The following is a 57,671-nucleotide window of genomic DNA, read 5'->3' as shown; positions in this document are numbered from 1 at the left end:
AGGCGTAACAGTCTTGATGGCAACCCATAATATGGGGCTTATTCGTCGCAAGCATCATCGAATACTGCATTTAAATCAAGGGTTTTTAGAGGTTAAAAATTAATGAGTTACGCTAATATTAAACCCACTAAATTAAAGAAAAAAGACAGCAATAGTTTTTTTTCACGTTGGAAAAGACAAATTGGCTATGCTTGGCGTAATACTTTTAATGATTTTTCTCAGCATATTTTTGCCTCATTATTGACCGTTTTTGTTATTGCTATCTCAATTACTCTACCTACTATTAGTTATCTACTTTGGAAAAATGCTAATCAAACAGCTCAACAATGGTATCCAACTCCCAACTTAACGGTTTATATTAATAAAGAATTAACACCTGAACAAACAACTGAATTGATCGCTAAACTTAAGTCTTATTCGGAAGTTGAACAAGTGAATTATCTTTCTCGAGAAAAGACAATTGAAGAATTTAAAACATGGTCAGGATTTAGTAGTGCATTGGATTTATTAGATGAAAATCCATTACCCGCTGTCGCAATAATTGTACCGAAAGAAGAAGCAAAAAAAACAGCCATATTGCATCGGTTACAAGCTGAATTACTTAATCTTGATGGCATAGATGATATAAAATTAGATGATAGTTGGTTTACCCGATTAACTGCGTTAACGAATATGGTCAAATCTGTTGTATGGATTATTTCGATATTTATGATTATTGCTGTATCACTTGTAATAGGTAATAGTATTCGCTTAACTATTTTTGCTAGAAAACAAACTATAGTTGTTATGCAATTAATTGGTGCAACAGAAGGTTTTATTTTACGTCCTTTCTTATATAGCGGTATTTTTATTGGTTTTGTTAGCGCTGTTGTTTCGTTGGTATTATCGGAAATATTTATCTTTCAAATAGAATCAATTATATTGAATGTTTCTGATGCTTTTGGAACAATTATTAATATTGAAGGCTTACTATGGGATGAAAGCTTATTAATTATACTTATTACTATCATTATTGGATGGCTTTCATCGTTTGTTGCGACTAAAAAATATTTAAAAATGACACAAATTACCTAGCTATTTTGACGTAACTAATTAAAATGTATATTAGTTTTAGTAAGTATTGAGCCTAGCAAGATGTTTTAGTAATTTTAAATAAAAAATATGAACTAATTTACAACTTGGAGGTCTAATTAATAAGTGAACGTTAGTTTAACGTTTTTAATTGTTGCATTTTATCTATGTAGCAACAACTAGTTAATTTAAAGGGGGAGTTAAATGAGTACTGATATAAAAATGCAAGTAGGTGCTTTAATTCCACAAGGTAATATTGAATCGTACATTCGCGCAGTTAATACCTATCCGATGCTAACAGCAGAGGAAGAAAAATCATTAGGTGAAAAACTTTATTATCATGACGATGTTGATGCAGCAAGACAATTGATATTATCTCATTTGCGTTTTGTTGCGCACATTGCTCGTGGATATTCAGGTTATGGTTTACCACAAGCTGATTTAATTCAAGAAGGTAATATCGGTTTAATGAAAGCTGTGCGTCGTTTTAATCCAGAAATGGGTGTGCGTCTAGTCTCATTTGCTGTGCACTGGATAAAAGCTGAAATTCATGAATACGTATTAAAAAATTGGCGTATTGTTAAAGTGGCCACGACTAAGGCACAAAGAAAGTTATTTTTTAACCTAAGAAAAACCAAACAACGTTTAGGTTGGTTTAATAATGCTGAAGTTGATATGGTGGCTGATGAGTTAGGTGTAAGCCGTAAAGATGTGCTTGAAATGGAATCACGCATGTCAGCACAAGATATGTCATTTGATATAGATAGTGATGACGATGATAATTCAATTGTTGCGCCAGCACTTTACTTAGAAGATAGCAATTCTGATTTTTCAAAATCAATTGAAAATGACAATTGGGAAAATGATGCAACAGATAAGTTACATGATGCATTATTAAAATTGGATGAACGTAGCCAAGATATCATCAAAGCGCGTTGGTTAGACTCGGATGATAGTAAGTCTACATTACAAGTTTTAGCTGATAAATATAGTGTTTCAGCTGAACGTATTCGCCAACTCGAAAAAAATGCAATGAAAAAATTACGAGTGGCTATTGAAGCATAGTTGATTTGTTATTGTTAACTTCTTAGGCCTTACTGATAAAAAAGTAAGGTTTTTTTTGTACTTCAACCTAATAAAACAATAAAAAATTATCGTTTTGTTTTAATTTTTTATTGTTTTATGCTTTGTTTATGTTATATTGTGTACAGTTTTATAAAAGAAAGGATATAAAGATGAACACAGATATGACTAAAACACATTCTCGATTGAATCAATATTGTCGCTTTATGGCATTATTAACATTAATTCCTATTCTAATTATGTTAATTAGCTCAATATTCCCCTTCTTGTATTATTTTTTTGATATGCAAAATATTGGGCTTGAATTTGGAGGGTTTTCTTTTATCCAAAGTGGGATTGATAATGTTGATCCTAAATCGTTATCTGGATGGCAAGCGGCTATCGCAACGTTAATCGATACTTCATTAATACTTATTTTAGCTTATGCATTTTATCAACTTAGATTATTGTTTATTAATTACAGCCAATCAGAGTATTTTTCGGTAAAATCAGCTAACCATTGTTACGTATTTGGCAAATTGCTTGTTTTATGGGGGATTATAAATTTTTTATCTGAACCTTTATTGACAATGCTCTTAACTTATAATCAAGACGCATCAGCACGATACTTTTCTATTTCTTTTTCTAGTGATGATATTATAACGCTATTTTCTGCCATGAGTATTATGCTTATAGGTCAAATATTGAAAAAAGCTTGCCAACTAGCTGAAGAAAATAAACAATTTATTTAAAAGGAGCCATATGTGCCAATTATAATAAATTTAGACGTAATGCTAGCAAAACGTAAAGTTAAATCAAAAGATCTAGCGGTAGCAGTTGGTATTACAGAACAAAATTTATCATTACTTAAGCAAGGTAAAGTAAAAGGATTTAGACTAGCAACACTCGAAGCAATCTGCAAACATCTAGATTGCCAACCGGGTGATATACTAGAATATACGAACGAAGAATAACTTATTAACTTATTGCAAGTAATGCTGCCTCTTGTGCGTGAATTAAGGCTGTATCAAAAAAAGGTATATTACGATCGGATTGAGAGATTAATAACCCTATTTCCGTACAGCCTAAAATAACACCTTCTGCGCCATTTTTAACGAGTTTATCAACAATATTAAGATAGGCTTGCTTAGAATCAGGCTGAATAATACCTTTGCAAAGTTCATCATAAATGATCTGATTAATGATATTTCTGTCTTGAGATTCTGGAATAAGCACATTTAAATTTTTATCGATCAGTTTAGATTTATAAAAGTCCTGCTCCATTGTATATTTAGTACCTAACAAAGCGACCGATTTAATATTTTGTGCTAGTAAATGTTTAGCTGTCACATCGGCAATATGAATAATCGGAATATTAATTGCTTTTTGGATTTGATCTGCAACTTTATGCATGGTATTAGTACAAATTACAATAAAATCTGCACCAGCTAATTCTACTCTTTTAGCCGCATCAATTAAAATTTCTGCGCTTTTATTCCACTCATTATTGGCTTGGCAATTTTCAATCGCTTGAAAATCAACGCTATATAAAATTGTTTTTGCTGAATGCAGGCCACCTAATGATTTGGCAATAGTTTGATTAATAACTTGATAATAAGTTGTGGTGCTTTCCCAACTCATCCCTCCGATTAAACCAATTGTTTTCATTTTTCATATACTTATATAAAATTTATTTATTTTTTGTTAACTCGTCTTACTAAATAGTAGAATAGCTATGCTATAAAGTCTATATAAAAAATAATGTAGTTATAAATACGGCCTTTAAGGTAACAATCTTAAATGAAGAAAAGAAAAACACAGTTATGGTTTGCATCGATTATTTATTTCATACTCTCCTTGCCCTGTTTTGCCGATCCCAAAGTGATCCATGTTTTGGTGGCGCTTTGTGATAACAAATATCAAAAGATTGCACCTGTTCCAAAGGCGATAGGAAACGGTCAAGATCCAAAAAACAACCTTTATTGGGGGGCTGCTTACGGGTTTAAAACCTATTTTTCTAAGCAAAAAGAGTGGCAAATTGTACAAATTAATCGACCCAAATCAGGAATAATATTAGAAGAAATTATTTACAAACACCAAGACAAAGATGTCTATCTAATTGCACAGGCGTATAATGGCAAATATATTAACGATACTGTTGATGATTTTATTGACTACTCAGCAGGCAAAAAGGTAAAAGCGTTTAAATTAAGTGATAAAACGATCATAGCAGGTGGTAGTGCTGATCTGGTTGTCTACATTGGTCATGATTCACTAATGGAATGGTCATGGAAAAAATATTTACCTGATAGCTGGCGTTGGGATACATTATCAAAAGAACAACAAGAAAAACAAAAATCACGTTATGCGGCGGTATTTGCTTGCAAAAGCCAACAATATTTTACGCCACCACTATCGCGCCTAGGTATTACTCCGCTTATTTTAACTTTGCACCGTATGGCGCCCGAAGCGTATAGTGTACATGCAATGATTAACAGTTGGTTAAATGGCGAATCCAAGGCTGATATTCGATTAAAAGTGGCAAGTGCTTACAGTCAATATCAAAAACTCAGCAAGTCCGCTTTGCATATTTTTACTACCGAATACAGCCAATAATTGGCAAATATTTTATTTTCAATAACCTTAGTTAAATTGTAAAGGTGTAATGAATTATGACGATACCTAAAATAGTTATTCTAACCGGCGCGGGTATTTCGGCCGAATCGGGCTTATCAACCTTTCGAGCCCAAAATGGATTATGGGAAGGCTATGATGTTAATGATGTAGCAACTTACGAAGGTTATATGCGCAACCCAACAGCGGTACATGATTTTTATAATATGCTGCGCCGTAAATTACAAAATCCAAACGTAAAGCCTAATGCTGCCCACTTTGCGCTAGCTGAGTTAGAACAGAAATTAGGCACTGATAACGTCTTAATTGTGACACAAAATGTGGATAACTTACATGAACAAGCTGGATCTAAAAATATAATACACATGCATGGTGAGTTATTAAAAGTGCGTAATGAAAAAACAGGACAGATAATTGATTGCTTTAACGATGTGAATTATCAACAAAACCAATTAATTCGTCCTCATATAGTCTGGTTTGGTGAAATTCCCCTACAAATGGAACAAATTTATGATGCACTTTCGCAAGCAGATTACTTTATATCCATTGGCACATCAGGCAATGTCTATCCTGCTGCTGGTTTTGTACAAATAGCTAATCAAGCTGGCGCTAAATCGATTGAACTTAATTTAGAGCCAAGTCTAGGTGAAAGCCTGTTTCAAACCAAAATTTACGGGCCAGCAAGTAAAGTGGTGCCTGAATTTATAGCGACACTTATCTAGCTATTATTTGAGCTTATCTAAATAATACTTACCACCCAAATTATTCATTTGAGTACGAATCCATTCTGCTTTTCTTTGAATATTACTATTGGGGTTAATAGGGCTCCATTTTCTTGGATTAGGCAAAATAGCCGCCAGTAAACTTGCTTGAGTAGGAGTTAATTGGCTAGCACTAACGTTAAAATAGTGGCGCGAAGCTGCCTCAACACCAAAAACGCCCTCATCCCATTCAACGCTATTTAAGTAAACTTCAAGTATGCGCTGTTTAGACCAAGTAAGCTCGATCCAAAGTGTAAACCACGACTCAAACCCTTTACGAACCCAACTGCGCGATGGCCATAAAAAAATATTTTTAGCGACTTGTTGCGTAATGGTACTGGCGCCACGAATTTTTTTACTATTTTGATTATATTGTAAAGCCCGATTAATCGCCTTAAAATCAAATCCCCAATGATTAGAAAAGTTTTGATCTTCGGCGGCAATGACAGCTATTTTAATATTATTAGAGATCTGATCCCAATCTTTCCATGTGCGTTGTTGAGTAACATTCCAATGAGTGATTTTTCTTTCTACCATCAACATAGAACCAAAAGGATCGACCCAACGCATTAATAAAACAAGCAAAACGGACAATAGCACAAATCCAATTATCACTTTTTTAGTTATGTTTAAAAATTTTTTGAATAAAGGCTTCATGCTGATTCAGGTAAAGTAACGTAAAAAATTAGCAAATAAGATACGATATATTAACGTTTTAATAAATAACTTTTTATAAACTCAACAATTTGAATTGGCTGATTAATATCAAATCTTGGCACATTCGTATCTAAAGGCTCATCACTAGCAATAGCCAAAGTAAAATCATCGATAAAAAACTGTTTTTGAACACAGCTTCGATGACAAATAATTTTAGGAATTTGCTCATCTTTAAATCCCTCAACTAAAATAATATCAACATCAAAAAATTGATTAACTAAAGTCTGCAAATCAGCAGGTTTATTAGGGGTTTCGCAAATAAAAGCATAACGATTATCACATGCGGCAATTGTTTGTAACGATCCTGCTTTACGTAATTTATAGCTATCTTTTCCTGGAGTATCAAATTCAATATCGTGATGAGCATGTTTTAAAGTTGCTACCTTAAAACCTTGCTCAACAAGTAACGGAATAACCTTTTCCAACAAGGTTGTTTTACCGCTACCGCTGTAACCACAAATTGCGAGCGTTTTTTTTATATTCATTGTTTCGTGATTCAAAAATGGTTATATTCAACTTAAACCTAATATACACTATTTTCTATGTTGAAAAAGGTGAGATCATCTTTAGCAAAAATCAGTCAGAAAGGGTATTGATTTTATTGAAGTTTTTGTTTTACTGTTTTTAAGCTAAATCAACTGCTTACACAGCCTAAGCAAGGGCCGGCAACTAACAAATCAACAAAACTACGAATAGAGCACTTTAATAACAGCCATTTAACCACTCAAAAAGTGGTTAGGAAAGGTACTGATTTTATTAAAGTTTTTTTCTGGCTATTTTTTAACAAAAACCGCCTTATAAAAACACAATAACCCTTCCCAAAAAACGATGATTATGTTATTTGTCTTATTCCGGCGTCAGAATGCGCCGACAACAGAGTGAGGTTAGCACGCCAAACAGGGACGTTTGGCGAGTTTGTGGTGCGCCGGGAGCGCGTCCACAAACGGTGCGTTAAGACCGAGCGGCGGCGGAGGACAAATTTGTCTGGAACAAATTTGAACATCTGAGCATAGCGAAGATGGCCTCGTAGAGGCGAGTATCAGGATGATACGAGTAGTGCCGCAGGCCACATTCTGCAGCCAAGCGCGGGATTGCTAAGGGAATTCGCTTTAATTCCCTTAGCTCGGACGTGGTCACTGTAGCTATTTTATTCACCCAAGGTCAATAACGTCCGAAACCTGCGCACCCAATTTATCCTATTCACCAAAACAAAAAAGGCCTGATTTTCCGTCCAAAAATCGGTCAGGAAAGGTATTGATTTTATTGAAGTTTTTATTTGGTGTTTTTTAGCAAAAACCGCCTTATAAAAACACAACAATCCTTCCCAAAAAACGATGGTTATGTTATTTGTCTTATTCCGGCGTCAGAATGTGCCGACAACAGAGCGAGGTTAGCACGCCAAACAGGGATGTTTGGCGAGTTTGTGGTGCGCCGGGAGCGCGTCCACAAACGGTGCGTTAAGACCGAGCGGCGGCGGAGGGCAGCCGTAGGCCACATTCTGCAGCCAAGCGCGGGATTGCTAAGGGAATTCGCTCTAATTCCCTTAGCTCGGACGTGGTCACTGTGGCTATTTTGTTCACTATAGGTCAAAACGTCCGAAACCTCTGCACCCAATTTATTCTATTCACCAAAACAAAAAAAAGCCTGATTTTCCGTCCAAAAATCGGTCAGAAAAGGTATTGATTTTATTAAAGTTTTTATTTGATGTTTTTTATTCAAAAAACATCACCAAAACCATTTCCCAAAGCCCGCCAACATAAGCTAACTCATCCTTTAACAAAACTTTACAAATTTTTAACAAAAAAGGTAGCGCATTATTGGTCAAGCGGTTATAATTTAATCGCTTACAAAGCAAGGGAGTGCTCATTATTAGAGCAGTCAGTTATAAAAAATCGAAATAAAACAAAAATTTACTTGACAGGATGATCGAAATGCATTACCATTTATGGCATCTGGCATCTGGCATCTGGCCTGCCAAACCTACGCCCTAAAACTTTTTAATTTTCACCGTAGTCTAAATCAGACACAGTTCTTATTTTCATCACCGAGGTCATTTCGCGTAGCGAAATGGACGCCGTCATCGAGGTTTATTCAGGCGATGTTTTCGGCGGGTCCTTCGACGACATTCTCGGAAACCTCTTTGGTCAGGTCATCGGCCACATGTTCGGCAAAATTATCGTCGATATCCAAGTGGTTATTAGGGCCGTCATTACTATTCAAACCGAGGTTATTGTTTAAACCTTCATTGTTATCTAAATCGGCGTTGTTCTTCGTGGTATTGTTGTTGTCATATACGCAGGGTACAGAGGCGTTAACGGCAAATACAACCAATACTATTCACGGAAGTGCACCGTATTTTACGTTTGATGGAGGTCGAACTAGGGTAACTTCAAGGGATGACTTCGTTGCTATAACGTTGCCGGATGGTACAAGGATTACACCATCAACAAATACATCAAGTGCGACAAATCCGATAATATTACCGGCAGGGAGTACATTAGATGATATAGGAATGTTGGTGCCGCCGGGATATATTTCACGAAATTTAAGTGACTTAGTAGCATTGGGCAATTGGGGGGATGATGATGGGGATGGTCAGAGTACAAATGGTGTAACAGCAACAGGGAGAATATCGGTTGGTTTCTCTGACAAAAATGGTCGTAGCGTAAGTCGTAGTGATATATTAAGTGCTTGCGACTCTCCTTATAGAGTGAGATTAGATGTTACACATAGTAGTTTAACTACACCGTATGGTGTGCCTAATAGTAGTCTTTTTAGTAGTCAGCAAGTGACGTATTACATCAAGCCGGATTCTTCTGGTGGTTGTTACTTTGTGAGTCACGCAAGGCCGAATCTCACCTATGGCACAGGCAATTACGCCGGCCCATCTAACATATGGAGTCCTACAAAGGGTTTTTTAACTCAGTCAACTGATTCATCCTTTTACGGCCGAAATTTCCCAACTACAGGTTTAGATGGATTGTATTTTGATTTGCTCATAGGTGGTGTCGATGCAAGTCAGTTGACATGGTCTCCTGTTACTCGTGGTGGAATAACGGCTACGGTGACAAGTGTTACACCTAGTGATAGTTGGATTCCTAGTGTTGATAGAGGAAAAGTTGTCGCACGTGTTAAGTTAAGCGGTCCTAGGGCGAGTAGTGCTCAGATAAATTCAGATAATCCTAGTCCTCTAGATGTACCAGATTTGCCACAGACATTTGAGTTGGTGGGTAGGGATAGTCGAGGTAATGAGGTGAGGTATGGGTTTGTCTTAAAACAGTGGTTCGTCAATCGGGGTAATAAAACTGGTTCTCAATCTAACCAAGCCACTTGGTGTAGAAGTTTGGGTTATCATTTGCCACAGGTTGAGGATTTAACCAATTCAAGCTATTTCGGCGCCACGCCTCGTTCATCTAGTAATGATTACATGCGTCACATAGGTGCAGGATTTTTCACGGAGTGGGGCGTCATGTCCTCCTACGTTGATGTGGGTTTCGTCCGCGCCTACTACTGGACAAGCGACCTTAGAGGTGGTAGCAATGCGTTCGATGTCAGCCCGACCTACGGCGCCGTCACCAGCGACGGCGTTTCCGGCAGTCGTTACGCTGTTTGCACCACACCTTAGTTTTTAGCGTTTATTCCTTAATCCTTGGGCCGCGGGGGCGGTTATGGTGCCTGAGAGGACAATCTAACAAAGAATAACGCCCCCGCGCAAGTTGGGGTGCCGAGCAGGCAAGGACTGCGAGCTTTGCGCTTTAAGGATTGAAAGTCAAAAAAGCGCTTTTTTCTTAAAAATCCAAACTCAAAGCAATAAAAAAGAATGAGTCTATAAATGGTTTATTTTATTTAAAAAGCGATCAACTAAATTGCTGTTTAATCTCGGTCATCCAACGTGGAAGTTCGTCATGTAAGGCGATATTGAGCATAAATAAACTATCTACCTTTTTATTGGTTCGGTTTAAGTCAACACTTTCAATGATCTCAGCAAAATAAGGAACAATGTCTGATTGTGACAGTTCAAACTCAAGCAATGCTTTGGTTAACAGCTTGCTATCAATGCCCCATTCGTTGGCAAATTCGTTTGCGGCATGTTTGATTTTATCGTTTTTCCAATTAGTAAAAGCTTGATCAAAATGAACTTGGCTAGATAGGTGACCAGTTAATAATTCAGTATCGACAAATTCCTTTAATATTTTGGCTTGCTGGTCTTCGCCCATTTGGCTTAATTCTTGAATTTGTTCATAGATAATGCGCCTAGTTTCGTCGTTAACGGTTTGTACACCATCGACATGTGTCACTTTAGATCCAATTAAGCTAAGGATATGGGCGGCATCAATAACCTGTGTGCCCGCCAATTTAGTTTTACCGATTAGGGTTGGCACGACTGTTGGCATGCTTGCAGTGCTTTCTTTGGCAGTTAAATTTTTAAATGCCCCGACATATTGCAACCAACGGTGCTCGGTCATGCCAAAAGTAGCATTATCCCATTGATACTCGTAATACTGTTGCACTGTATTAAGTTGGTCTGCAGCTATTTTAAAGGCTTTGCTAAATTCAGTTCGTTTTTTGTCATCATGTTCAATCAATTGCCATTCGGTTGGATCGGCTAAGGTTAAAACTAATTGTTCAAAATCGTTGGCTAAAATTCGCACGGCAGTGGCATAGGTTTCTACAATCGCTTTGCTGCTGCTACCACCACTACCATACAGTTCAAGGGCTTGATTCACCATTTGTTCGGTCAGGCGTGGCGTTTGAAAATTAACAATCGTGCCAAATTCTTTGCTAGAACCAAACACACGATTGGTGCGCGAATAAGCCTGAATTAAGCTCTGTAGTTTTAAGGGACGATCAACATAGAGGGTATTTAGTCGTTTAGAATCATAGCCAGTTAATAGCTGATCAGCAACAATCACTAAATCGATATTTTTACTATTACGACCACTACCGCCACGAGTAGCTCGTTCCACTACATCCTCAAAATAGGCTTGTTCGCCATGTTTTTTATCACCTGCTATAAACTTAATGCCAGTAAACTCAGCATAATCGTTAAACATGGCACTGATAATTTCAGGATCGACATTATCTGGATCATTTTCGTTACCAAAGCTAAAGGTCATGGCGATATTGATTTGTTGCTGACTGTTTGCCAGCTGTTTTTTAAATTCGTGATAATAGGCAATCACTCGTTCTTTATAAGCGACGGTTAAAATGGCATTAAATTGTTGCTGTTGGGATTGTGCTTGCCAGTTGTTTAAAATCTCTGTCACCACACGGGGGATATGGGTTTGATCATGATAAACTAATAGCGCTTTATCAATGGCTTGCTTTTCAACTTCGGTTTCGCTCCAGCTATGCACTAATCGGGCGATTTCGCGATCGGCTTGTTCTGGTTTTTCGATTTTGATACGCTCAATAAGCTTATCGCGTAAATCTTCATAACTGCTAAATTCGCCAGTATTGATGTAATCAACATGAAATCCAAGCACGTTACCATCGGCAATGGCTTCATCAATGGTGTATTGATGTAATTTTGGACCAAATAGTTTTTCGGTGGTGTTAATTACTTCGCTATTTTCGTTTATTTTGCCTTTAACTTTGTTTTCGTCAAAAAGTGGCGTGCCAGTAAATCCAAAAAATAGCCCATTCATTCTAAAATGGCTTTTTATATCGCCCATCATATTTTTCATGGTGGAACGGTGGGCTTCGTCAACAATAAATACGATTTTTTTATCGGCTAAGTGGCTATCTTTGCCCTCTTCAAGGGCTTTAACTAGGTTATGCAGTTTAAAGATAGTGGTCACCACAATGCCATTGTGGGGTGCGATAAGGTGTTTTCTAAGTTGCGAAGTGCTGTGCGTGTCATCAACCGTAACAGGTTCAAAGGCAGCATAGGCTTTAAAGTTGTCACTGGTACGGCTATCAAGCTCACGCCGATCGACCAAAAAGACCACTTTATCAAAATAAGCTCGGGTTGATAAAAATAGGGCTGTTTTAAAGCTGGTAATGGTTTTACCTGAACCAGTCGTATGCCAAACAAATCCGCCATGTGGCTTTTTGTCGGGATTATCCCAACCAAATGCCGCACCTTCAACTGCTTGTAAAGCAAAGACCTGATAAGGACGCATTAGCATATGCCGGCGGTTTTCTTCCTCTTTGGCTTCATCAATAACTAGGTAGTCACCCACCATTTGATGCGCCATTGGGATCATTAAAAAGTGTTCAATGACTTGTTGCCAATGATTGATCGGTTTATTGAATTTATTTGCCCAATGAAACACAAAGCTAGGATTAAAGTCATTAAGTGATTTAGGGGTAGCAAAGTAACGGGTTTCGATTTCGCTGTTTATCACCATCATTTGCGAAAAAGCCATAAAGTTATGGCTATATTCGCCATCTCGATAGTAACGTTTAAATTGTTCAAATGCTTCGTCTAGGGTTTTATCGGTACGTTTTTGTTCAATATTAATTAATGGTAAGCCATTAATTAATAACACCAAATCAAAACGGTTGCTGTTAGGGGTTTGTACCTCGCGGGCAATACGATAACTTGAGTCACCGCCACGCACCTCGGCTTTTTTAAAGATAGTTAAGGTGATTTGCTTGCGTGTCACAAGCGGATTATCATCGCGATAAATACCATCAATTTTGCCTTTTGATTCTTCCATGGCGAGCAGTTTTGCCGCTTGATAGCTGTTATTCAGTTGATTAACCTTTGCCATCACTTGGCTGAATTCGTTATCGGTTAATTCAACGCCCTCAAGCTGATCGGTATTTAGGCGATTGAGTTCGCTCCGCCAATGAGTGACTAAATCATTAACGGTCACTTTATGTCGATTACCATCTAAAAAGTCAGGCGCTTGCCATTTTTGTTTTTCTAACTCTCTTACAAAATTTTCTTGAAAGTTTTTTTCGGCGACATCTTTCGCTACCCGACTCATTCCTTAACTCCTTTTTATACAAACATTTCGTTTAAATAAGCTTGTTTGATGTTTTTTAATTTATCTAATTTTTTTTGTTCTAGTGCGATTTTGTCATCGAGTAATTTAAAGAAATTACCGATTTTGGTTTGTTCTGCGGTATTTGGGAATGTTATGTCTATTTTTTCAATGTCAGAACTATTATAGGAAGGTAGTGCTCCTACTTGTGAATAATGAGCTAAGTTAATAGTTTCAAATAATACTTTTCCAAAATTGATATTCCATGTATTGTCAAAAATATATGCCATCATATTGTTATCGATTAAAAATTCAGTTCTGACAAGTCTTTTCCTATTAAGCATTATTGCTGCTCCAACTTTTGCAAAAATGATAGCAGGAATAGTTGTTATGGGATTCCACTTTCGATTAGATATTTGCTCGGATGTTACATAATTATTAGCGAGTTTCATTTCTATTTCATTTCCAATCTTGTTCATATCCGAGACCTTATAAAAGGGTATTCCATGCTCCCCACCTTGTTCACTATCAGGAAAACCAATACCTGAAGTTGTACTTCCAGCCTCACCTAATTTAATTAGTTTCCAATCTTTAATAAAGCCAATAAACCGTAATCTAGGCTTTAATTCTCCTTCATTTGGAAACATTTCCGTCAGATAGGCAGATTTCAATGTTTTGGTTTTTTCTAATTTTTTTTGTTGAGTATTAATAAGGTTATCAAGTTTTTGGAAGAAATTACCAATATTATATTGTTCTTCTATGTTTAATGGAGTAAATACTCTTATTTTCGCTAAAGCAGTTGAATTTATTGCTGGAAAACTTGTTCCAATACAATTATCCAATACTTCTAGAAGAAATTTCCTTTCTTGCAATTTTGTAAATAAAAAATAACCATCACCAAACGGTCTTATCTGAGCATAACCAGTAGAAAAAACATAGTTTTCTTCTAGGAGATTAAAAAAATAATTATTTTGTTGATAAGGTCGTACTGTTTGATAAAAAATATCTCCTTTCTTAGCCAAACGCTGAGCTCTTGATGGTGCTTGCTTTCTATCTACAGTACGATGTGACACCATTTGGTTACCAATCACTGATTCTAAATCAACATACTCAAATTGATTAGGTAATATTGAGCTAGGGTTGAAATTACCCAAATTTTCCAATCTCGTTAAACTCCAATCATCACTATAAATAAAGGAATGAAACCGTCGCCTAGGAATTAATTTTTTACTTTCACTCATTGCGTTACCACCAGATCTTGCATCATTGCTTGTAACTCGGCTTCGAGTTGTTCGATCTCTTTATCGATCGAAGTTAAGGTATCTTGATAACGTTCGTTTAACATTTGCAGGGTTTTTAATTCGGCTTTAATCGGTTTTTCGATCAATTCGCAGAGTAATGCGATGGTATTACCAAACCATTTTTTATACATTAGTGTGTCAATTTCTTGATCCGTTAAGCTTAAAATCCGTTCTTGTACCGCTTCTTTTAATGCCAATTCGTCAGCTTTAACTTGCTTACTTAATGTCGATTTTTGGCTGATTAATTTATCAACTTTTTTCAGTAATGGATAAGTTTCTGCATCTTTTGCGGTATTTTTTAGCTCTTGTTTGAGTTTTTTATTATCAAATGTATCGAGCGGTTCGTCATCATCGTTCTTTTTCAATGACTCATACAGCGCATCGTACTCAGGGCTATCTTCGACTTTGGCTGCTTCGACCAGATCCGTAAGTTCGCTTTCTAGCGTTTGGATTTGCTGTTTATTGTTGTCGATATTGGTTAACTCATCGGCATATAATTCACTGGCAATTAATTCGCTTGGAATCAGACTGCTAATAAAGCCGTCTTGCTCAAGCCGTTTTTTAGCACCGCTGCCTTTGCTAACCATATTTGGTATCCGGTTACGCGCTGCGGTATAAAAATCAGTTGCGGCAATAATTTCACTATCATGCAGTAATGAATTTTGCCAAATCTCGGCAATAATCTGATAGCCATCATAGATATCAAGATGATTAAAGCTAGCCAGCAGGTTTTTTATATCGTTTAACATCGCCTCCATCAGTGGGTGGATCTGTTCCTGATCATTGATCGCAATGATTTGTGACCAATAGCGCTCAATATAAGCTTGTGTTTGCTCGGTTAATTGCGCCGATTGCTGTAACACTCTTTTATCATTTAAGATTTTAGTGGTTAATTCGCTAATTTCTTCTTTTAAGGTGAAATATTGCGGACGCACAGGCGTTAATGCTGCCTGTAATAAGTCGAGCGTGGTGGCACGGATAACGGCAAGTTGTTCAATATTGTGCTGCGGTATGCCACCTAATAGATGACCTTCAACATCGTGGGCAATATCATCGTCAATAGCATCAATATAACGGGGTATATTTAGGTTGTATTCGTTAGCGATAATCTCTTGGCGAGTGGCTAAATGGCTATAACCCGCTTGCTCTTGGCGTGATACATAAGTATCAACAATTCTGGCGATGTCCTTTTCTTGTAAGACGTTTTGCTTACCGACTTTTATAAAGGTATTTGACGCATCGATGATTAATACAGGATCGGCCAATTGTCGATTCTTTTTCAGTACCAAAATAACTACAGGGATACCAGTATTGGTAAACAGGTTGCTTGGCAAGCCGATGACGGTATCAATGTAATTCTTTTCTAATAACCGTTTACGGATTTCCCCTTCAGCTGCGCCACGGAATAAGATCCCGTGTGGTAATACGATCGCCATAGTGCCGCTTTGTCCTAAATGGAATAGTCCATGTAATAAAAAGGCAAAGTCACCTTTTGAATCGGGCGGCAGTACGCCAGCTATTTCAAAACGGGGATCGCTGACTTTTAATCCCGCACGATTCCAATTTTTTACTGAATAAGGAGGATTCATTACCACTGCATCAAATTGCACGCCCTCGCTAGGACGCTCAGGATCTTCAGGCCAATCATGGGCTAAAGTATCACCATTTCTAATGGTCATTTTATTGGGTTTGACTTCATGTAGTAATAAATTCATTCTTGCCAAGTTATAAGTGGCGGTATTTTTTTCTTGACCGTAATAAGTTAAGCTTTGTTGCACTGCTTTGGTTAGATGTTTTTTAACCGTAAGCAGTAACGAACCAGAACCAACAGTGGGATCATAAATAGAACGAATATTCGAAGTTTTAGCAGCAATTTGCGCCATTACTTCACTCACTTGGCGTGGTGTATAGAACTCGCCGGCTTTTTTACCCGATTCCATGGCAAATTGCCCAATCAAGTATTCATAAGCATCGCCTAATACATCGCCTTTTTGCAAAGCAACCATATCAAGATCGGCAAATAATAAGATTAAAGCTTTAATATTTTTACTGCGTTCATGTAAATTACTACCAAGGGCGGTATCGGTTAAATCTAAGGTTGAATTAGAAAATAAATTTTTAAAGTCATCGGCATCTTTGCTATTGGCAATTGAACGTTCAAAGTGATTTAAGCTATCGATCACTTTTTGTACTTCAAAATTACCTTTATTAATATCTGTGATCCAAGTTTGATAAAGATGCTCGGGTAAAACATAATAACCCAATGTTTTTTGCAGCATACTTTCTAATTGAGGACCAAGTTCTAACATGCTTTTATGATAATTGGCGATAAGCTCAGACTCCGTGATCTCATCTCGGGTTGTCATTGTTTTAAATGCAGATAATGTTTTATCGCTTAAAAATTTATAAAACATTAAACCTAACATATAATCTTTATAACGGCTGGCATCCATTGAACCACGCAGCTCATTGGCGCCATCCCATAACCGATTTTTAATCTCTTCAGATGTAATCACAACGTATTAACCTCATTTACTAATTTACCTTGGCATGAAAGTATCATTGGTTTATTTTTTATTTAACCGATTGCCAGCAGAATTTGCGTGGTATTTTAGCGGTAATTAGTTGCAAATCCTAGCTAAATAAAAAGATTAAGCATTGATGACGAAATGAGATTTAATATGACTAAATGGCGCGGCAAAAATCTACTTGGTGAAGTTTTGATGCAAGTGAGAGAGGCTCTAAAAACGTAATCTAAATTTATTCATTAAAAAAGATGATAAATATTTGCTTTTTTTAGGTCTATTTTTTGCCTAAAAAATAGTTTTTATACTTAAACGTATAGTTACCTGAAACTTTTTGACAAGATTTTTGACTTTGGCTATTCACCACTCTTGGTTAATACGTTGCCGTTAAATACATTTTTTCACTAAAATTCAAAAATATCCCAAGTCAGATCCAACTCGTTCCTAAAATAATAAGCCTTGAAGCGTGTTGAAAAATGTGTCGGGATATTGTGTTCGTTATTATGGAAAATCGGTGCTTATTCTGTCCAAACAAGTTTGGTTACAAAACTTTAGCAACCTTATTCAGTTGCAACAGTAAAACGTTGCTTAATATGCTTGGCTTTTTCTGCCTCATCAATCATGGCAATGGCATAATCAGCATAACTGATTTGGCTTTTTCCTTTGCTGTTAAATAACACCTCTTCACCGCCCAAGATATAATGTCCTGTTCTTTCACCATCAGCGTTAAACTCAATGGCTGGGCTTAAATACGTCCATTGCACATCATCGCACGTTCTAAGCGCATCAAGTGCTTTGGCCATATTGGTGGCTAATGGTTTAAATGCATCAGGAAAATCAGGTGCATCAACCAAACGCAGTGAATGCTGTGGATTAACATATAAACTGCCTGCACCACCCACCACTAATAGGCGATTTGTTTTACCGCTTAATATATCCGTTAAATGCTTTAAACTGGTTTGATGCAATGGCAGTGATTCCAGTGCCCAAGTACCAAATGCATCAATAATCACATCAAAGGGTTTTAAATCAGTATAGGTTAATTCGAATAAATCTTTAATCATCACGGTTGCTTTGGGATCGAGCTGTTGACTTGCTTTACGCACTATTGCGGTAACATCATGCCCGCGTGAAATCGCCTCTTTTACTAAAAGTTGCCCTGTTTTACCACTCGCACCAATGACTGCAATTTTCATACTTTGCTCCTTTCAAGCGTTTAATGATTAACATGATATAAGAATGGTTTTAGATTAGTCTTTAACGTTTCTACTGTAAAGTAGGTACTAAATAGTGCTATAGTAACTTATTTGAAACTATTGTTGAATTTTAAGCATTAATGATTAAATTAAATAATGATTTGCCTATTTGCCCCGTTGAAATAACATTAATGTTAATGGGTGATAAGTGGAAAGTCTTAATTGTGAGAGACCTGCTTACGGGAACCAAACGCTTTGGTGAACTAAAAAAATCGCTGACCGGCATATCACAAAAAGTCTTAACTCAGCACCTGCGAGCTATGGAAAAAAATGGGTTATTAACCCGCAAAGTGTATGCCGAGGTTCCACCAAGAGTTGAATATACGTTAACCGAGGTTGGACAAAGTCTAAAACAGGTGCATGATGCCATGTTAGCGTGGGGAAAGGCTTACAAATTAAAAGCGGATGAGTCACCTTTTCCTCATCCGTCAATCAATCATAATTAACTATCAAATTCTTCGCAGCCAAAATAAAACTCATCTGAGTTGGCATTTTTGTCACGACCGATAAGAATGATACTAGGAAAATGATTTTCTTCTGTGATTGGGGCTGTATATTGATAATATTGTCCTATATCACCCCAAGACATTTCTTCTTTTAAATGGGCAGGGATTGGGATTGCCCCCATTGCTTTGGCAAATGTATCTATATCACCTTTGGCAACAGCATAAAAATATGAACCGCTATCGCCTTGGTATTTAATTTGCGATACAGTCGTATTCATTATTTCCAGCGGTTTGGCAAAGTGATACTCTAAATTAATCAGTCCATCATCTTCTAAGTTTTTTATGGTAATGTTTTGTTGGTTAAGTTGTTTAACCACTTTTGCATCACGACCATCAATAGGGGCAACCTTGCATAATAAAGCAGCTTTAAATTGTGCTTCAATTGTATTATTTGTTTCGGTCGCTAATGCATATGTTGAGAAACCAAAAATAAGCAGTAAACCACATAAAAATCTGTATAACACCTTTATTTTTTTCCTTTTAAAATCATCATTTCAATTATTTTATATCATTTCGAAAAATGATTGTATCGAATAGCGCTTATCAAAATTTAGTTAAATAAAGTTATTTTAATATCAGTGGTTAAATGATTGATATTACATCTTATACCAGTTTAGTGATCGACTATGGATTAGGATGCATAATTTTATAGCCTAATTTAATCAACTTCTTTTGCCTAGTAACAAGATCATTTTATGTAAAAAAATTTAATCCGATATGTGTACATAACACTTCAATTGGATGGGATAAAAACATATTGGTTTTTAGGGGTTAACTATATAAGTCTTGTTTTGATTTACATGGGATTAATATAACTTGCTGTATTTCCATTGCTATGATTTAAATTTCTAAATTAAAACAAGGCATTGATAGTTTACAATAAAGTATCGGTTGTATATAATGTCGCACTCTTTTCTAAAGAGAAAAGTTGTAGGAAAACAGTAAAGTAGAGGTTAAGCACGTTAAAATCCAATATTTTTTTCATGTGTATTAACTGTTACAGCAATCATTGAAAATTAAATTGTTATGTAGTTATTTTTTTACGTTATCTGTTTAATAATCAATAAGTTTTTAATTATTATAAATATTATGTTTATTTGAATTATCTTTTATTATTTAAAGTAAGGAGTTTTTATGGAAACCAATTCTGATTTTGTAGGAAGTAACCGTTCGGTTGTTGTAACTCTTTTATTGTGGTTTTTTTTCGGTACATTTGGTATTTATAGAATGTATTTAGGTAAAGTTGGTACAGGTATTTTAATGCTTATATTAACACTATTAGCGTTTTTGACTTTTGTTTTTTTTATCGGTATTTTTATATTTTTAGGGCTTTTCATCTGGTGGATAATTGATTTAGTTAGAATACTAAAATCACCTAAAATGGCTAATATGCCTTAATTTTGAAGTTTTAAGGACGATATAATTACTAAAACGACAAGACTAAAAGATTATTTTATTATTATCTTTAATAGTAAGAAAATTGAAGTAGTTATAGCAATTATTGAGAGAAGAGTTCCTTTTAAAGAAGTAAACCTAATTGAATTATAGCTCTTTTCTTAAAAGTTGAAATTTTAATTTAATTGAAATTTCAACTTTTACCTACAATCATTATTCTTGTATTTTCCCTGTTCATTAATTTTATTAAATCAACCTTAAATGCTAGTAATTAGCATCAATTAAAAAAATCCTTAATAAATTGCGAATGACTAATTAAATAATGATTTCAAATTATATCGAATTTTATTCTACAGAAGTTGTAAATATCCCAAACTTAGTACAATGTGGCGGTTGGTAAAGGGAATTCAGATTGGTTATGGTCTTGCTCGCATGGTGCGGGTAGAGCTGAAAGGCGGCAATCAATGCGTAGCAAAAAAGTGGTGTCTGATAAGGTTAATTTGCCATGGCAATGTATTACCTTAAAAGAGGAACGTCTACGTGAAGAAGCCCCTGCGGCTTATAAACCGATCACACCTGTAATCGAATCGCAAGAAAATGCTGATTTAATTCAGTCTGTGGTAAAACTTAAACCTTGGATCACGTTTAAAGCGTGATCAAGCAAACAGCCCAAGCTTTGTTAGTTTGGGCTGTTTTTATAATCAATTGCTATTCTAAATTTTTAGCATTGTATTTTGTTTATGTTGCATTATCACTAGGTATTGAGTTTGTTTTACTCATCCAGATCTCAGCGTTATTAACCCAATAAGTTTTAGACAATATTTTTTCCTTTTAACCGATTTAGTATTCACATAGAACAATCAACAATTCCTATTGTAAACAAGAGAAATACAATAAGTAGGTTTATTATAGAATTTAGTGACAGAATTAACTGTCACCTTTATTATTCATTATGATTTTTTCCCTCTATACAGAAACAGGCAATTTTATGTTCGTTATAGTTAATAAGTTGTGGTTGTTCAATTGTGCAACGTGGAAATGCTAAACGGCACCGGGCATTAAAAGCACAACCCAAAGGAGGATTAAGAGGGCTTGGTAACTCGCCGTCTAATTTAATTCTATCTCGCCTAAGATCTGGATTTAATCGTGGTGTTGCTGATAATAGTGCCTGTGTGTATGGGTGCTTAGGGTTATGATAGATTTCATCTTTTCGTCCTTGTTCAACGCAACGACCTAAATACATCACCATTACTTCATCAGCAATATGCTCAACAACGGAAAGATCATGAGAAATAAAAACATAAGATAAACCAAGTTCTTGCTGTAGATCCATCATCAAATTTAGCACTTGTGCACGCACAGATACATCTAATGCCGAAACAGGTTCATCGGCAACCACTATTTCAGGATCAAGCATTAAACCTCTTGCGATAGCAATACGTTGCCGTTGCCCTCCTGAAAACATGTGGGGATAACGATTATAAAACTCTTCTTTCAAGCCAACTTTTTGCATCATTGATAGCACTTTTGCTTTACGATCATTTGCGGTTAAATCCGTATTGATAATTAGAGGTTCTTCTAATATGGAACCGATTTTTTTGCGTGGATTGAGTGATGAGTATGGATTTTGGAAAACGATTTGGATCTTTTGGCGACGCAATTTTTGAGCTTGCAGATCATCATCTAACAAATTCTGATCTTTAAAATAAAGTTCTCCCGATGTGGGTTTTTCGATCATGGTCAATAATCTTGCCAATGAAGATTTACCACAGCCTGATTCACCAACAATTGCAAGTGTTTTACCTTTACCTAATGTAAAAGATACACCATCAACAGCTTTAACTTGTTTAGCTTCAGAAAAAAAACCAGTTTTAACATGGTAATACTTTGTTAAATTTCGGGCATCAAGCAGTAATTGTTTATTTTCCATATTATTGTTCATATTGTGGTTTCCCTTCGCTTGATAATGGATAATGACATTTTACTTTTCTAGTTTCACTATAGCTAAATAATGCTGGCTCTTTGGTATAACAACGTTCAGTAGCATAAGGACAACGCGGATTGAGTAAACAGCCCATTGGTCGATCATATTTCCCAGGCACAACACCCGCTAACGATGCTAACCGCTCTTTATCTTGCGTAAATTCAGGCAGCGAGCGTAATAATGCTTGCGTGTAAGGGTGTAATGGTTTTTTAAAGATAATTTCAGCATCACCTATTTCAACGACTTGTCCGGCATACATGACAATAATTTTTTGCGCTGCTTCAGAAACTAACGCTAAGTCATGCGTAATCAAAACTAATGCCATATTATTTTTGCGTTGTAACTCAAGCAATAATTCGATAATTTGTCCTTGAATTGTGACATCTAGCGCGGTTGTTGGTTCATCAGCAATTAATAGTTTAGGATTACATGCAATTGCTATTGCGATCATGACGCGTTGGCTCATGCCACCAGATAATTGATGCGGATAAACATTTAATCGATTTTCCGCATCAGCAATACCCACTAATTTAAGCAATTCAATTGCTCTTGCTTTGAGTGCTTTTTTACTGCCACCTTGGTGAATTTTCAAGGTTTCAATGATTTGATAACCTACGGTAAAACATGGGTTTAAGCTTGTCATCGGATCTTGAAAGATCATTGCCACGTCTGCACCGACAATTTTACGACGCATTTTAGTTGACAGCTGTTGCAGGTCTTTACCATCAAAATGTAATGCATTGGCATTGACTTTACCTGGAAAGTCAATTAACCCCATAATGGCGAGAGAACTTACTGACTTTCCTGAACCTGATTCACCAACAATGCCAACAACTTGTCCTTGTTCAACGTCATAACTAATGTGATCTACCGCTTTAAATCCACCAAATTGAACAGATAATTCTTTTACTTCTAATAGTGCCATGACTGTATCTCCATTACTGCTTCAATTTAGGATCAAGCGCATCTCGCAAACCGTCTCCCATTAAGTTGAAAGCTAACACGGTCATTAAAATGACTAAACCAGGAAAAGTAACTACCCACCATGCAGATTGTGCAAATTGCAATACGTCGGCAAGCATGGTTCCCCATTCTGGTGTCGGCGGCTGTGCACCCATGCCTAAAAAACCTAATGCAGCCATGTCTAAAATCGCATTAGAAAATCCTAATGAAGCTTGCACAATTAATGGTGCTAAACAGTTTGGCAGAATATTTATAAACATCTGCCGTAAGGGTCCCGCTCCAGCAACTCGTGAGGCAATGACATAATCTTTATTAATTTCAGCAATCGTTGCGCTGCGGGTTAAACGGACATAATGTGGTAATGCAACAAAAGCTAATGCCATTGAAGCATTAATAATAGATGGACCAAATATCGCAACTAAAACAAGTGCAAGTAATAAACTGGGTAAAGCAAGCATGATATCGACAGCACGCATAATTATATTATCTAAAAAACCGCCTACATAACCGGCAATTAATCCCACTGAAATTCCTAAAATCAATGAGATAATAACGACTAAGCAACCCACTAATAAAGATAAACGCGCACCATAAATGAGTCTAGATAAAATATCCCGCCCCACATCATCAGTCCCTAAAATAAATTGCCAACTGCCATCTTTCATCCAAACCGGTGGCGCTAATAAGGCATCTCTAAACTGTTCAGAAGGAGAATGTGGTGCAAAAAAATTAGCAAAAATAGCGAGTAATACAACAATAATAATAAAGACTAATCCAACGACAGCACCTTTATTTTTTGAAAAATAAAACCAGAACTCACGCATAGGCGTTAATGGTTTAGGTTCAACCAAACTGGTGTCCCTCATATTGGTTGATTCAGTAATAACCTGTTTATTCATCTGTAAACACACTCTTATTTATGTCTAATACGCGGATTGATAACGCCGTACAACACATCAACTAATAAATTTACCAAAATAATCATGACCGCAACAATTAAAACGCCACTTTGCACTACGGGATAGTCTCGACGTTGCAGCGATTCAATTAACCAACGACCAATTCCCGGCCATGAAAAGACGGTTTCGGTCAATATTGCACCAGCAAGCATTGTACCAACTTGTAAACCGATGACTGTCACCACAGGGAGCATCGCATTGCGTAAAGCATGAATAAGGATGATTCGCATTCGACTAACGCCTTTAGCTCGTGCAGTTCGGATATAATCTTCACTCAACACTTCTAACATAGAAGAACGGGTCATACGGACAATGACCGCTAATGGAATGGTACCTAATACAATGGACGGTAAAATTAAGTGAGTAACGGCATCAATAAAATCTTCTGTTTCGCCCCATAGTAAAGTATCTATTAACATAAATCCGGTTAAAGGATTACTTTCATCTAAGAAAAGCATATCACTTACACGGCCTGATACTGGGGTTAAATTTAAGTGCACAGAAACTAACATTATTAACATCATTCCCCACCAAAAAATTGGCATGGAGTAACCTGTTAAAGATAGTCCTATTGCTGTGTGATCAAATATTGAACCGCGTTTTACAGCGGCAAGCACGCCGATTGGAATCCCAAAACTAACTGCAAACAATATCGCGCAAAATCCAAGCTCAAAGGTGGCTTTAAAGCGGGGTACAAATTCATCCCATACCGGAATTTGGCTTTTAAAAGAGATGCCCAAATCGCCATGAAGCATGTTTATAATATATTGAAAATATTGTTGATACAGTGGTTTGTCTAAACCCAGCTGAGTCATTAATTCCGCATGGCGCTCTGGGGTTAAGCCTCGCTCTCCTGCAAGGACCGTAATGGGATCACCCGGAATAAGGTGAACGAAAATAAAAGTCAGCAGTGTAATACTAATAAAAGTCGGAATAAGTACACCTAACCGTTTTAAAATAAATTGAAACATGTAGTGGCTCTTAAATATTGCTTCTAAACTATCGTTTATAAAATAGATTTATAGCTCTAAATTTAGCAAAACCCAACGTAGCGATTAACCACACCTGGGTGGTTAATCGCAAGGAATACTATTTTTCAAGCGTAACTTGGTTAAAATTATGTAATGCTAAAGGAGCCATAATATAGCCTTTAACCTCTTTGCGCATCGGCAAATAAATCATTGAATGTGCAATCATTAATGCAGGTGCTTGCTCATGCATCTCAACTTGCGCTTGTTTATATAGCTCCACTCTTTTTTCGTGATTTGACTCAACACGAGCTTGCTGTAATAAATCATCAAATGGTTTATAGCACCAGTGTGAATAGTTTGAACCTGCTTTAACCGCATCACAACTCATCAAAACAGAATAAAAGTTATCAGGATCACCATTATCCCCCGACCATCCCATTAACACTGCATCATGTTCACCATTACGAATACGAGATAGATATTCTCCCCATTCATAACTCACAATTTTAGCTGTTACACCAATTTTAGCCCAATCAGCTTGGATCATTTCAGCCATACGGCGTGCATTTGGGTTATATGGACGTTGTACTGGCATTGCCCATAAGTTGAGAGTAAATCCGTTTTCTAATCCTACTGATTTTAATAACTCTTTTGCTTGCGCTGGATCATAAGGATAATCTTTTACTTCATCGTTATAACCCCACATAGATGGTGGAATAAAGTTTTTAGCCGGTTCAGCCGCACCTTGAAAAACAGCTTTTATAATCGCATCTTTGTTCACGGCCATATTTAATGCTTGACGAACTTGCAACTTATCAAGTGGTGGCTTATCCATATTGTAGGCTAAATAGCCAATATTAACCCCAGCCATTTCTTTAACAACAATATTATTGTCTGATTTCATTCGCTCAATATCTGCTACATTTGGATATGGCATCGCATGACATTCTCCTTTTTGTAACTTGGCATAACGAATTGCAGGATCTGGTGTAATTGCAAACACTAAACGATCAAGCTGGGCTTTAGGGCCAAAATAATCGGGATTTGCTTTATAAAGAATTCTTGAATCTTTTTGGTATTGAACAAAAGTAAACGGACCTGTACCAACGGGGACTAAATCAACTTTTTCGGGTGTGCCATTTTTAAGCATAGCATCGGCATATTCGGCTGATAAAATAGAAGCAAATGACATTGCTAAATCGGCTAAAAAAGGGGCTTCTGGATGGTTTAATTCAAATACGACAGTATAGTCATCAATCTTTTTAATTTCTTTGATTAAATCTGGAAATCCCATACTTTCAAAGTATTCATATTGCCCACCTGAAACGTTGTGATAAGGATGATTCTTATCCTTTTGTCGCATAAATGTAAAAATAACATCATCAGCATTTAAGTTTCGGGTTGGTTTGAACTCTTTATTGTTATGCCACTTAACATCATCGCGCAAATGGAAAGTATAAGTTAAACCATCTTGGCTGATATCCCAAGATTTCGCTAAAGCAGGTTCAATTTCGGTAGTACCTAATTTAAATTCCACCAAACGGTTAAAAACAGGAACTGCACTCGCATCCATTGAAATACCGCTGGTCACTAACTGTGGACTAAATGTTTCAGGTGAAGCCTCTGCACAATAAACTAACGTTCCTGCAGCATGAAGTTGTGCACTAGCAAGCATTGTTATTAGCCCTGCGCCCAACAAAAATTTACGTTTATATTTCCTTAGATTCCTCATAAAATCACCCCAATTATTGAACTGTAAACCTATTTTGTAATACTTAACCAAAGTTAAGATCATAATATTTATAATATTTTTTAAATACAGATTGAGTAAAATGTGCCAATTTTGATTTTTACATCAATTAACTTTTACTTTATTTAAATTTATATTTATATTTTCGTTATCTATCGCACCAATTTGGTGCAAAAGTGCACCATAATTAAAATATACGATATTGCCTAGCAATTTACAATAACATTCCATTTTTGATTAAAATAATTTCTAACACGAGCATAACGGAAGTTAAGTGCTGTGTAGCAGATATAACATGCAAAAATGGTGCCATTTTTAATTCACATTAAAGGTAATACTAAAAAAGAGCATATAAATATGTTCTTTGAATTTTGTTCAATTTATATAGTTCTAAGTTTATTATAGAGTTTGTTGCTTAATAATTGATTTTTATAGAATGTATTATAATTATTGTAAATAAAATAATCATTAAATTAATGATGTAAAATTAACTTATTACTGGATTTAGCTTAATTTCAGTTAAACACAATTAAGGGGTAAAACAAGAAGAAAAGCTTATCTGAAAAGGCTTTAGGCATAAAAAACTGTTAGATGCAGGTCTTAGAATTTGGTGATTGGGGCTCGGACGCGGAATCGAAGATGTGGGTTGAAGTATTGTGGTTACTGGATTTGAAAAATTTAGATGAAAAATGTATCCGTGTTTGTATTCCTAAATTAAGCTGCTTTAAAAATGTACCATTAAGCTCAATTTTATTACCATAAAGAGATTAGCATTGTTCTTTCCTGAATCCCAGAAGCAACAAATCCAAATTTAATATAAAATGCATTGGCTTCATCTGTTAAGCTATGTACCAATAGTGCTCTAGAACCAACTTGTTTAGAGACTTTTTTCGAGCGTAATATAGCATCTTTTAATAATGCCGCACCTAATCCTTTTGCTTTGTAATTTTTATCAATAGCTAAACGGCCTAAGATAATAACCGGAATAGGATCGGGCATATTTCGCTTAAATCTACTCAATGTTAGTTGTCGATGTTGGATACTGCCAGTTGATAAACAATAAAAGCCGATTACTTTGTTATTGTCACAAATCACAAATGTACGGGAAGCACCACTGTTTTTATTTTTTAAGGATTTTTTCTTCAACCACTCATTCAAAGACAACTCTTCACAATCAAATGACGTAAAATCATGATGTTCATTCAATAAGTGCGGCGCTTCTATTTTTCCCATGGTGACTTCCGCGACAATAAAGCTTGTATTTTTTCATTACTATCAAAAGAGGCTTCTATTGCATGATTGAAGGCATTTATCTGTTCATCGTCGATTAAAAAAAGACGCTGATCAAGCAAAACATCCTCAGCCTTTGAGCAGGCCGCTTCTAAAATAAAATCAGTGCGTGATTTAGATAGTAAATGAGCCGCAATATCAATCAATTCTTTTTGGGATGCCTTAGCTCTAATATTAATAGGCGATTCTTTGGTTTCAGTTCTCATTTTAATTGCCGTTTTTTAATTTAGTATGAATATGCATTGTATAGCAAATTGATATACAGGTGAAGTGGTGTTTAAATATCGAAGAAATAAATAAATAATATAAACTATTAAAATGGGATGGGGTATTTTCTACTTTAGTTGTGTACTGAGTTTGGGGTATTTACACCATTGATTATATCCAGCCCGGTAGTCCTTATCAAAATGGCTATATTGAACGATTTAATCGTACCTATCGTACTGAAGTACTCGATTTATATCTTTTTAACAACTTAGCACAAGCAAGGAGAATAACCGAAGAATGGTTAACGATCTATAACACCGAAAGACAGCATGAGGCTTTAAATAACATGACACCGCTCGAATATAAAACATTAAAACAGGCAGCTTAATTTTCTACGTGAATTGTGTACTAGGTTTGGGGGTATTTACACAGTTAAAGGTATTAAAAATAATAATTTTTTCATAGTTTATTCCTTAAATAAATTTATCAGTTAAAACTATATTATTTGTGTTTTTAATAGTTAAATTCAATTGGTTATACAGAGCAATTGACGTCTATTAATCGGCGTGGACGATCAAAAATAAAATAAGTATAGTGAGTTATTGGTTTTGTGTTTTATTTAGTGAATTATCTATAGTAATTAAGTGAGAATTTATTTTAATATATTTTGATGATAAAAAGAGGAAGGAGGAAAATCAGCAAACACTTCCTCTTTTTCTGAAAATAGTCATAAAAACCATTAACAGAATGCGCTGATGTGTGAGCACCATATTAGAATTTATAGTTAAAAACATAACAAATATTTCTAAGTGCTATTCTGGACTGATTTTTAGCGCAACTTAGTATACCTCTCTAGAGTGTTTCACGTAAAGTTCTTTTAAAAAGTCAAAATTACTCCAGACAGTAAACCATTGTTGGATTTTTTTATGTTTTTTAAAATTACACATGTTGGCCAATAATGATACATCAGTAATTCCATAATTATTTTTCAATAGTTCTTCTTTTATATTTATATCTACATAGGGGCAAGATAATATATCCATCAAAAGCAATATTGATTCAGAGTCTCTCCTATTTTTGTTTTTAATTATTTTATTTTTAATTGAATTAACAACAATACTGTGTAGTTGTTTATATTTTTTCTTATCTTTTATATAAAACAAAATAGTAATTAAAGCAAAGTAGCTTAGATGCAAATTTTCATTTTGACTAAGATCGATATTAAAGTAGGAAGCGAGTCTTAATTCTGAAAATGAATATTCTTTCCCTAATTCTGAAACACTTAGTAATAAATAAATTGTTTCTATATGCGTATGTTTTTTTATCCGGTTTGCATCTAAAACTATACAAATATTTTCATATAAAAAATGCTCAATTATATTTTGGTTTTCTTTATTCAAATTTGATTTTTTTACGAAAAATAGTACCTTACCTATAATTCTAGATAATCTTATTGTCGGGCTAACTTGAGGGTTGATTGTATACACAAAGAAAGTAAAATTTAAAATATTTCTTATAGATAAGATCAAATTTTCTTGCTTTTTATGTTGTAAACTTACTTTATTATATTTTTTAAAAATTAATTCTATTTTTCGTTCAATTATGGAAAGTGTATAGTTTAATATATTTTTATACTCGACATTACTTTCTTTGAGGATTATTTTAAAATCACGAATAAGGGTATCATTGTTAATATATATATTTCCTTTTGTAGTTTTTTCTTCAAGCAAATTTAAATTATCATTTTCAACTGTTTCTAACTTAAACTCTAATCTTTCATTTAAAATTGAAGATATTTTTGTTTTTGCTATGGACATTTCAGTAATGATAGGTTTTTGATAATCAATCAATTTGGATGTGTTGAGATTTAATTTATATTTGCGAATATTATCTTGAATCGTTTGTATTAAAATTTCCTTATGACTATTATTGTTATAAAATACAAAGTAATCATCAATATAACGGAAAATATTATAATTAACACCTTCGATTAGTCCATTATCCATCAAATTTTGTTTTATACTTAAATCGATGGATTGTAGTATTATTTCAGCAAATATTCTTGAGATTTCTGGACCAATAATTATTCCATTAGTTTCATTATAGTTACTTTCTTGCATTAATTTATCAAACGCACCAGCAAAAGTTTTAGCACTCAACGATATTGCTTCTTTAGTTTGTTTAAACCCATTAATAGCCCAAGAAATTGAGTGTGTATAAATGCTGTCAAAACATTTAGATATGTCTAATTTCATTAAATTATTATATTTTTTCTCTTGTTCATGAAATAATGAAGAATCATAGAATGCGTGAATGTTACTTACATCTCCATAAACAAAAAAAGATCTTAAGTTCTCAGACTCTTCTTCATCTAATTCTAAATTGGAATATGTATTATCAACTAGTTGGTTATAATGAGTTCTATCTTTATAAAAAATATATTGTGCAACTTTAACTGGTTTGCGGATAGAAAAAGAACTTAGTGAACAATAATAAATGATTAATTCTTTATATCTTTCATAAAAATCAATAATAATTAATTGTGTTAGGGGGTGAGGAATTGATAATTCACGGAATATATTGCTATGATGAGTTATTTTGAAATTATAAGGTATTGTATCACTATTAAATTTTTTACTCTCCTTACTATAAATACGATTATTTCCAATTTTTTCTAAAGTTGAGTCAATTTTTAAGTTAAATAGAATTTTTATTAAATAATCTAAGGCATCAGAACCGTGAATATTTATCCAACTTATTTTCTTAATGCCATTAGTATTTTCAAATTTTATTCTGTTTTTTAAGATGAAATCATAGAAGTTTTTATTATTAAATATTATTGGAACTTCGAATGGAAGAGTATCTGATAATATACATCTTTCTTTTTTATATTTTAATTTTATAAATTTATTCATACATTATACTTCCATAACTGTTGGATTTCTTTTATAAATTTTTTAGGAAAATTAACATAGATTTTTTCTTTAAATCCTTTTTTAAAAGAAAATGTTCTTAGCTGAGTTTGAAGAGATGGATCAGTAATTAAATCTACTTTATTTTTTAAGTAGTTATCTAAACCTTCTAGTTGAGAATAATCTGTAATAAATTTATTAGAAAAATAAATACCAGTCATTACATTTTTTTTGTTATGAACTAAACGAGTATTTGATGTTAAATAACGTAATCTACTTTTTAACATGACATTTGCTTTATTAGGGCATTTTATAAATTGTCTAAAATAAGATTTAAAACATAGTTCGATTTTTTTTATATAATTATCGTATCTTTTTTGTGTTAAGTTTATTTTTTCTAAACTTCCACTTTTTATGTGAAATGTATAACCAAGATAGTCAAATGTCTTATTCTCATTATTTTTAATAACAACTTTTTTATTATTATTTAGTTTCAGTTGTTTTTTTCTAAGCTGGTCATTTATTATTTTAAGATATTTTTTTTCAATGATTTCCTCGGAAAAATCACTTGATGGATTGAAAACAATAATAATATCATCTACATAACGGGAGTAATATGAGCATTCAGGGTGAGTTTTAAAGAAATCATCAAAACTTTTCATGTAATGTTCAGCTAAATAAGCACTTAATCCAATCCCTCTTGGAATACCTATTTTATTAGAATATTTTTTTTCTAAACATTCAAATATATAACATATAGTTTTTCTTGTTTGCAAGGATAATTTAGGGTCATCTTGGATAGTTTGGATAACATCAACTCTGGGAATACTTTCATAAAAAGATGAAATATCTATTTTGAATGTCATTTTGGGAAAACCATTCGATAAAATAATTTTTAGCTGTGATAACAAAAAATTTCGATTGGCTTGTTTAATAACATATAAGTTTTTTAAATTAAATTGCAATTGTTTAAGTAGAAAAAATATTTCAGGAGTATCGGTGTTAGCTGTATAAATATCCTTTCCTTTCAATTTATTATGACTTAGAGATACTTCATAATTATTTGATAGTATATTTAGGCTAATATATTCTAATCTTTTTATTAATAGTTCCTCCTTTTCTTTTTCAAATTCCTTTTTGATTTTTCTATAATACTTTAATGCGATCAATCTACCAAAATCATGTTTGTCCATTCTCAGATAATTTTTAATTTTCTTTTTTATATAACTTATTTTTTCTGTAAGAATTACGACATCAGGGAAATAAATTTTTTCGAGGTTATTACCTTTTCTATTTTCTAGATCGTATATTTTTCTAATGTTTTTTTCGGAAAATGATTGTTTTATCATATGCGGATCCTTAACTAATCTTAAAAGAGAAGTTCAAGTTTTTATTGAAAAGTTTTGTTATTCTAACTTAAGTATAAGATTTTCCATGCAATAAAAGGCAAGCTTATCAAACAGGTTAAATTTAAGCAACTTTCATTCGTGATGTAATTCTGGATATTTTAATATCCTAAACTCAATTTCCATAAACTTTATACGAATATAATTGATCCTCGTCAAAAAAGTGGACAAAAGTCTGTAAATACCGCAATCTTAGTACAAGATTCAAGTAGAAAATCATGCTGCTTGTTTTAGTGTTTTATACTCAATAGGTGTCATGTTATTTAACGCCTCATGCGGTCTTTCGGTATTATAAATCGAGTACTTCAGTACGATTAAATCGTTCAATATAGCCATTTTGATAAGGACTACCGGGCTGGATATAATCAATGGCTATATCATGGGATTTAGCCCAGTTTATAAAGGTTTTTCCTGTAAATTCTGACCCATTATCGACTCGTATTTTTAATGGATACCCATGATATTCGGCCAGTTTATCTAAATAACGGATAATTCTCCCTGCAGGTAAGCTTACTGCAATATCAATGCCTAGCGCCTCATGATTAAAGTCATCGATGACATTGAAGGTCCTAAACCAGCGTTGATTACGACTGCTGTCACTCATAAAATCCATTGACCAGCATTCACCTTGTTTATTGGGTACTAATAACCTTTCCGGGCATCGTGGAGGAATGCGTTTTTTACGCTTTACCCTGAGATTAAGATTTAATTCACAATACACCCGATACACCCGTTTATGATTCCATTTATAGCCGAGCTTTCTGATACGATTAAAGCATTTAGGAAAGCCCCAGCGTAAATGCCGGTCTGTGATAGCATTCAACACCGAAATAATCACCGAATCATCCAGTAACTTAGGTTGATAATAGTAAGCACAACGGCTTAAGCCAACAATGGCACAACTCATAGCAATAGTAACTGAATGATTTTGTTGTAGTTGCTGTGCCCACGTTTTACGTGCCTTTGTGGGTACTAAAGCTTTTTTATAATTTCTTCCTGAAGCTGGGATTTTAAGCTCAGTTCGGCAAACATCTGCTTAAGCTTGCGGTTTTCGGCCTCCAGCTCCTTTAAGCGTTTGATGTCCGAAGTTTCCATTCCGCCGTATTTTTCCCGCCATTTATAAAAAGTTGAATTACCCATGCCATATTTACGGCAGAGCTCCTTGACAGGAATACCCGCTTCAGCTTCTTTTAAAATAGCGACGATTTGATGTTCAGTCATTTTTTTCATAATTACATCCCCTTTACTTTTATCATAGAGAATTTTCTACTTTTTTGCTGTACTATTTTAGGGGATAGTTACAATTCGGTTGAATAAATAACTTTAAAACCTTTGAAAATATCTATATTTTTTCTATTAAATCAGCAAAGCTCTTTGATAGGCTATGATTCACTATAGCTTGAAATGCTATCTGTAATTGAATTATTAAAAATATTTTTCATTGGTAGATGGTTATGACACATATTTAACAAATAGGTGTTCGCTTGTGTCTTGATATTCATGTTGGTTATCGGAATAAATACATACAATGGTATAAGAATATTGTGCCGAGCTAAATTGGGATTTATCAGGGTAAATGCCTGCATAGAGCTAGCATGAAAAATCATCAATGCCGACAAATAAATATCTTCTAGCTTTTCAAATTACAGTAAACAACGCAAGTAATTTCTACAGCATAAATTAAATGCAAGCATTCTTCCATAACCATTGCAAACAAAGGCTTTAAAGCCATTTTATGGATACACGCCATTATCGAACCAAATGTATCCGGGTTTGTATCCTATTTTCCTCTTGATTTGGGGTAATTTTAGTTGAATTCGGTTGAGTAGTGAAACAAGGTGAAAGGCTTATTTGAAAAGGCTTTAGACATAAAAAAACCTGCTAGAAGCAGGTCTTAGAATTTGGTGATTGGTGCCCGGACGCGGAATCGAACCACGGACACGGGGATTTTCAATCCCCTGCTCTACCGACTGAGCTATCCGGGCAACAATGGATGCACATTAAACACGATTCGTGATTATCAGTCAATCCTTTTTGTAATATATTTTAAAAAAAATATATTGTTTGATTGAAAAATAGCTAATCACCTTCATATTAATAGCTAGTTTCTAATAATATGTCTTTATGCTTATAGGAATTGTTATATGCGATTTATTGGTTTTATTATTTTTTTTATTTACGTTTATTGTGAGGTTAGTTTTTTCATTGCAGTTGCAAATACAATTGGGGTTTTTCTTGCTTTAATTTGTATTATTGCAACGTCAATTCTTGGTTTTTCATTAGTCAAGACTCAAGGTTTGAAAAATCTTAGTATTATGCAGCAAAAAATAGCAAATAAACAAAGTCCTAAAGATGAAATCATTAGAAGTGTTGCCTTGCTTTTCGCTGGTTTTTTATTGTTTATTCCGGGGTTTTTGACCGATATTTTAGGAGCTGTTCTTTTAATACCTAACGTTCAAGAGCATATTGTGAAGTTTATTGTGCGAAAAATGCCGATTAAATCGAGATTTGTATCGTCACAAACACTTTACCAAAATAATGATATTATTGAGGGTGAGTTTAAATATAAGGATGATGAATAAATAGTCAATTAAAAAATTTTTTATTTTATCCTCTTGAAGAGTTTGAAATAATCCCCATGTAAAGTGAACAATATTATAAAATCGTAATTTTATGATTTATTTTTAATAATTATCTATTTGAAAATTAGTGCTAGGAGATAACTAATGAAAATTCGTCCATTGCATGATCGTGTGATCATTAAACGCAAAGAAGTAGAATCAAAATCAGCTGGTGGTATTGTGTTAACTGGTTCAGCAGCAGGTAAATCAACACGTGGTGAGGTTTTAGCTGTGGGTAATGGTCGCATTTTAGAAAATGGCCAAGTTCAGCCGTTAGATGTTAAAGTTGGCGATATCGTAATTTTTAATGAAGGGTATGGCGTTAAAACAGAAAAAATCGATAATGAAGAAGTGCTTATCTTATCAGAAAGCGATATTCTAGCCATTGTTCAAGCATAATTAGTAACTAGTTTAACTTATATACAGAATTTAGGAGAAAGACGAAAATGGCAGCTAAAGATGTAAAATTTGGTAATGACGCTCGCGTTAAAATGCTTAAAGGCGTTAATGTATTAGCTGATGCAGTTAAAGTAACTTTAGGTCCAAAAGGACGTAATGTAGTATTAGATAAATCATTTGGTGCGCCAACTATTACTAAAGACGGTGTTTCTGTTGCGCGTGAAATCGAATTAGAAGATAAATTCGAAAATATGGGTGCACAAATGGTTAAAGAAGTTGCATCTAAAGCAAATGATGCAGCGGGTGACGGTACAACTACTGCGACTGTGCTTGCTCAAGCAATTGTTAACGAAGGTTTGAAAGCGGTTGCTGCTGGTATGAACCCAATGGATTTAAAACGTGGTATTGATAAAGCGGTTGTTGCTGCTGTTGAAGAGCTTAAAAAATTATCCTCTCCTTGTGCTGATTCTAAAGCGATTGCCCAAGTAGGTACTATTTCAGCTAACTCTGATGAAACTGTTGGTACTTTGATTGCTCAAGCAATGGAGAAAGTTGGTAAAGAAGGTGTTATCACTGTTGAAGATGGTACAGGTTTACAAGATGAGCTTGATGTTGTTGAAGGTATGCAGTTTGATCGAGGTTACTTATCTCCATATTTCATTAACAAACCAGAAACAGCAACAGTAGAATTAGACAATCCATATATTTTATTAGCCGATAAAAAAGTATCTAATATCCGCGAATTATTACCAGTGCTAGAAGCCGTTGCTAAAGCAGGTAAATCGCTATTAATTATTGCTGAAGATGTTGAAGGTGAAGCACTTGCAACGTTAGTGGTTAACACTATGCGTGGTATTGTTAAAGTTGCTGCGGTGAAAGCGCCTGGTTTTGGTGATCGTCGTAAAGCAATGTTACAAGATATTGCAATTTTAACTGCTGGTACTGTTATTTCAGAAGAAATCGGTTTAGAACTTGAAAAAGCAACACTTGAAGATTTAGGTCAAGCAAAACGTGTTGTTATCAATAAAGACAACACCACTATTATTGATGGTGTGGGTGAAGAGTCATTAATCAATGCTCGTGTTGAACAAATTCGTAAACAAATCGAAGAGTCAACTTCTGACTATGATAAAGAAAAACTTCAAGAACGCGTTGCAAAACTTGCTGGCGGTGTTGCTGTAATTAAAGTCGGTGCTGCCACTGAAGTTGAAATGAAAGAGAAAAAAGCACGCGTAGAAGATGCTTTACATGCAACTCGTGCTGCTGTTGAAGAAGGTGTGGTTGCTGGTGGTGGTGTTGCTTTGGTTCGTGCAGCATCAGCAATTTTAGACCTTAAAGGTGCTAACGAAGATCAAAACGTAGGTATTAAAGTTGCATTACGTGCAATGGAAGCACCATTACGTCAAATCGTAACTAACTGTGGTGAAGAAGCATCAGTTGTTGTTAACGCTGTTAAAGGCGGTAAAGGTAACTATGGTTATAATGCTGCTACAGAAGAATATGGCGATATGATTGCAATGGGTATTTTAGATCCGACTAAAGTTACTCGTAGTGCATTACAATATGCTGCATCAGTTGCAGGCCTTATGATTACAACTGAATGTATGGTAACTGATTTACCTAAAGATGATAAAGCTGATTTAGGTGCCGCTGGTGGTATGGGTGGCATGGGCGGTATGGGTGGAATGATGTAATTTCCGCGTCAGTACAACAGATACATTTCAATATAAACCACTCGGTTATGCGAGTGGTTTTTTTATAAATTCTTTTCTTTTCTAGCATTAATAACTGTTTTCACTTGTCAAAATAAAATGTTGAATAGATAATAACATCATGAAAAGATGAAACTTATCTTTTTAAGAATAAATTTGTATTTCACGATTTATCCTTTTTATTTGAAATGGGATTTAAAGTCGATAAATAATCAGTAAATATAGAAACAAATAATATAATAAGGAAAGAAATAATGAGTGTATCTTCAAGAAAAAAAGTGGCCACCACTGAACAGAGTGATTATTCGGTTAGACAGCGACAAAAAGCAGCTAAAGTAGAAAATCCGCTTGATAAAATTAAAGAAAATACTTTTTTTAAAGTTATTTTTTCAGATAGTCTTTCTCTTGAACAAAAAGTAGAAGAAGTCACTCACATTTTAGAATTTACTGATAATAAAGAGGCTGATCGAGCCAAAATTCAAGAATTTGATACATTTAAAGAATATTTGCAATCTATTTCAGAAGAAATGTCTAAGCAGCGTATCGAGATGACCGATACCGAAGTATTTGCTGAGTTACAAAGAGTTTATGCGGATTTTAATAATGATCTTAATGACTTTATTGAAAAAATAAAACCCCTTACCGAGCTTACTGATGCACTGTATAACTTACGCCAAAATGGTGAAACTCGGAATGCTTTAGCTCAAATCAAAGCCGATCAAGAGTGGGATGAAGAAAAAGCTGCGCAAAAAACCAATGTGCAAGGCGAAATTACAAATATAGAAAAACAAATATCAGGACTACAAAAAGAAATAGTTTTATTGCAGCAAGATAAAACATTCTTTGGTTTTGGGAAAATTAAGGCTTTATCAAAAGAAAAAATTGATCTTAATGAAGAAAAAATCACTCAGTTAAGAGAACAAATCCAAAATAAGAATAAAGTGTTAAATGATATCCAAACAGAAATTACACAACGCCATGAGCAACGTACGGAATCACTGGATATTGAAAAATTAAAAGAGTTGCTGAATTTAACTTCAGAACAGCATACATTGCGCCAAGCAGATATGGTTGAATCAGCGTTAAAATTTGTTAATCAAGGCAAAGAACGTTTTGGTGCAATTCGTAATCATCTGGAAAAAATGGTTAAACAAATTGAAGGGCTTAGTGACAATAATGGCAATATGATACAAATTTATGCCATTATGAACGAAGCCACTAAAAAAGTTGAAAAAGTACATAGGGAACGTAGACAAGAGCTTGAAAATAAAGATGTTGGTGATAATCTGTTAGAGTCAATGAAGCTTGATGAGGCTAGACGCAATTTAGATGAACATATTGACACAGTGTCAACTGCCACGGTTGATACCATGCAGACCTATGGCGAATTAACAACAGAAGCCATCAAAATTCGCAATATGCAAGCAGCAACGAAAAAACAAGTTGAAAGTGCAAGAGCAATGCATTCACGAGGTATTGCATCGGTGGCCTCACAACTTAGTGTTGTGGTAACTGCCGTTAACTCAGCAGCGATTAATGAGGCACAATCAATGGCAGGTAATACTTTAGCCGAAATGACTCGAGTTACAAATGATATTGCAAAAAATGAAGCAATTCGAATTGCAACTGGGCGTGATGAAATTAATAACGATTTAGAAGCTATGTTACAAAACTTAGCAGAGTTTGGCGATACCCAAAAAGAAGCGACTGAAATCACTCGTTCAGCACTAGAAACAATGCGTGCGAATTTAGAAGAAATTGAAAAAATGTCTAAAGACGTTCAAAGTGATACGCGAGAGTTTATTGCGGTGACAGGCGATGTTTTATCAGAAAAATCTGAAACGAAAAAAGAAAGCACTAGTGGCACAACCTCACCTTTTAAACTGTAATAAAGGAACGCATAATGTTGTTAGTTAGAGGGCGTGAATATTTAGCGCAATATCCTAATTTTACCTTAGTAGGTAGGGAACATGATTTAGAACGAATATCGTCTATTCTAATTCGAAAATCATCAAATTCACTTTTATTAACAGGGCCAGCGGGGGTAGGTGTTTCAATGCTTACCCTTGGTTTACAGGCTATTAAAAATAGTCCAGATACACCATTTGATTTGATTGTAAAAAAATTATTTTGGTTGAATTGCGATGCGCTCTTTTCGAGCGGTGATAGTGCTAAGATTAATAATGAATTTCAAAGTATCTTAAAAAAGTTAATGCAAACGCCCGAATCTGTGTTAATTATTACCGATACAGCTAATTTTTTGGAGGGGGCACATAATACTGGTAATGCTCATTTTATTAATGCGTTAAATAACGCCGATAAATCAAATAATTTTCAAGTTATTTTGGAGGTACGAGACGATAAACTGAGTAGTGTATTAAAAGCTAGTACGAAAATGCCAGAACTTTACACGCTTTACGATGTTAAAGAGCCGGTTGGTGATGATTTGAAAAATATTGTTTCGGTGGTTGCCAAAGATCTTTCTGATCATCATAAAATTCAAATTAATGAAGGTGCTATTGATGAAGCGATACACTTAACTAGTAAATATCGCGATAGTTTAGGCTTAGGTGGAGCACAACCTCAAAGAGCGATTTCGTTACTTGATCGCGCACTGGCTAGTTACCGACAACTTACGCATAAACAGCATCCTAAAATTGTTGAATTAATGGATAAAATTGCAAAAAGTAACAATGAAACCGAACGGCAAGATTTGCAACAACAACTTGAACAATGGCAGAAAGATTGGCATGAATTGAAGTCAGAAATTAATAAAACTTATCAATATCAACGTGATGCTGAAACATTACGCTTTCAATTGCAAGATGAAATCACTCAGCTGCAAGAAGAAGAGGATAACAACAATAATTCACAGCCGACTACTGTAAAAACATTTGCTCAGTTTACGGCTGGCGGATTTGATTCTCCTTCAGTAGCTAAATTAAAAGAAAAGATTCGACAAATTGATGCAGAAATTGCACAAAATAACGAGCGACACAAAAAATTAGTCATGTTAGCTAATAAAGATTTGCGACTAGATCGCCAAGAAGTGATCACTGAATTTAGCAAAGTTTCAGGAATTCCGGCAAATAGATTGGATGAAAATGAAGTTGAAAACTTGATTAATTTAGAGACAAATTTATTATCTCGAATCTTTGGTCAAGATAGTATTGTCAAACACGTAGCCAATTCGGTAAAAGTTGCTAAAGTTGATGCGCTACACGAATCTGGTCCAGCAATGTCTTATCTATTTTTAGGTCCATCGGGCGTGGGTAAAACCGAAATGGCTAAAGCCTTAGCACAATACGTCTATGGTGACGAAAAATCGTTGGTTCGTTTTGATATGTCTGAATACATGGAAAAACATGCTGTCGCTAAATTGATTGGTGCACCACCAGGATATGAAGGATTTGAGGCTGGTGGAATTTTAACAAACTCAGTTAGAGCAAAACCCGTTGGAATCTATCTGTTTGATGAGATTGAAAAAGCACATCCTGATGTATTTAATATCTTTTTACAGATCTTATCGGATGGACGGTTAACAGATAATGTAGGTCGAACAGTCGACTTTTCTGATATTATGATTATTATGACCTCAAATATTGGACAACCTTACTATTTAGATCCGAACCTTTCTAATGAAGCTGCATGCGAATTAGCGACAAATGAACTTAATAATACTTATCGTTCTGAACTGCTTAATCGGTTTAATGGACGTGAAAATATTCTCCATTTTAAACGTCTTCCTATGGAGGTTATTGAGCAGATTATTCGACGCGAAATAGATAAGCTAAATCAAGCATATCAGCCTCGTGGTTTTACTGTAGAGATATCAGATTCTTGTATAAGTGCATTTTGTCATGATCATTACGATTTAATTCGTGGTGCTCGGGGATTGCCTGGTTATATTAAAACTAATATTAGGCCATTTATCGTAAATCATATTTTACAAAATCCTAATGATAAAGGTGTATTCCAAGCAGTTTATAATCAGCAGACTCGTAGTTTTGATATGACATTTTGTAAAATTTAAAAAAATGTAAAATAGAGATGTTTTCCACAAACTGTTATCAGCAAAGGTAACAGTTTTATTTTACATTACCATGGGCTTACTTTAAGGGCATATGATAACACTATAAGAATCCTCTTTAAAATAAGAAGTTCGGCAAGATAAAAACCAAAGAAGGACTAATTAGATAGATGTTGATAAAGTGTTATTGTTCCAATCATGATAAGCACTAGCCCTCCTAAGAATTCAGCTCGCTTACCAATTAAACATCCCATTTTATTGCCCAATAATAATCCGAAGGTGACCATTAAACAGGTTGCAATCCCAATCATTGTTGAAGCAAAACAGATATTGACACTAGCGAGTGCCAATCCAACACCAACAGCAAATGCATCTATGCTGGTTGATATAGCAGTAAAAACTAACATCAAAAAAGATTTTTTTGATGATGCAACTTCATTTTCTTGACAATTATCATCAGTCTGTTTGAAACTATTATAGATCATGTTAAGGCCTAAAAATAACATGACGCCAAAAACAACCCAATGATCCCATTGTTCGATATATTGCAGTGCAATATAACCAATTAACCAACCGAGTAAAGGTGTAATAGCCTCAACAACACCAAATAAAATACCGACTTTTAATGCGTCAATGAATGGTATTGATTTAAGGGAAATCCCTCGACAAATAGCGACTGCAAAGGCATCGGTTGACATTGCCAATGCTAATAACAAAATAGTCCAAAAGCTCATGACATATACTTTTACTAAAAATTATAGTGATGTTAACGGTTTAAATAATAATTGTTTGTGCCTTATTCTTTTGTTACTGAAAACAAATAATTTGCAATTTTAATATCCCCTTTTTTTTGATAAATTTCAGCTGCTTTTTTGACATTATCTCGTCTATTTCCGTCATACTGGAAAAGTTGTTTAAACATTAAATCAGCTGTTTTTTTATCATTATTTTGGATAGCACAATAGCCATATTGCTCATAAGCATCAGCTTTCCAACGATGGCGATCTAACTCAATACTTTGTTCAAACTGTGCTTTTGCTTCTTGATAACGATTCAGACCACATAAAAAAGAACCATAATGTACATGATATAATCCATTACCTGGCTGCATTAACGTAATACGTTTGTAAATCATTTCGGCTTCGTTATATTCACCCACATGTTGATCAAACATTGCCATCGCCAACATGACTTGAGGGTTGTCTGGTGAGTATTGCGCTGCTAATTTTAGATTATAATGTGCAGCTTTAATATTTTCTTCTGACTCATTTGCTTTAGCAAGATAACCCAGCCCAAGTCGCATTCTTGCTAAAGCTGCTTTTTCTGGGACAAATTCATCGTTGCTTTTCATTTGACAACCAGACAGTATTATTATCAAAAAATAGCTAAATAACATTAACAATTTTTTCATCTATCTTTCCTTTCCTTTCCTTTCTGTATAAAGGTTTATTCTTATGCTATTTGCTGGACAATATTTTGTTTTTTATAAAGTGTTCTTTTAGTACGGTCAACCACTTCACCAGCTAACTGGCCGCATGCGGCATCAATATCATCACCACGTGTTTTACGGACAATGACAGTAAATCCATATCCCATTAATGTTTTCATAAAACGGTCAATACGAGTATTTGAACAACGCGAATAAGGTGCACCAGGAAACGGATTCCAAGGAATCAAATTAATTTTACTTGGCACATTTTTTAAAAATGTAGCAAGTTCATGGGCATGTTCAACACTGTCGTTAATTTGATTAAGTAGCACATATTCAATTGTTACCTTGCCATGATTAGCATTTGAAGTAGAAAGATAACGCAAAATAGAATCACGTAACATTGCCATATTATATTTTTGATTTATTGGCATAATTTCACTTCTAATCTTATCATTTGGAGCATGAAGTGAAATGGCTAATGCAACATCAATCATACCGGCAAGCTTATCTAAGGCAGGAACCACGCCCGAAGTGGAGAGTGTTACCCTCCTTTTGGATAAACCATAGCCAAAATCATCTAACATAATTTCCATTGCGGGAGCGACATTAGATAAATTAAGTAGTGGTTCGCCCATTCCCATCATCACTACGTTGGTGATAGGTCTATCAGCTAATTTACCCGTTACCCCAATAGCATTTGATGCACGCCAAACTTGGCCAATAATTTCAGAAACAGTTAAATTACGATTAAATCCTTGTTGAGCAGTTGAACAAAATTTACACTCTAGGGCACAACCAACCTGAGAAGAAACACATAATGTAGCACGATCTCGTTCAGGTATATAAACAGACTCAATCAATTGGTTGTTACCCACATCAAGAGCCCATTTTATTGTACCGTCAGACGAACGTTGTTCTATGGCAATTTTCGGAGCTTTAATTTCAGCTAAAGTTTTTAATTGTTCCCGTAGTTTCTTATTGATATCGGTCATTTGATCGAAATCATCTATCCCAAAATGATAGATCCATTTCATCACCTGATCAGCTCTAAATGGTTTTTCGCCGAGTGAAATGAAGAATTCTCTTAATTGTTGGCGTGTGAAATTGAGTAAATTTATTTTTTCGTTACTTGGATTCATTGTAGTTAGATTCATTGCGTTTGGAGAGTCTGAACAACTTGCAGACATAGTGAATGTACATGGTGTTGACATAAGGCCTCGTTTTTACACATTATGGCTATTTCAATTTTTAGAAAAAAGATTATACTGTTTTTCACCTTATCTTGCTATTAAAGAATAGATGTAATATTTAAAATGAAAGGTAAATCAACAAAATTAAAAACCATTCTTTGTTTAATTCAATCATTAACGTTACTTTTATGTTCGACTGCTACTATGGCGCAAACAATATCATTAAATAAACTAACAGGACAATTTGATGAAAAAAAGGATAAGGATTTTATTACATTAGACTCAACTGAGTTGCCTGTTAATAAAAAAGGAATGTATCTACAAAAAGAAGCAGCAGAGCAGCTAGTAAAAGCGTTTAAAGACTTTAAAAAAGAGTATCCAAATATCCCTTTTATTGTGGTAAGTGCAACACGTAACTACACTTACCAAAGTGGAATTTGGCAACGGAAATGGGATGCGTTGTCTGCTAAATTTAATGATCCTCAAAAAATTGCGGAAGAAATTTTAAAATATTCATCAATGCCAGGCACTTCCCGTCATCACTGGGGAACGGATGTCGATATTACTAGTGTTTCTTCGGAATATTTTAGAAATGACCCAAAAGGTATTATTCTTTATAAATGGCTTCAAGCAAATCTACCCAAATATGGATTTTGCCAAGCATTTAATAACGGAAGAAGCGGCGGATATCAACTTGAAGAATGGCACTGGTCATACCAGCCTATTTCTAGCCAATATATTGCACAATATAAAGCTATATTAGAGCGTGATCCAGATGCAATCATGAGGATCTTAAACTTCACTGGTCATGATAAAATTAAACTAGAAAGCCTTGTTAAAGAGTATGTATTGACCGTTAATGCTGACTGTTATTAACAGTTAGTGTTAAAGATTTCTCCAATAAGGCAGGCAAATTGTTACAATAAGTCCACCTCCATCTCGATTTGTTGCTTGGATAGTACCGTTATGCATAATGACGGTTTTTCTGGCTATTGCTAACCCTAAACCATAGCCTTTACCTAATTGAGGTGACTGAATTCGGACAAACGGTTCAAAAATACTGGATAATTTATTTGCTTCAACACCAGGTCCACGATCTTTAACTTCAATTTGTAAATACTTGCCTGTTTCTTTTAAAGAAACTTCTACCGCTTGTCCTGATTTTGAAAAGCGGATTGCATTTCGTATAATATTTTCAACTGCGCGGCGTATCTGTTCTGAATTGCCTTTAACAATTGAATGAGTAATTGATGATGAAGTGAAATGTACATCAATTAATTGGTGATTAGCCTCGTAGTTAGCATCATTGATAACGACACTTATTAAGGCTTTTAAATCAAAATATTCATCAGTACGATTATTCATTTCAGCACGAGAATAATTTAGAATCTCACCAATTAACTGATCTAATCGTTGTGATTCTAATTCTATTCTAGCCAAAGCTGTATCAATATTCTGCTTATTTTGTTGAGCAAGCCCAATTGCTAACTGTAAACGGGCAAGTGGTGTTCTGAGTTCATGAGAAACATCATGAAGGAGCGATTGACGGTCAGAGATCAAGATATTAAGTTGTTCAACCATCATATCAAAATCTTTACCTAGCTCACTTAACTCATCGCGACGGGGTTTTAATTTATTGAATAATCTAACTGAAAGATCGCCTTGAGATACTCTGAAAAAACCTTGTCTTAATAGCCTCATTGGCCTGGTTAAATTCCACGCCAAAAAAAGGCTAAAAACAAGCCCAACACATATCCCCATTAACACAATTGGCATTGGCATATTAAACAACGCTTTTTTGTTATGGTCATCTTTATCCTCTTTAAATGAAATAGAATAAAGTGTGCCGTCTGGTGCTACGGCCATGCGTTGATAGGCATAGGTTGGTGTTTCTAATTCATCGGTTAAAATATTGACTTGCTCATTAATAGGGGAAACTAATTTTATTGACAATAAACTTCTTTCTTGTTCAGGTAAATGTGCTATAAAATTAAGCGTCTCATCTTCACCTGCTACATGTAATAACTGAGCAATCATATCGACTTTTGTCGGCATATGATTGAGGAATCTTTGCGTTTTATTTTCTACATAAATTGAAAACGCAATCCAAGTTAATTGGAAGGTAAGGTAAAAGATGACCCCAAATATAATGAGTATTTTCCAAAATAATCGATGATTCATTTCAAGCCTATTGGATCATTAACGAATACGGTAACCGACAGCCCTAATCGTTTCAATTGTTACATCATTTTGTGCAACTTGATGTAATTTTTGGCGAATGTTACTGATATGTACATCTACACTACGATCGTAAAGTTCTCGTGCTCGTCCAAGACCAATTTCGGATAATTCTTCTTTTGTTACTACACGTTCGTTATGTTTTACCAATAGAACTAACAAATTAAACTCAGTGGATGTTAAGTCAATAACTTGTCCATTCCAAGTACATAATCGCTGTGGTAGATCTAGCGTCAAACCGTTAAAATGGTATTTTTTATCATCAACCATTTCAACTGAACGTTCGTCAAATCGTCGTAAAACAGCACGTAATCTTGCCAATAGTTCACGCGGATAACATGGCTTAGGGATATAATCATCAGCGCCTAATTCTAATCCCAAGACGCGATCAATATTATCGCCTTTGGCTGTTAGCATGATAACAGGCATATTACATTGTTGACGGATACTTTTTAATACATCAATACCATTAATATCTGGTAGCATCACATCTAAGATTGCTGCACGATATTTACCCGATAATGCTTCATCGATTCCATTTTTACCCAAATAAACGCTTTTGATATTAAAGCCTTCATTAGTCAAATATTCACTAAGCATCTGTGATAATTCAATATCATCATCAATTAATAAAATATTTATCATATATCGCCATTATTATCTAATTTTAGGTAGTTACATTATTGCAATAATAAAAAAAAAGTCAGGTAGTTTTACTAAAATATTACATATTTTAAGCTATTCCTGATTATTTAATTTACTATCAAATTACGTAAAAAAGTTCATATTAACTATACATTTCAGTATAAATTTTAAACTAAAAATAACATATAAGTGAAATTGAATGATTATTAGGAGATCATATCATTCAATTCTTAACTAAGTTATACAAAATAACATTCGTAATAACATATGTAATATTTTATCAACGAATATTATTTTATAAATATAATATGGAGATAAAAAGTGAAACAACAAGTATTATGAAACTAATATTTATGAATATCCAATCATGTTAGAATCATTTAAGGTTATCAAATTTTATACTTCTAACGCTTTTTATATAATCAATTGATGTGTTTTTTAAAAATTATACTGGACAATATTATTTTTTATGCGTAATATTTCGTCCTGCTTCTATGGTGGCTATAGCTCAGTTGGTAGAGCCCTGGATTGTGATTCCAGTTGTCGTGGGTTCGAATCCCATTAGCCACCCCATTCAATAGGGCTCCACATCTAACGGCGAGTAGCGCAGCTTGGTAGCGCAACTGGTTTGGGACCAGTGGGTCGGAGGTTCGAATCCTCTCTCGCCGACCAAGTTTAAATTAAAAGCCTATTTATTTTAGTAGGGTTTTATTGTCTTCAAACTGATCCATTTATTACTGATATTCTAACAAATAATTCAAAAGATTGTTTATTTTCTTCCCTTATAAATTCCATCTCAAGTTACTATGTATTTCTACCATTTTTTATTTGATTTTGTGTATTGATACTGAAAATTGTGATCAAGACAACAATATTGGCACTAAAAATTAGCAACATGTATTTTTTTATTTCTTTTTCACAGATTGTTGTGTAGATTTAAATACACATTTTGGATAAATGAATCCAAAAAATGGGGGAAGTGCCTTTGGAATATCGTGATGTTGCCTCTAAAACTTATGTTGAAGAACAAATTAAAGCAAATCCGTCTGTTATTAAGAAAATACCAACAGAAAGAGGGCTTGCTGAACACTTTAATGTTAGTCGAACAACAGTAAAAAAAGCATTACATAGCTTAATGCTAGAAGGCTATTTATTCAATAATGGGAAAAATTTAGAATGTAGTAAAGCTTTTGAAATAAATATGTTAAAAATGTCTTCATTAAGTGAAGAAGTTAAACAAGCTGATAATGCTCAAATCAAAATAAAAGTCATTTCTAATAAAATCATTACAATGCCCGCTGAACTAAGAATATTTTTTGGTTCAAATGAACATTTAACTAGAATTATAAGACAGCGTGTATTAGGTGCAATGCCACTATCATATGAAATTACCTACTTATCATCCCAAAAGTTCAAAAAACTAGATCAAATGGATTTAAATAATGTTTCTCTTTATCAGTTTTTGAAAGATCACTACCACCTTGTTCCAAGCCACGGGCGTGAAGAGATTACTTATGAAGTAGTAACCAAGGATAAAGCAACGTATTTACAATTGATTGAAGGTACACCAATTTATAAGGTGTCAAGTTACAGTTTTGATATTAATTTTCAGCCTTTTGAACATACCGTTCAATATTTAGTAGGAAATAAATTTAGATATCATTTGTCTGCTAAAAATATTTTTGATTACGGGGAAAAATATAAATGAGTTTATTTGTAAAAATAGCAGCTCATTTAATGGAGCAAATTAAAGCAGGACAATATGGCGTAGGTTCAGAATTACCCCCAGAAGGAAAATTACAAAAAGATTATGATGTAAGTAGAACAACTATTCGAAAAGCAATTGATATATTAGTTGATAAAAATTTAGTTGTCAGGAAAAAAGGTGTTGGTTTATTCGTTGCACCAACTCTTTCCACTCAAACGATTCTAAAAATGACAGGCATTATTAAACCTCATATTTATGGAAATCATAAGAAAGTTATTAAAGAATCTTACCTAAGGCAAGCAGGAAACTATTATAGTCAATTATTAAAAATAAAGCCTACTGAACTCATGTATTACATTAGCTTTTTAGAGGTCTCTGAAAAAAATGTAGTGAAAGAAATTTTTTTATTGCCTCTTAGCTATTTTCCTGACTTTCAAGTTTCCATAATAAAAGTTTTATCATCGCTCGAAATTACTAACTCAGGAAAGAGAAAAGTAGATAAATTAGAACAAGATTTGCAGTTAACTGCAGCCAATGCTGAATTAGCCAAACAGTTACAGTGCAAAATAAATGATCCATTATTTAAAATTTCTAATCACTATTTTGATATTAATAGCGAACCAATTGCCATTGAATATAAGTTTGCTTGCAATACTAAATATGTGGTCGATTTCACCTAGGAGGTACACCAATGATTAAATTATTACGTGTTGATCATCGCTTATTACATGGTCAAGTTGTTGTTTCATGGTTCAAAAATGTTGGAGCAAATACTATTTTAGTTGCCAACGATATTGTTGCAAGTGATGAATTACGTAAGTCTGCCATTCGTTTAGCTAAGCCTGAAGATGCAAAATTAGTGATGAAATCAATAGATGACAGCATTGAAGCTATTAATTCAGGTATAACCGACAAATATCAAATGCTAATTGTTGTTGAATCTGTTGCTGACGCTGAAAAACTAATACGAAACACTCAAGATAAAATAGTAAGCCTCAATTTAGGTGGAACTAAGCCTCGAGAAGGAACCAAAAATTATTCTAAAACTATTAATCTAACCGATCTAGAAGCAGATTTATTGACAGGATTACAACAAGATGGAGTTGATGTCTACATTCAACAAGTTCCAAATGAATTAAAGCAAAAATTTGAAAAATAGTTTAGAGGATACATAAAATGAGTATCGAATTAACAGCCATTTTTTTAGCTTTGATTGCGATGTTAGCAAACGGTGAATATTTTTTAGGTTCATCAATGTTATCAAGACCATTAGTGACTTGTACCTTAGCTGGTTTAGTCATGGGGGACATCACACAAGGCATTATTATTGGGGCAACATTAGAATTAGCTTTTGTTGGATCGTTTTCTATTGGGGCATCTATTCCCCCTGAAATTATCTCAGGGAGTATTTTAGGTACCGCCTTTGCAATAGGTGCAGGTAAAAGTACGGAAATAGCTTTAACGCTAGGTATTCCGATTGCTTCATTTGTTTTATTAGTTAAAAACTTATGCTTTCTTTTTATCCTTCCTTATTTTGTTCATAAAGCCGATCAATACGCATGTGAAGGTAATGGTAAAGGAATGGATCGAATGAATCTATTAGGTGGATTCTTTTCTGTTAATCTTCCAATTGGTTTAGTTGTAGGATTATCTTATCTATTTGGCAGTTCTGCTATCAATGACTTATTAGAAATGATTCCTAAATTTATTATAGATGGTTTAGGTATAGCAACAGGATTATTACCTGCGTTTGGCTTTGCTATGTTAATGAAAATAATGATAAAAAAAACCAATGCAACATTCTTTGTTCTTGGTTTTGCTTTGGCTGTTTATATGAAAGTGCCTGTTACTGGAGTGGCCATCTTCGGTGCGTGTATTGCTCTAATTTTGACAGGTTATTCCGCATTTAATGGAAAAAAAGACGTAATAGAGGATGGTAATCAAAGGTTAAATAATAATACTGACGACACTTTAGGTATACAGGAGATCAATTATGAAAATGAAGAATTCTAAATTAATAACCAATAAAGAATTAACAAGGACGTTCTGGCGATCTTTTACTGCTGAGTGGTCATGGAATTATGAACGACAAATGAACTTAGGTTATTCCTATGCTATGCGTCCTGCTTTAGATAAAATTTACAGCAATAACAAAGAAGAATTAACTGATGCTTATCAACGGCATTTAGAATTCTACAATATTACACCATGGTTAATCACTTTTCCTTTAGGAATTTCTATTGCTATGGAAGAACAAAATGCGACAGATAGTAATTTTGATAAAAGCTCTGTTAATGACGTCAAAATAGCGTTAATGGGACCATTAAGTGGTTTAGGTGATTCATTTTTCTGGGGAACACTACGTGTTATAGCGACCGGAATAGGTACTTCTTTAGCACTTGAAGGTAATATTTTAGGTCCTCTTTTATTTTTATTAATTTTTAATATTCCTGCAATGTTAGTACGTTATTTTGGTTTATTAATCGGATATAACATTGGGGCATCGTTTATTGAAAAAGTTCAAAAGACTGGACTAATGGATAAATTATCCTATGGCGCATCAGTTTTGGGACTTTGTGTGGTTGGGGCTATGGTTGCCACCATGGTGACATTAAATATGCCATTAAAATTAGGTTCGGGCACAAACGCTTCATCTTTACAAGATATTTTTGATGGTGTTATGCCACAAATCTTACCTTTACTTTTTACACTATTTATCTTTGTGTTAGTCAAAAAAGGGATTAAAGCCCACTGGATTCTCTTATTAATTGCTGCTATTGGTATTTTTGGTGCTTGGAGTGGATTATTAGGCTAGTAAGGAGAAAAAAATGAAAAGTATCGCAGATTATGTCGCATTAGAACCTGAATATTATCAAAATATTTTAAATAACCATCAAACATTATTTGGCAATACCATTGATTTAAGTAAAGTCAAACAACTTAACGCAATTGTTATATTTGCAACAGGTTCAAGTGCTAATGCCGCTTATGGTGCAAGACCTTTAATGAGCCAATTATTAAAGGTGCCTGTCTATATTGAAGATCCATCAATGGCAGCCAATTACTTACACTATGGTGATCTTAATACCTTGTATCTTGCTATTTCACAAGGGGGAGAAAGCTACTCAACTATTCACTTGGTTGAACAATTTGTTCATAACAATCAAACTATTTACACACTTACCAGTAATTCACAAAGCCCATTATATCAGGTAAGCAACCATGTGTTATCTATGGGAATGCCGGTTGAAGAAATGCCTTATGTAAGTGCTGGTTATAGTGTAACGATTCTCGATTTAATATTAATCACGTTAACTATTGGTCAAAAAATAGGGAAAATAAATCAAGAGCAATTTGAATTATATTTTAATCAGATACAAAAAATAACTCAGTCACTACCACAAATCATTAAACAATCACAGGCTTGGGTAAATCAACATCAAGATCTTTTTTATCATTCTAAAAGAGTGATTTTGATTGGTTATGGTGCAACTTATGGTGTAGCCAGAGAAGGGGAGACCAAATTCACAGAAACAGTAAGAAATACTGCTTTTGGTAAAGAACTAGAGGAGTATATGCATGGTCCATACTTAGGTCTACATACAGATGATTGTATTATTTTTATCGAACCTCATGGGCGACTAACACAACGAGCGGAATCTTTAAAAGAATTTTTAAAGCAGTATATTCCCAATATTTCAACCATTTATGCAAACACCACCAGTTGCTTCAACGCAAGGGATTTATGCCTAAATATTAAATGTGATGAATTGTTAACTTCGTTATTTATGACAATACCTATTCACTTATTAAGTTATCAAGTATCACAATTAAAAGGAAACAATCTTGAAAAATCAACATATCCAGAATTTGACCAAATAACTAAATCTAAAATTAAGAGGATTATAAAATGAGAAAATTTGATGAACAAAAAGAACTAGACAGCATGAATGGCGCATTAGCTTTACGTCCAAAAATCAATCAATTTATCGATCAAATCCACAAACGTGGTTATAGCAATGTTTGTTGGTTGGGTATTGGTGGTACTTATGCATCTTCAATGCAAGCAGTTGTACACATGAAAGAAAAATCAGCTATTGAAACTTTTATTCAACATGCAGCTGAATACTTAGTAACAGGTAATAAGAGAATTACTAAAGATACATTGATTATTATTTCATCTGTTACGGGCTCAACCCAAGAGGTAGTTCAAGCTATCGATAAGATTCAAAAAGAAGTCGGCGCTACAGTTTTAGCTTTTTTGGATAAAGCTGATTCCCCATTAGGTAAAATGGCTGATCATGTTATCTCTTACCCAATGAATGAGCAATTAAAATTCTTTATGACTGCTGATCGTTTAATGTTTTTAGCTGATGAGTTTTCTGATTATGATGAATTTTATCAACAAATGGATCAACATTTTGCAAAAAATATCGTCGCTGTAGCCAAAAAAGCTGATAAATTTGGACAAGAAGTTGCTGAAAAACATCATAATGATGCGATGCATTATTTTGTGGGAGCAGGAAATCAATGGGGTGCAACTTATTCACATGCAATGTGTTATTGGGAAGAACAACATTGGTTACGCTCAAAATCCATTGAATCAGCCGAATTTTTCCATGGTACTTTAGAAGTTATCGATCGTGATACAGCTGTTACTGTTTATGTTGGTGAGGATACTCAGCGCCCATTAAGTGAAAGGGTTGCACGGTTTTTACCTAAAATTTGCGGAAATTACACTATCATTGATACTAAAGACTACGAATTACCAGGTATATCAGAAAAATATCGTGGCAATCTTTCTCCATTTGTTTTTCGAGCTATTAATAATCGTATTGATGCATATGTTGAGCATTTAAATCGTCATCCAATGACAATTCGTCGTTATTATCGTTGCTTGGATTATTAAGGAGTGCAATATCAATGATTGCAGTATTAGTAAGTACTCATGGATCTTCAGCTAATGGCATGATTGAAACAGTTGAAATGATTTGTGGTAAACAAGCTCAATGTGAGGCAGTGCCTTTTCTAATGGGGCAATCTTTAGATGATTTTCAACAGCAGATTGAGCAGAAGTTAGAAAAGTTAACCCGTGAAAGCTCTGATGTTTTATGTTTTGTTGATTTAAAAGGAGGGACACCGTTTAATACGTTGGTTAATTTGGTTTCTAAATATCCTCGATTAGAAGTCATAGCGGGTGTTAATATTCCAATGTTATTGACAACTTTTACATTAAGAACTGATGACGGAAATAAATTGAATGATTTGCTATCAGAAGTAATTGATGTATCGGTAAAAAGTATTGAACGATATAACATTGTTTCAATAATGGATAATAAAAGCCAGGATGAGGATTTCTGATCTCATCCTATATTTTGTGTATTTTCTATTTACAGGTGACAGTTAATTCTGTCACCAAATTCTATAATATGCCCTATAAATAATTTAACTATTAATAATGTTTACATCTTTGTCATATATCCATATGCGCTAAGTTAACAGTCATTTGAATTTTATGATTAAGTTATTTATTTGAGTTCTTTTCAAGTTTTTTTAGTCTTTTTCTTTCTTGTTTCTTTATTGCTCTTCTGTATTTTTTATTATGTTCTTTATTATTTAATCGTTTTATATTTTGTTCATCTTCACAATTATACATTTGATAATTTTAATAATCATAGAAAATAATACTGACAAAACCTAAACCCAATAATAGAACGAGTGAAAATCCCGGGAGCTCATCTAATGTTTCTTTAAAAAAGGAAGTACTATTTTGTATGATAAATAAAAGGGAATAAAGCATCCGGCAAAACATATAAAATAGACAACTTTTTTACTCTGTTTGTGCCAACACAACGAAGAAGTATTCTAACTAAGAAAAGTGTTAGAGACGTATAAGCCGTTATAAATAAGTCGGCTAATAACCTGATCATTGGAAAAAATAAAATTATTCAGAAAAAGTATTTGGTACAAATGCTGATTTGTTTTTTTGTTTGTTATTGTCGTTGTTTTGTCTTTCAATATATAACACCACGTTATTATTTATTCTTATGTAAAAATAATTCTTATCTTACTTGTTTTATGATGATATTTTGTTTTAATAGATAAAATATCTATCAATATAACATCTACTTTTGGAAATAAAATATGAAAAATGTTGGTTTTGTCGGTTGGCGTGGAATGGTAGGTTCTGTTCTTATGCAACGTATGGTTGAAGAACACGATTTTGATTATATCAATCCAGTTTTCTTTTCTACTTCTCAAGCAGGTCAAGCTGCTCCTACTTTTGGCGGTAAAACAGGCACATTACAAAGTGCAGATAATATTGATGCATTAAAAGCGTTAGATATTATTGTTACTTGTCAAGGTGGTGATTATACCTCCGAGATTTATGCAAAATTACGCGCAACGGGCTGGCAAGGTTATTGGATTGATGCAGCATCAACATTACGTATGGCTGATGATGCAATTATCGTGCTCGATCCAGTGAACAAAGCTAACATTGATGCTGCTTTAGATAAAGGTATTAAAACCTTTGTTGGTGGTAATTGTACTGTGAGCTTAATGTTAATGTCTCTCGGTGGTTTATTTGCCGAAAATCTTGTTGATTGGGTTTCGGTTTCAACTTATCAAGCTGCTTCAGGTGGTGGTGCGCGCCATATGCGTGAACTGCTTACTCAAATGGGCATGCTAAATGCTGAGGTTGCCGAAGAGTTACAAAATCCGCATTCTTCTATTTTAGATATTGAGAGAAAAGTGACCCAAAAAATGCGTGATGGTAGTTTGCCTACTGATAACTTCGGTGTGCCATTAGCCGGTAGTTTAATTCCTTGGATCGATAAGGCGCTTGATAATGGTCAAAGTAAAGAGGAATGGAAAGGACAAGCTGAAACCAATAAAATCTTAGGTACCAGTCAAATTATTCCAGTTGATGGACTTTGTATTCGTATCGGGGCACTACGTTGTCATAGCCAAGCTTTTACCATTAAATTGAAAAAAGATATCAGTATCCCTGAAATTGAAAAACTGCTTGCCGCTCATAATGATTGGGTAAAAGTCGTACCTAATGATCGTCAATTATCCATGAAGGAATTAACGCCAGCAGCTGTTACTGGTACGTTAACGACACCGGTTGGGCGTTTACGAAAATTGAATATGGGCAAAGATTATCTTTCTGCTTTTACAGTGGGTGACCAATTATTATGGGGTGCGGCTGAACCATTACGAAGAATGTTACGCATTTTAGCCTAAATTTAGAAATAATATAGCAAAGCCCGATTAATTGGTCGGGCTTTATTTTTTATCACAATAAATTACTGTTGTGTATCGTCTAATAATGTCATTAATAACGATCCATTAAATAAAGCTTGCTGCACTAGTGCAAATGCCCCAATTGCCGATCTATCGTTAAGTGATGAACAAGTAATGGTCAGATTTTTTCGTAAACCTTCTAAGCTTTGAGCATTTAATGCACTATTGACTGCGTTTAATAGTATTTCTGGTGACTTAGTGATTTCACCTGCTAATACGATTCGTTGTGGATTGAAGATGTTAACCATAATTGCAACTGCCCTGCCAAGGTTTTCACCTGCATCTTTGACTAGTTTTATCGCTAGCTCATCTCCTTGATTAGCATATTGACAGATATAGTTAATATCACAGTGATCTGTTGTTAATTTTGATCTATAGCCTTGCTCAATCATCTGTTTCGCCCGGTTTTCAATGGCTTTATTGACTACGCGGTTTTCTAAACAACCAAAGTTACCGCAATGGCAGCGTTCACCTAATGCGTCGACTTGAATATGTCCAACTTCGCAAGCACTCTGATTATGATTTGTTAGCAGTTGCTGGTTAACGATAACCCCAGAGCCTACACCACGGTGTACACGGATTAAAATGGAATCATCAACATTTTGTGTCGAACCAAAATAATTTTCAGCTAACGCTAAGCTTTGAATATCATTCCCGACAAAAATAGATACATTAAATTGCTCTTGCAGTACTTCAGCTAAAGCCCACTCTTTCACTTGAATATGTGGTGTATAGCGGACAATGCCATTGACCGAATCAATTAAGCCCGGAAGTACAATAGATATTGCGATTAACTGTTTTATTTTTTTGCTATTTTTCTGAATGAATTCTTTAGTTAATGTGATTAAGTGTGTTTGTACTTGCTGTTCGGTAAAATGAGTAAGAGAATATCTTTTGGATATTAGGCAATTAGCCCCTAAGTCAAAAAGCTCAATGGTGATATGAGAACGGCTTAATTGTATAGCAATGGCTTGGTAGTGTCCGAATTTAGCTTCAATTGAAACCGCAGGTCGGCCTCCCGTTGACTGTTGGGCATCGACTTCCTTAATTAATTTTTTTTTAAGAAGTTGGCGGGTTATTTTGGTAATACTTGCAGGTGCTAATTGACTAATTTCGGCCAATTGAATACGAGAAACCGGAGCTTGCTGAACAATCAAACGATAAATCATTGCATAATTTAGCTGTTTGATTAATTCAGCGTTACCAACTAAGTTCAGATAATTAAATGTCATATATTACTCAATATTTTTCATTAATTATCTGACATTCTAGCGATTCATTTCTCCATTAACAACCGTTTTCACTACCGTAAAGTCACGATTAAAGATAACAAGGTTTGCAATTTTACCTTCACTAATACTACCAAGATGTTTATCTACACCAATTGCTTTGGCAGGGTAAAGTGTCGCCATTCTTAACGCTTCATCTAACGCAATGCCTACATATTCCACAGCATTTTTTACTGCATCAATCATGGTTAATGCTGAACCACCAAGAGTGCCGTTTTCGTCCACACAGCGACCATTTTTATAATAAATGGTTTTACCTGCAAATATGCCAGATTCTAAATTAGAGCCAGCAAGTAGCATTGCATCGGTAATTAAGATTAAATGATCTTGTTTAATTTTGTGACTATTGCGAATATTTGCCCAACTGACATGTTGACCATCAGCAATAATGCCAACATACACTTCAGGTTCATCATAAATTGCACCAACTACACCCGGTTCTCGTCCAGAAATATAAGGCATGGCATTAAATAGGTGAGTTCCTAAACGAATAC

50 protein-coding genes, 3 tRNA genes and 3 pseudogenes (2 of these 56 running past the window's edge) are annotated in these 57,671 nt (G+C 34.5%); 30 read left to right on the top strand and 26 right to left on the bottom strand.

The genetic code is table 11. The annotated features are described in order from the left end of the window. The 5 genes from ftsE to GYX25_RS08225 all read left to right on the top strand — a co-directional run. A protein-coding gene (gene ftsE, locus GYX25_RS08245) for a cell division ATP-binding protein FtsE (RefSeq protein WP_091350914.1) crosses the window boundary here: on the top strand, positions 1-103 show its final stretch. It extends 557 nt beyond the left edge of the window; only the last 103 of its 660 coding nucleotides appear in the window; its start codon lies off the left edge, out of view; its stop codon occupies positions 101-103. Beyond that, positions 103-1,074, top strand: a complete 972-nt coding sequence (ftsX, locus tag GYX25_RS08240; protein WP_091350917.1) for a permease-like cell division protein FtsX — start codon at positions 103-105, stop codon at positions 1,072-1,074. The genes ftsE and ftsX overlap by 1 nt, the downstream gene beginning before the upstream one ends. 201 nt (positions 1,075-1,275) lie before the next feature. Continuing rightward, positions 1,276-2,136 (top strand): RNA polymerase sigma factor RpoH, encoded by an 861-nt coding sequence (gene rpoH / locus GYX25_RS08235; RefSeq protein WP_091350919.1) that lies wholly within the window; start codon positions 1,276-1,278, stop codon positions 2,134-2,136. A 170-nt stretch (positions 2,137-2,306) separates the two neighbouring features. Next, complete coding sequence (locus GYX25_RS08230; RefSeq protein WP_167349355.1) at positions 2,307-2,885, top strand: DUF2975 domain-containing protein; 579 nt, start codon at positions 2,307-2,309, stop codon at positions 2,883-2,885. Positions 2,886-2,897: 12 nt separating this feature from the next. Continuing rightward, positions 2,898-3,107, top strand: a complete 210-nt coding sequence (locus GYX25_RS08225) for a helix-turn-helix domain-containing protein (RefSeq protein ID WP_034910784.1) — start codon at positions 2,898-2,900, stop codon at positions 3,105-3,107. Positions 3,108-3,111: 4 nt separating this feature from the next. Here GYX25_RS08225 and GYX25_RS08220 read toward each other — a convergent pair whose 3' ends face one another. After that, positions 3,112-3,801 carry an aspartate/glutamate racemase family protein gene (locus tag GYX25_RS08220; protein WP_065587630.1) on the bottom strand — a complete coding sequence of 230 codons (690 nt, stop codon included), beginning with the start codon at positions 3,799-3,801 and terminating at the stop codon, positions 3,112-3,114. A 132-nt stretch (positions 3,802-3,933) separates the two neighbouring features. On the opposite strand from GYX25_RS08220, the gene GYX25_RS08215 reads away from it, so the two are divergent. Together GYX25_RS08215 and cobB are read left to right on the top strand one after the other, a co-directional pair. Next, positions 3,934-4,749, top strand: coding sequence for a hypothetical protein (locus GYX25_RS08215; RefSeq protein WP_174787152.1), 816 nt, complete (start codon positions 3,934-3,936; stop codon positions 4,747-4,749). 56 nt (positions 4,750-4,805) lie between these two features. Further along, positions 4,806-5,489 carry a Sir2 family NAD+-dependent deacetylase gene (cobB, locus tag GYX25_RS08210; RefSeq protein ID WP_174787151.1) on the top strand — a complete coding sequence of 228 codons (684 nt, stop codon included), beginning with the start codon at positions 4,806-4,808 and terminating at the stop codon, positions 5,487-5,489. Positions 5,490-5,492: 3 nt separating this feature from the next. Here the strand turns inward: cobB and mtgA are convergent, their stop codons facing one another. After that, entirely contained in the window at positions 5,493-6,185 is a 693-nt protein-coding gene (mtgA, locus tag GYX25_RS08205; RefSeq protein ID WP_174787150.1) for a monofunctional biosynthetic peptidoglycan transglycosylase, read from the bottom strand. 50 nt (positions 6,186-6,235) lie between these two features. Continuing rightward, a complete protein-coding gene (gene mobB, locus GYX25_RS08200; protein WP_174787149.1) occupies positions 6,236-6,730 on the bottom strand; it encodes a molybdopterin-guanine dinucleotide biosynthesis protein B in 495 nt (164 codons plus the stop codon). Positions 6,731-8,190: 1,460 nt separating this feature from the next. Between mobB and GYX25_RS08195 the strand changes: the two genes are divergently transcribed. Next, positions 8,191-9,870, top strand: coding sequence for a hypothetical protein (locus GYX25_RS08195; RefSeq protein WP_174787148.1), 1,680 nt, complete (start codon positions 8,191-8,193; stop codon positions 9,868-9,870). A gap of 232 nt (positions 9,871-10,102) precedes the next feature. Here GYX25_RS08195 and GYX25_RS08190 read toward each other — a convergent pair whose 3' ends face one another. The 4 genes from GYX25_RS08190 to GYX25_RS08175 all read right to left on the bottom strand — a co-directional run bounded on the left by GYX25_RS08190 (position 10,103) and on the right by GYX25_RS08175 (position 18,202). Further along, positions 10,103-13,183 (bottom strand): type I restriction endonuclease subunit R, encoded by a 3,081-nt coding sequence (locus GYX25_RS08190; RefSeq protein WP_174787147.1) that lies wholly within the window; start codon positions 13,181-13,183, stop codon positions 10,103-10,105. Between the two features lie 14 nt (positions 13,184-13,197). Continuing rightward, on the bottom strand, positions 13,198-14,421 hold the full coding sequence (locus GYX25_RS08185; RefSeq protein WP_202983847.1) for a restriction endonuclease subunit S: 1,224 nt from the start codon (positions 14,419-14,421) through the stop codon (positions 13,198-13,200). After that, positions 14,418-16,997: a type I restriction-modification system subunit M gene (locus tag GYX25_RS08180; protein ID WP_174787146.1), complete on the bottom strand. Its 2,580-nt coding sequence runs from the start codon at positions 16,995-16,997 to the stop codon at positions 14,418-14,420. Before GYX25_RS08180 ends, GYX25_RS08185 begins: the two co-directional genes overlap by 4 nt. A 569-nt stretch (positions 16,998-17,566) precedes the next feature. Next, the gene (locus GYX25_RS08175; protein WP_091348149.1) at positions 17,567-18,202 is read right to left on the bottom strand and encodes an NAD(P)-dependent oxidoreductase; all 636 of its coding nucleotides are present in this window, start codon (positions 18,200-18,202) and stop codon (positions 17,567-17,569) included. A 140-nt stretch (positions 18,203-18,342) separates the two neighbouring features. Here GYX25_RS08175 and GYX25_RS08170 point away from each other — a divergent pair, with 140 nt between their 5' ends. Next, positions 18,343-18,708: a winged helix-turn-helix transcriptional regulator gene (locus tag GYX25_RS08170; protein ID WP_174787145.1), complete on the top strand. Its 366-nt coding sequence runs from the start codon at positions 18,343-18,345 to the stop codon at positions 18,706-18,708. Here the strand turns inward: GYX25_RS08170 and GYX25_RS08165 are convergent. Then, positions 18,705-19,232 carry a hypothetical protein gene (locus GYX25_RS08165; RefSeq protein WP_174787144.1) on the bottom strand — a complete coding sequence of 176 codons (528 nt, stop codon included), beginning with the start codon at positions 19,230-19,232 and terminating at the stop codon, positions 18,705-18,707. The two genes, GYX25_RS08170 and GYX25_RS08165, sit on opposite strands and share 4 nt — an antisense overlap. 670 nt (positions 19,233-19,902) lie before the next feature. Here GYX25_RS08165 and GYX25_RS08160 point away from each other — a divergent pair. Together GYX25_RS08160 and GYX25_RS08155 are read left to right on the top strand one after the other, a co-directional pair. Beyond that, the gene (locus GYX25_RS08160; protein WP_091348136.1) at positions 19,903-20,166 is read left to right on the top strand and encodes a TM2 domain-containing protein; all 264 of its coding nucleotides are present in this window, start codon (positions 19,903-19,905) and stop codon (positions 20,164-20,166) included. A 383-nt stretch (positions 20,167-20,549) separates the two neighbouring features. Continuing rightward, positions 20,550-20,819, top strand: a pseudogene (locus GYX25_RS08155) (RtcB family protein); the annotation flags it as partial. A 287-nt stretch (positions 20,820-21,106) separates the two neighbouring features. Here GYX25_RS08155 and GYX25_RS08150 read toward each other — a convergent pair. From GYX25_RS08150 to GYX25_RS08130, 5 genes are all read right to left on the bottom strand, one after another. Beyond that, positions 21,107-22,105, bottom strand: coding sequence for a peptide ABC transporter ATP-binding protein (locus GYX25_RS08150; RefSeq protein WP_174787142.1), 999 nt, complete (start codon positions 22,103-22,105; stop codon positions 21,107-21,109). Continuing rightward, positions 22,095-23,072, bottom strand: a complete 978-nt coding sequence (gene dppD / locus GYX25_RS08145) for a dipeptide ABC transporter ATP-binding protein (protein WP_174787141.1) — start codon at positions 23,070-23,072, stop codon at positions 22,095-22,097. The genes GYX25_RS08150 and dppD overlap by 11 nt, the downstream gene beginning before the upstream one ends. Before the next feature lie 13 nt (positions 23,073-23,085). Continuing rightward, entirely contained in the window at positions 23,086-23,976 is an 891-nt protein-coding gene (dppC, locus tag GYX25_RS08140; RefSeq protein ID WP_174787160.1) for a dipeptide ABC transporter permease DppC, read from the bottom strand. Between the two features lie 47 nt (positions 23,977-24,023). Further along, positions 24,024-25,040 (bottom strand): dipeptide ABC transporter permease DppB, encoded by a 1,017-nt coding sequence (gene dppB / locus GYX25_RS08135; protein WP_174787140.1) that lies wholly within the window; start codon positions 25,038-25,040, stop codon positions 24,024-24,026. A gap of 118 nt (positions 25,041-25,158) precedes the next feature. After that, positions 25,159-26,772 (bottom strand): ABC transporter substrate-binding protein, encoded by a 1,614-nt coding sequence (locus tag GYX25_RS08130; RefSeq protein WP_174787139.1) that lies wholly within the window; start codon positions 26,770-26,772, stop codon positions 25,159-25,161. Positions 26,773-27,381: 609 nt separating this feature from the next. Between GYX25_RS08130 and GYX25_RS08125 the strand changes: the two genes are divergently transcribed. After that, positions 27,382-27,552 carry a hypothetical protein gene (locus GYX25_RS08125; RefSeq protein ID WP_174787138.1) on the top strand — a complete coding sequence of 57 codons (171 nt, stop codon included), beginning with the start codon at positions 27,382-27,384 and terminating at the stop codon, positions 27,550-27,552. Here GYX25_RS08125 and GYX25_RS08120 read toward each other — a convergent pair. Together GYX25_RS08120 and GYX25_RS08115 are read right to left on the bottom strand one after the other, a co-directional pair. Next, positions 27,544-28,014: a GNAT family N-acetyltransferase gene (locus GYX25_RS08120; RefSeq protein ID WP_446718918.1), complete on the bottom strand. Its 471-nt coding sequence runs from the start codon at positions 28,012-28,014 to the stop codon at positions 27,544-27,546. The two genes, GYX25_RS08125 and GYX25_RS08120, sit on opposite strands and share 9 nt — an antisense overlap. Continuing rightward, complete coding sequence (locus GYX25_RS08115) at positions 28,011-28,286, bottom strand: type II toxin-antitoxin system TacA family antitoxin (protein ID WP_065561594.1); 276 nt, start codon at positions 28,284-28,286, stop codon at positions 28,011-28,013. Before GYX25_RS08115 ends, GYX25_RS08120 begins: the two co-directional genes overlap by 4 nt. A gap of 167 nt (positions 28,287-28,453) precedes the next feature. On the opposite strand from GYX25_RS08115, the pseudogene GYX25_RS08110 reads away from it, so the two are divergent. After that, a pseudogene (locus GYX25_RS08110) lies at positions 28,454-28,675 on the top strand (integrase core domain-containing protein); the annotation flags it as partial. Positions 28,676-29,126: 451 nt separating this feature from the next. Here the strand turns inward: GYX25_RS08110 and drt3b are convergent. The 4 genes and pseudogenes from drt3b to GYX25_RS08090 form a co-directional block, all read right to left on the bottom strand. Further along, positions 29,127-31,202: an antiviral reverse transcriptase Drt3b gene (gene drt3b, locus GYX25_RS08105; RefSeq protein WP_174787136.1), complete on the bottom strand. Its 2,076-nt coding sequence runs from the start codon at positions 31,200-31,202 to the stop codon at positions 29,127-29,129. After that, entirely contained in the window at positions 31,199-32,548 is a 1,350-nt protein-coding gene (drt3a, locus tag GYX25_RS08100; RefSeq protein WP_174787135.1) for an antiviral reverse transcriptase Drt3a, read from the bottom strand. Before drt3a ends, drt3b begins: the two co-directional genes overlap by 4 nt. A gap of 273 nt (positions 32,549-32,821) precedes the next feature. Next, positions 32,822-33,835: pseudogene (locus GYX25_RS08095) on the bottom strand (IS3 family transposase). A gap of 679 nt (positions 33,836-34,514) precedes the next feature. Then, positions 34,515-34,590, bottom strand: a tRNA-Phe gene (locus GYX25_RS08090). Positions 34,591-34,749: 159 nt separating this feature from the next. Here GYX25_RS08090 and GYX25_RS08085 point away from each other — a divergent pair. The 5 genes from GYX25_RS08085 to GYX25_RS08065 all read left to right on the top strand — a co-directional run bounded on the left by GYX25_RS08085 (position 34,750) and on the right by GYX25_RS08065 (position 41,370). Then, positions 34,750-35,187 (top strand): FxsA family protein, encoded by a 438-nt coding sequence (locus tag GYX25_RS08085; RefSeq protein WP_174787134.1) that lies wholly within the window; start codon positions 34,750-34,752, stop codon positions 35,185-35,187. A gap of 144 nt (positions 35,188-35,331) precedes the next feature. Next, positions 35,332-35,625, top strand: coding sequence for a co-chaperone GroES (locus GYX25_RS08080; RefSeq protein WP_034915350.1), 294 nt, complete (start codon positions 35,332-35,334; stop codon positions 35,623-35,625). Between the two features lie 47 nt (positions 35,626-35,672). Continuing rightward, complete coding sequence (gene groL / locus GYX25_RS08075) at positions 35,673-37,319, top strand: chaperonin GroEL (protein ID WP_160402192.1); 1,647 nt, start codon at positions 35,673-35,675, stop codon at positions 37,317-37,319. Between the two features lie 272 nt (positions 37,320-37,591). Beyond that, positions 37,592-39,226 (top strand): hypothetical protein, encoded by a 1,635-nt coding sequence (locus tag GYX25_RS08070; RefSeq protein WP_091348112.1) that lies wholly within the window; start codon positions 37,592-37,594, stop codon positions 39,224-39,226. 14 nt (positions 39,227-39,240) lie between these two features. Further along, a complete protein-coding gene (locus GYX25_RS08065) occupies positions 39,241-41,370 on the top strand; it encodes an AAA family ATPase (RefSeq protein ID WP_091348107.1) in 2,130 nt (709 codons plus the stop codon). A 155-nt stretch (positions 41,371-41,525) separates the two neighbouring features. Here GYX25_RS08065 and GYX25_RS08060 read toward each other — a convergent pair whose 3' ends face one another. The 3 genes from GYX25_RS08060 to GYX25_RS08050 all read right to left on the bottom strand — a co-directional run bounded on the left by GYX25_RS08060 (position 41,526) and on the right by GYX25_RS08050 (position 43,986). Beyond that, on the bottom strand, positions 41,526-42,101 hold the full coding sequence (locus GYX25_RS08060; RefSeq protein WP_091348101.1) for a manganese efflux pump MntP: 576 nt from the start codon (positions 42,099-42,101) through the stop codon (positions 41,526-41,528). A 62-nt stretch (positions 42,102-42,163) separates the two neighbouring features. Beyond that, on the bottom strand, positions 42,164-42,778 hold the full coding sequence (locus tag GYX25_RS08055; protein ID WP_174787133.1) for a tetratricopeptide repeat protein: 615 nt from the start codon (positions 42,776-42,778) through the stop codon (positions 42,164-42,166). Positions 42,779-42,819: 41 nt separating this feature from the next. Next, entirely contained in the window at positions 42,820-43,986 is a 1,167-nt protein-coding gene (locus tag GYX25_RS08050; RefSeq protein ID WP_425337787.1) for a bifunctional tRNA (adenosine(37)-C2)-methyltransferase TrmG/ribosomal RNA large subunit methyltransferase RlmN, read from the bottom strand. A 126-nt stretch (positions 43,987-44,112) separates the two neighbouring features. Here GYX25_RS08050 and GYX25_RS08045 point away from each other — a divergent pair, with 126 nt between their 5' ends. Then, entirely contained in the window at positions 44,113-44,865 is a 753-nt protein-coding gene (locus tag GYX25_RS08045; RefSeq protein WP_091348091.1) for a M15 family metallopeptidase, read from the top strand. Positions 44,866-44,874: 9 nt separating this feature from the next. On the opposite strand, the gene GYX25_RS08040 is transcribed toward GYX25_RS08045, so the two are convergent. Next, a complete protein-coding gene (locus tag GYX25_RS08040) occupies positions 44,875-46,044 on the bottom strand; it encodes an ATP-binding protein (protein ID WP_202983845.1) in 1,170 nt (389 codons plus the stop codon). Positions 46,045-46,188: 144 nt separating this feature from the next. Then, positions 46,189-46,869 carry a response regulator transcription factor gene (locus GYX25_RS08035; RefSeq protein ID WP_091348191.1) on the bottom strand — a complete coding sequence of 227 codons (681 nt, stop codon included), beginning with the start codon at positions 46,867-46,869 and terminating at the stop codon, positions 46,189-46,191. A 500-nt stretch (positions 46,870-47,369) separates the two neighbouring features. Between GYX25_RS08035 and GYX25_RS08030 the strand changes: the two genes are divergently transcribed. The 11 genes from GYX25_RS08030 (at position 47,370) to asd (ending at position 55,828) form a co-directional block, all read left to right on the top strand. Continuing rightward, a tRNA-His gene (locus GYX25_RS08030) sits at positions 47,370-47,445 on the top strand. Positions 47,446-47,467: 22 nt separating this feature from the next. Then, positions 47,468-47,544, top strand: a tRNA-Pro gene (locus tag GYX25_RS08025). Between the two features lie 298 nt (positions 47,545-47,842). Next, on the top strand, positions 47,843-48,580 hold the full coding sequence (locus GYX25_RS08020; protein WP_174787132.1) for a GntR family transcriptional regulator: 738 nt from the start codon (positions 47,843-47,845) through the stop codon (positions 48,578-48,580). After that, on the top strand, positions 48,577-49,260 hold the full coding sequence (locus GYX25_RS08015; RefSeq protein WP_174787131.1) for a GntR family transcriptional regulator: 684 nt from the start codon (positions 48,577-48,579) through the stop codon (positions 49,258-49,260). Before GYX25_RS08020 ends, GYX25_RS08015 begins: the two co-directional genes overlap by 4 nt. Positions 49,261-49,271: 11 nt before the next feature. After that, positions 49,272-49,739, top strand: a complete 468-nt coding sequence (locus GYX25_RS08010; RefSeq protein ID WP_174787130.1) for a PTS sugar transporter subunit IIB — start codon at positions 49,272-49,274, stop codon at positions 49,737-49,739. 17 nt (positions 49,740-49,756) lie between these two features. After that, a complete protein-coding gene (locus GYX25_RS08005; protein ID WP_174787129.1) occupies positions 49,757-50,593 on the top strand; it encodes a PTS mannose/fructose/sorbose/N-acetylgalactosamine transporter subunit IIC in 837 nt (278 codons plus the stop codon). After that, entirely contained in the window at positions 50,574-51,395 is an 822-nt protein-coding gene (locus GYX25_RS08000; RefSeq protein WP_160402183.1) for a PTS system mannose/fructose/sorbose family transporter subunit IID, read from the top strand. Before GYX25_RS08005 ends, GYX25_RS08000 begins: the two co-directional genes overlap by 20 nt. 13 nt (positions 51,396-51,408) lie before the next feature. Beyond that, on the top strand, positions 51,409-52,494 hold the full coding sequence (locus GYX25_RS07995) for an SIS domain-containing protein (protein ID WP_174787128.1): 1,086 nt from the start codon (positions 51,409-51,411) through the stop codon (positions 52,492-52,494). Continuing rightward, positions 52,491-53,489 carry an SIS domain-containing protein gene (locus tag GYX25_RS07990; protein WP_174787127.1) on the top strand — a complete coding sequence of 333 codons (999 nt, stop codon included), beginning with the start codon at positions 52,491-52,493 and terminating at the stop codon, positions 53,487-53,489. Before GYX25_RS07995 ends, GYX25_RS07990 begins: the two co-directional genes overlap by 4 nt. 14 nt (positions 53,490-53,503) lie before the next feature. Continuing rightward, complete coding sequence (locus tag GYX25_RS07985; RefSeq protein ID WP_174787126.1) at positions 53,504-53,941, top strand: PTS sugar transporter subunit IIA; 438 nt, start codon at positions 53,504-53,506, stop codon at positions 53,939-53,941. 783 nt (positions 53,942-54,724) lie between these two features. Then, the gene (asd, locus tag GYX25_RS07980; RefSeq protein ID WP_174787125.1) at positions 54,725-55,828 is read left to right on the top strand and encodes an aspartate-semialdehyde dehydrogenase; all 1,104 of its coding nucleotides are present in this window, start codon (positions 54,725-54,727) and stop codon (positions 55,826-55,828) included. 62 nt (positions 55,829-55,890) lie between these two features. Here asd and GYX25_RS07975 read toward each other — a convergent pair whose 3' ends face one another. Together GYX25_RS07975 and nagA are read right to left on the bottom strand one after the other, a co-directional pair. Next, positions 55,891-57,120 carry an ROK family protein gene (locus GYX25_RS07975; protein WP_174787124.1) on the bottom strand — a complete coding sequence of 410 codons (1,230 nt, stop codon included), beginning with the start codon at positions 57,118-57,120 and terminating at the stop codon, positions 55,891-55,893. Between the two features lie 36 nt (positions 57,121-57,156). Further along, positions 57,157-57,671: the 3' end of an N-acetylglucosamine-6-phosphate deacetylase gene (gene nagA / locus GYX25_RS07970; RefSeq protein ID WP_174787123.1), read on the bottom strand. Its footprint extends 628 nt past the window's final position; the window shows 515 of its 1,143 coding nt (coding positions 629-1,143); the start codon falls outside the window, past its right edge; it ends in the stop codon at positions 57,157-57,159.

This window comes from Gilliamella sp. ESL0254, from assembly GCF_013344985.1.
GTDB classification, from domain to species: domain Bacteria; phylum Pseudomonadota; class Gammaproteobacteria; order Enterobacterales; family Orbaceae; genus Gilliamella; species Gilliamella bombicola.
The sequence above is the reverse complement of the archived record's forward strand: the minus strand, read 5'-3'. Positions and strand labels throughout refer to the sequence as shown.

Coding starts and splice junctions, on each gene's coding strand:
- ftsX (WP_091350917.1), top strand. CDS start 103: ATGAGTTACGCTAATATTAAACCCACTAAATTAAAGAAAAAAGACAGC.
- rpoH (WP_091350919.1), top strand. CDS start 1,276: ATGAGTACTGATATAAAAATGCAAGTAGGTGCTTTAATTCCACAAGGT.
- GYX25_RS08230 (WP_167349355.1), top strand. CDS start 2,307: ATGAACACAGATATGACTAAAACACATTCTCGATTGAATCAATATTGT.
- GYX25_RS08220 (WP_065587630.1), bottom strand. CDS start 3,801: ATGAAAACAATTGGTTTAATCGGAGGGATGAGTTGGGAAAGCACCACA.
- GYX25_RS08215 (WP_174787152.1), top strand. CDS start 3,934: ATGAAGAAAAGAAAAACACAGTTATGGTTTGCATCGATTATTTATTTC.
- cobB (WP_174787151.1), top strand. CDS start 4,806: ATGACGATACCTAAAATAGTTATTCTAACCGGCGCGGGTATTTCGGCC.
- mtgA (WP_174787150.1), bottom strand. CDS start 6,185: ATGAAGCCTTTATTCAAAAAATTTTTAAACATAACTAAAAAAGTGATA.
- mobB (WP_174787149.1), bottom strand. CDS start 6,730: ATGAATATAAAAAAAACGCTCGCAATTTGTGGTTACAGCGGTAGCGGT.
- GYX25_RS08195 (WP_174787148.1), top strand. CDS start 8,191: ATGGCATCTGGCATCTGGCATCTGGCCTGCCAAACCTACGCCCTAAAA.
- GYX25_RS08190 (WP_174787147.1), bottom strand. CDS start 13,183: ATGAGTCGGGTAGCGAAAGATGTCGCCGAAAAAAACTTTCAAGAAAAT.
- GYX25_RS08185 (WP_202983847.1), bottom strand. CDS start 14,421: ATGAGTGAAAGTAAAAAATTAATTCCTAGGCGACGGTTTCATTCCTTT.
- GYX25_RS08175 (WP_091348149.1), bottom strand. CDS start 18,202: ATGAAAATTGCAGTCATTGGTGCGAGTGGTAAAACAGGGCAACTTTTA.
- GYX25_RS08170 (WP_174787145.1), top strand. CDS start 18,343: ATGATTAAATTAAATAATGATTTGCCTATTTGCCCCGTTGAAATAACA.
- GYX25_RS08160 (WP_091348136.1), top strand. CDS start 19,903: ATGGAAACCAATTCTGATTTTGTAGGAAGTAACCGTTCGGTTGTTGTA.
- GYX25_RS08150 (WP_174787142.1), bottom strand. CDS start 22,105: ATGAACAATAATATGGAAAATAAACAATTACTGCTTGATGCCCGAAAT.
- dppD (WP_174787141.1), bottom strand. CDS start 23,072: ATGGCACTATTAGAAGTAAAAGAATTATCTGTTCAATTTGGTGGATTT.
- dppC (WP_174787160.1), bottom strand. CDS start 23,976: ATGAGGGACACCAGTTTGGTTGAACCTAAACCATTAACGCCTATGCGT.
- dppB (WP_174787140.1), bottom strand. CDS start 25,040: ATGTTTCAATTTATTTTAAAACGGTTAGGTGTACTTATTCCGACTTTT.
- GYX25_RS08130 (WP_174787139.1), bottom strand. CDS start 26,772: ATGAGGAATCTAAGGAAATATAAACGTAAATTTTTGTTGGGCGCAGGG.
- GYX25_RS08125 (WP_174787138.1), top strand. CDS start 27,382: ATGCAGGTCTTAGAATTTGGTGATTGGGGCTCGGACGCGGAATCGAAG.
- GYX25_RS08115 (WP_065561594.1), bottom strand. CDS start 28,286: ATGAGAACTGAAACCAAAGAATCGCCTATTAATATTAGAGCTAAGGCA.
- drt3b (WP_174787136.1), bottom strand. CDS start 31,202: ATGAATAAATTTATAAAATTAAAATATAAAAAAGAAAGATGTATATTA.
- drt3a (WP_174787135.1), bottom strand. CDS start 32,548: ATGATAAAACAATCATTTTCCGAAAAAAACATTAGAAAAATATACGAT.
- GYX25_RS08085 (WP_174787134.1), top strand. CDS start 34,750: ATGCGATTTATTGGTTTTATTATTTTTTTTATTTACGTTTATTGTGAG.
- GYX25_RS08080 (WP_034915350.1), top strand. CDS start 35,332: ATGAAAATTCGTCCATTGCATGATCGTGTGATCATTAAACGCAAAGAA.
- groL (WP_160402192.1), top strand. CDS start 35,673: ATGGCAGCTAAAGATGTAAAATTTGGTAATGACGCTCGCGTTAAAATG.
- GYX25_RS08070 (WP_091348112.1), top strand. CDS start 37,592: ATGAGTGTATCTTCAAGAAAAAAAGTGGCCACCACTGAACAGAGTGAT.
- GYX25_RS08065 (WP_091348107.1), top strand. CDS start 39,241: ATGTTGTTAGTTAGAGGGCGTGAATATTTAGCGCAATATCCTAATTTT.
- GYX25_RS08060 (WP_091348101.1), bottom strand. CDS start 42,101: ATGAGCTTTTGGACTATTTTGTTATTAGCATTGGCAATGTCAACCGAT.
- GYX25_RS08055 (WP_174787133.1), bottom strand. CDS start 42,778: ATGAAAAAATTGTTAATGTTATTTAGCTATTTTTTGATAATAATACTG.
- GYX25_RS08050 (WP_425337787.1), bottom strand. CDS start 43,986: ATGTCTGCAAGTTGTTCAGACTCTCCAAACGCAATGAATCTAACTACA.
- GYX25_RS08045 (WP_091348091.1), top strand. CDS start 44,113: ATGAAAGGTAAATCAACAAAATTAAAAACCATTCTTTGTTTAATTCAA.
- GYX25_RS08040 (WP_202983845.1), bottom strand. CDS start 46,044: ATGCCGACAAAAGTCGATATGATTGCTCAGTTATTACATGTAGCAGGT.
- GYX25_RS08020 (WP_174787132.1), top strand. CDS start 47,843: ATGGGGGAAGTGCCTTTGGAATATCGTGATGTTGCCTCTAAAACTTAT.
- GYX25_RS08015 (WP_174787131.1), top strand. CDS start 48,577: ATGAGTTTATTTGTAAAAATAGCAGCTCATTTAATGGAGCAAATTAAA.
- GYX25_RS08010 (WP_174787130.1), top strand. CDS start 49,272: ATGATTAAATTATTACGTGTTGATCATCGCTTATTACATGGTCAAGTT.
- GYX25_RS08005 (WP_174787129.1), top strand. CDS start 49,757: ATGAGTATCGAATTAACAGCCATTTTTTTAGCTTTGATTGCGATGTTA.
- GYX25_RS08000 (WP_160402183.1), top strand. CDS start 50,574: ATGAAAATGAAGAATTCTAAATTAATAACCAATAAAGAATTAACAAGG.
- GYX25_RS07995 (WP_174787128.1), top strand. CDS start 51,409: ATGAAAAGTATCGCAGATTATGTCGCATTAGAACCTGAATATTATCAA.
- GYX25_RS07990 (WP_174787127.1), top strand. CDS start 52,491: ATGAGAAAATTTGATGAACAAAAAGAACTAGACAGCATGAATGGCGCA.
- GYX25_RS07985 (WP_174787126.1), top strand. CDS start 53,504: ATGATTGCAGTATTAGTAAGTACTCATGGATCTTCAGCTAATGGCATG.
- asd (WP_174787125.1), top strand. CDS start 54,725: ATGAAAAATGTTGGTTTTGTCGGTTGGCGTGGAATGGTAGGTTCTGTT.
- GYX25_RS07975 (WP_174787124.1), bottom strand. CDS start 57,120: ATGACATTTAATTATCTGAACTTAGTTGGTAACGCTGAATTAATCAAA.